Origin of the sequence: Methanobrevibacter sp. (assembly GCF_051877095.1) — an archaeon.
Lineage (GTDB): Archaea > Methanobacteriota > Methanobacteria > Methanobacteriales > Methanobacteriaceae > Methanocatella.
This window is the reverse complement of record NZ_JBJEIO010000013.1, coordinates 1-57,671: the sequence shown is the minus strand read 5'-3', so window position 1 is coordinate 57,671 and position 57,671 is coordinate 1. Positions and strand designations below refer to the sequence as shown.

64 protein-coding genes and 1 tRNA gene (1 of these 65 running past the window's edge) are annotated in these 57,671 nt (G+C 29.2%); 46 read left to right on the top strand and 19 right to left on the bottom strand.

The annotated features are described in order from the left end of the window. The 3 genes from ACI389_RS07865 to ACI389_RS07855 form a co-directional block, all read left to right on the top strand. On the top strand, positions 1-501 hold the 3' portion of the coding sequence (locus ACI389_RS07865; RefSeq protein WP_439780981.1) for a 50S ribosomal protein L15e. It extends 57 nt beyond the left edge of the window; 501 of the gene's 558 nt are visible here — the last part of the coding sequence; the start codon falls outside the window, past its left edge; the stop codon is at positions 499-501. A gap of 31 nt (positions 502-532) precedes the next feature. Next, complete coding sequence (locus tag ACI389_RS07860) at positions 533-955, top strand: RNA-binding protein (protein WP_439780980.1); 423 nt, start codon at positions 533-535, stop codon at positions 953-955. 98 nt (positions 956-1,053) lie between these two features. Continuing rightward, positions 1,054-1,389, top strand: coding sequence for a carboxymuconolactone decarboxylase family protein (locus ACI389_RS07855; RefSeq protein WP_439780979.1), 336 nt, complete (start codon positions 1,054-1,056; stop codon positions 1,387-1,389). Between the two features lie 16 nt (positions 1,390-1,405). Here ACI389_RS07855 and ACI389_RS07850 read toward each other — a convergent pair whose 3' ends face one another. Further along, entirely contained in the window at positions 1,406-2,338 is a 933-nt protein-coding gene (locus ACI389_RS07850) for a lysostaphin resistance A-like protein (RefSeq protein WP_439780978.1), read from the bottom strand. Between the two features lie 245 nt (positions 2,339-2,583). On the opposite strand from ACI389_RS07850, the gene ACI389_RS07845 reads away from it, so the two are divergent. Then, on the top strand, positions 2,584-3,333 hold the full coding sequence (locus ACI389_RS07845) for an ABC transporter permease (protein WP_439780977.1): 750 nt from the start codon (positions 2,584-2,586) through the stop codon (positions 3,331-3,333). Between the two features lie 9 nt (positions 3,334-3,342). After that, complete coding sequence (locus ACI389_RS07840) at positions 3,343-4,095, top strand: ABC transporter ATP-binding protein (protein WP_439780976.1); 753 nt, start codon at positions 3,343-3,345, stop codon at positions 4,093-4,095. Positions 4,096-4,118: 23 nt separating this feature from the next. Here ACI389_RS07840 and thiD read toward each other — a convergent pair whose 3' ends face one another. The 3 genes from thiD to proS are packed head-to-tail and all read right to left on the bottom strand — an operon-like array spanning position 4,119 to position 6,941. Continuing rightward, complete coding sequence (gene thiD, locus ACI389_RS07835; protein WP_439780975.1) at positions 4,119-4,853, bottom strand: bifunctional hydroxymethylpyrimidine kinase/phosphomethylpyrimidine kinase; 735 nt, start codon at positions 4,851-4,853, stop codon at positions 4,119-4,121. 3 nt (positions 4,854-4,856) lie between these two features. Continuing rightward, complete coding sequence (cofC, locus tag ACI389_RS07830) at positions 4,857-5,528, bottom strand: 2-phospho-L-lactate guanylyltransferase (RefSeq protein ID WP_439780974.1); 672 nt, start codon at positions 5,526-5,528, stop codon at positions 4,857-4,859. Between the two features lie 9 nt (positions 5,529-5,537). Continuing rightward, positions 5,538-6,941 (bottom strand): proline--tRNA ligase, encoded by a 1,404-nt coding sequence (gene proS / locus ACI389_RS07825; protein ID WP_439780973.1) that lies wholly within the window; start codon positions 6,939-6,941, stop codon positions 5,538-5,540. Positions 6,942-7,175: 234 nt separating this feature from the next. Here proS and ACI389_RS07820 point away from each other — a divergent pair, with 234 nt between their 5' ends. From ACI389_RS07820 to ACI389_RS07805, 4 genes are read left to right on the top strand one after another with little or no spacing between them, the layout of a single operon-like run. Next, positions 7,176-8,219 (top strand): NAD(P)-dependent glycerol-1-phosphate dehydrogenase, encoded by a 1,044-nt coding sequence (locus ACI389_RS07820; protein WP_439780972.1) that lies wholly within the window; start codon positions 7,176-7,178, stop codon positions 8,217-8,219. Further along, positions 8,220-8,657 carry a UPF0179 family protein gene (locus ACI389_RS07815; RefSeq protein ID WP_439780971.1) on the top strand — a complete coding sequence of 146 codons (438 nt, stop codon included), beginning with the start codon at positions 8,220-8,222 and terminating at the stop codon, positions 8,655-8,657. Next, positions 8,657-9,352, top strand: coding sequence for a ribose-5-phosphate isomerase RpiA (gene rpiA, locus ACI389_RS07810; protein WP_439780970.1), 696 nt, complete (start codon positions 8,657-8,659; stop codon positions 9,350-9,352). The genes ACI389_RS07815 and rpiA overlap by 1 nt, the downstream gene beginning before the upstream one ends. Beyond that, positions 9,352-9,573 (top strand): hypothetical protein, encoded by a 222-nt coding sequence (locus ACI389_RS07805; RefSeq protein ID WP_439780969.1) that lies wholly within the window; start codon positions 9,352-9,354, stop codon positions 9,571-9,573. Before rpiA ends, ACI389_RS07805 begins: the two co-directional genes overlap by 1 nt. 45 nt (positions 9,574-9,618) lie before the next feature. Here the strand turns inward: ACI389_RS07805 and ACI389_RS07800 are convergent, their stop codons facing one another. After that, the gene (locus ACI389_RS07800; RefSeq protein ID WP_439780968.1) at positions 9,619-12,606 is read right to left on the bottom strand and encodes a right-handed parallel beta-helix repeat-containing protein; all 2,988 of its coding nucleotides are present in this window, start codon (positions 12,604-12,606) and stop codon (positions 9,619-9,621) included. A 389-nt stretch (positions 12,607-12,995) separates the two neighbouring features. Between ACI389_RS07800 and ACI389_RS07795 the strand changes: the two genes are divergently transcribed. After that, positions 12,996-14,732 carry a right-handed parallel beta-helix repeat-containing protein gene (locus ACI389_RS07795; RefSeq protein WP_439780967.1) on the top strand — a complete coding sequence of 579 codons (1,737 nt, stop codon included), beginning with the start codon at positions 12,996-12,998 and terminating at the stop codon, positions 14,730-14,732. Between the two features lie 53 nt (positions 14,733-14,785). Continuing rightward, entirely contained in the window at positions 14,786-15,190 is a 405-nt protein-coding gene (locus ACI389_RS07790; protein WP_439780966.1) for a secondary thiamine-phosphate synthase enzyme YjbQ, read from the top strand. Positions 15,191-15,348: 158 nt separating this feature from the next. On the opposite strand, the gene pheT is transcribed toward ACI389_RS07790, so the two are convergent. Next, on the bottom strand, positions 15,349-17,007 hold the full coding sequence (pheT, locus tag ACI389_RS07785) for a phenylalanine--tRNA ligase subunit beta (protein ID WP_439780965.1): 1,659 nt from the start codon (positions 17,005-17,007) through the stop codon (positions 15,349-15,351). Positions 17,008-17,027: 20 nt separating this feature from the next. After that, the gene (locus ACI389_RS07780) at positions 17,028-17,384 is read right to left on the bottom strand and encodes a hypothetical protein (RefSeq protein WP_439780964.1); all 357 of its coding nucleotides are present in this window, start codon (positions 17,382-17,384) and stop codon (positions 17,028-17,030) included. Between the two features lie 160 nt (positions 17,385-17,544). Here ACI389_RS07780 and ACI389_RS07775 point away from each other — a divergent pair, with 160 nt between their 5' ends. The 16 genes from ACI389_RS07775 to ACI389_RS07700 all read left to right on the top strand — a co-directional run bounded on the left by ACI389_RS07775 (position 17,545) and on the right by ACI389_RS07700 (position 34,803). Then, positions 17,545-20,256 (top strand): valine--tRNA ligase, encoded by a 2,712-nt coding sequence (locus ACI389_RS07775; protein ID WP_439780963.1) that lies wholly within the window; start codon positions 17,545-17,547, stop codon positions 20,254-20,256. 121 nt (positions 20,257-20,377) lie between these two features. Next, complete coding sequence (gene aroA, locus ACI389_RS07770) at positions 20,378-21,694, top strand: 3-phosphoshikimate 1-carboxyvinyltransferase (protein WP_439780962.1); 1,317 nt, start codon at positions 20,378-20,380, stop codon at positions 21,692-21,694. Continuing rightward, on the top strand, positions 21,694-22,323 hold the full coding sequence (locus tag ACI389_RS07765) for an endonuclease III domain-containing protein (RefSeq protein ID WP_439781027.1): 630 nt from the start codon (positions 21,694-21,696) through the stop codon (positions 22,321-22,323). Before aroA ends, ACI389_RS07765 begins: the two co-directional genes overlap by 1 nt. 116 nt (positions 22,324-22,439) lie before the next feature. Next, on the top strand, positions 22,440-23,387 hold the full coding sequence (gene cysK / locus ACI389_RS07760; RefSeq protein WP_439780961.1) for a cysteine synthase A: 948 nt from the start codon (positions 22,440-22,442) through the stop codon (positions 23,385-23,387). Positions 23,388-23,462: 75 nt separating this feature from the next. Further along, positions 23,463-24,176 (top strand): serine O-acetyltransferase, encoded by a 714-nt coding sequence (gene cysE / locus ACI389_RS07755; protein WP_439780960.1) that lies wholly within the window; start codon positions 23,463-23,465, stop codon positions 24,174-24,176. 4 nt (positions 24,177-24,180) lie between these two features. After that, positions 24,181-24,555 (top strand): transcriptional regulator, encoded by a 375-nt coding sequence (locus ACI389_RS07750; RefSeq protein ID WP_439780959.1) that lies wholly within the window; start codon positions 24,181-24,183, stop codon positions 24,553-24,555. Positions 24,556-24,624: 69 nt separating this feature from the next. After that, a tRNA-Cys gene (locus ACI389_RS07745) sits at positions 24,625-24,696 on the top strand. 33 nt (positions 24,697-24,729) lie between these two features. Beyond that, the gene (gene cysS, locus ACI389_RS07740; protein WP_439780958.1) at positions 24,730-26,076 is read left to right on the top strand and encodes a cysteine--tRNA ligase; all 1,347 of its coding nucleotides are present in this window, start codon (positions 24,730-24,732) and stop codon (positions 26,074-26,076) included. A gap of 453 nt (positions 26,077-26,529) precedes the next feature. Further along, positions 26,530-27,828: an O-acetylhomoserine aminocarboxypropyltransferase/cysteine synthase family protein gene (locus ACI389_RS07735; RefSeq protein WP_439780957.1), complete on the top strand. Its 1,299-nt coding sequence runs from the start codon at positions 26,530-26,532 to the stop codon at positions 27,826-27,828. A 40-nt stretch (positions 27,829-27,868) separates the two neighbouring features. Continuing rightward, the gene (gene nifS, locus ACI389_RS07730; protein WP_439780956.1) at positions 27,869-29,053 is read left to right on the top strand and encodes a cysteine desulfurase NifS; all 1,185 of its coding nucleotides are present in this window, start codon (positions 27,869-27,871) and stop codon (positions 29,051-29,053) included. A 17-nt stretch (positions 29,054-29,070) separates the two neighbouring features. Beyond that, on the top strand, positions 29,071-29,454 hold the full coding sequence (gene nifU / locus ACI389_RS07725; protein WP_439780955.1) for a Fe-S cluster assembly scaffold protein NifU: 384 nt from the start codon (positions 29,071-29,073) through the stop codon (positions 29,452-29,454). A 192-nt stretch (positions 29,455-29,646) separates the two neighbouring features. Then, the gene (locus ACI389_RS07720; protein WP_439780954.1) at positions 29,647-30,018 is read left to right on the top strand and encodes a desulfoferrodoxin family protein; all 372 of its coding nucleotides are present in this window, start codon (positions 29,647-29,649) and stop codon (positions 30,016-30,018) included. Positions 30,019-30,172: 154 nt separating this feature from the next. Then, positions 30,173-30,652 carry a hypothetical protein gene (locus ACI389_RS07715; protein ID WP_439780953.1) on the top strand — a complete coding sequence of 160 codons (480 nt, stop codon included), beginning with the start codon at positions 30,173-30,175 and terminating at the stop codon, positions 30,650-30,652. A gap of 16 nt (positions 30,653-30,668) precedes the next feature. Continuing rightward, positions 30,669-32,930 (top strand): DHH family phosphoesterase, encoded by a 2,262-nt coding sequence (locus ACI389_RS07710; RefSeq protein ID WP_439780952.1) that lies wholly within the window; start codon positions 30,669-30,671, stop codon positions 32,928-32,930. A gap of 1 nt (position 32,931) precedes the next feature. Then, positions 32,932-33,759 carry a double zinc ribbon domain-containing protein gene (locus ACI389_RS07705; protein WP_439780951.1) on the top strand — a complete coding sequence of 276 codons (828 nt, stop codon included), beginning with the start codon at positions 32,932-32,934 and terminating at the stop codon, positions 33,757-33,759. A gap of 72 nt (positions 33,760-33,831) precedes the next feature. After that, complete coding sequence (locus ACI389_RS07700) at positions 33,832-34,803, top strand: zinc ribbon domain-containing protein (protein ID WP_439780950.1); 972 nt, start codon at positions 33,832-33,834, stop codon at positions 34,801-34,803. A 1-nt stretch (position 34,804) separates the two neighbouring features. On the opposite strand, the gene ACI389_RS07695 is transcribed toward ACI389_RS07700, so the two are convergent. Beyond that, positions 34,805-35,098: a transcriptional regulator gene (locus tag ACI389_RS07695; RefSeq protein WP_439780949.1), complete on the bottom strand. Its 294-nt coding sequence runs from the start codon at positions 35,096-35,098 to the stop codon at positions 34,805-34,807. Between the two features lie 140 nt (positions 35,099-35,238). Here ACI389_RS07695 and ACI389_RS07690 point away from each other — a divergent pair, with 140 nt between their 5' ends. From ACI389_RS07690 to rrp42, 8 genes are all read left to right on the top strand, one after another. Continuing rightward, positions 35,239-35,835: a zinc ribbon domain-containing protein gene (locus tag ACI389_RS07690; RefSeq protein WP_439780948.1), complete on the top strand. Its 597-nt coding sequence runs from the start codon at positions 35,239-35,241 to the stop codon at positions 35,833-35,835. A 76-nt stretch (positions 35,836-35,911) separates the two neighbouring features. Next, positions 35,912-36,622, top strand: coding sequence for a ribonuclease P protein component 3 (rnp3, locus tag ACI389_RS07685; RefSeq protein WP_439780947.1), 711 nt, complete (start codon positions 35,912-35,914; stop codon positions 36,620-36,622). After that, positions 36,612-36,968, top strand: a complete 357-nt coding sequence (locus tag ACI389_RS07680) for an Rpp14/Pop5 family protein (protein ID WP_439780946.1) — start codon at positions 36,612-36,614, stop codon at positions 36,966-36,968. The genes rnp3 and ACI389_RS07680 overlap by 11 nt, the downstream gene beginning before the upstream one ends. A gap of 214 nt (positions 36,969-37,182) precedes the next feature. After that, positions 37,183-37,962, top strand: a complete 780-nt coding sequence (gene psmA, locus ACI389_RS07675) for an archaeal proteasome endopeptidase complex subunit alpha (protein ID WP_439780945.1) — start codon at positions 37,183-37,185, stop codon at positions 37,960-37,962. A 37-nt stretch (positions 37,963-37,999) separates the two neighbouring features. Continuing rightward, positions 38,000-38,701, top strand: coding sequence for a ribosome assembly factor SBDS (locus tag ACI389_RS07670; protein WP_439780944.1), 702 nt, complete (start codon positions 38,000-38,002; stop codon positions 38,699-38,701). Positions 38,702-38,721: 20 nt separating this feature from the next. Beyond that, positions 38,722-39,639, top strand: coding sequence for an exosome complex RNA-binding protein Rrp4 (gene rrp4 / locus ACI389_RS07665; protein WP_439780943.1), 918 nt, complete (start codon positions 38,722-38,724; stop codon positions 39,637-39,639). 24 nt (positions 39,640-39,663) lie between these two features. Beyond that, positions 39,664-40,359 (top strand): exosome complex exonuclease Rrp41, encoded by a 696-nt coding sequence (rrp41, locus tag ACI389_RS07660; protein WP_432645232.1) that lies wholly within the window; start codon positions 39,664-39,666, stop codon positions 40,357-40,359. A 12-nt stretch (positions 40,360-40,371) separates the two neighbouring features. Beyond that, positions 40,372-41,157, top strand: a complete 786-nt coding sequence (rrp42, locus tag ACI389_RS07655) for an exosome complex protein Rrp42 (RefSeq protein ID WP_439780942.1) — start codon at positions 40,372-40,374, stop codon at positions 41,155-41,157. Here the strand turns inward: rrp42 and ACI389_RS07650 are convergent. The 6 genes from ACI389_RS07650 to ACI389_RS07625 are packed head-to-tail and all read right to left on the bottom strand — an operon-like array spanning position 41,154 to position 45,250. Next, positions 41,154-41,783: a molybdenum cofactor guanylyltransferase gene (locus ACI389_RS07650; RefSeq protein WP_439780941.1), complete on the bottom strand. Its 630-nt coding sequence runs from the start codon at positions 41,781-41,783 to the stop codon at positions 41,154-41,156. The genes rrp42 and ACI389_RS07650 overlap by 4 nt on opposite strands. Before the next feature lie 17 nt (positions 41,784-41,800). Next, positions 41,801-42,562 (bottom strand): hypothetical protein, encoded by a 762-nt coding sequence (locus ACI389_RS07645; RefSeq protein WP_439780940.1) that lies wholly within the window; start codon positions 42,560-42,562, stop codon positions 41,801-41,803. Positions 42,563-42,584: 22 nt separating this feature from the next. Then, the gene (gene cbiT, locus ACI389_RS07640; RefSeq protein WP_439780939.1) at positions 42,585-43,148 is read right to left on the bottom strand and encodes a precorrin-6Y C5,15-methyltransferase (decarboxylating) subunit CbiT; all 564 of its coding nucleotides are present in this window, start codon (positions 43,146-43,148) and stop codon (positions 42,585-42,587) included. Beyond that, a complete protein-coding gene (locus tag ACI389_RS07635; RefSeq protein WP_439780938.1) occupies positions 43,149-43,697 on the bottom strand; it encodes a UbiX family flavin prenyltransferase in 549 nt (182 codons plus the stop codon). It lies immediately after the preceding gene. Positions 43,698-43,707: 10 nt separating this feature from the next. Continuing rightward, positions 43,708-44,934, bottom strand: coding sequence for an HD domain-containing protein (locus ACI389_RS07630; protein ID WP_439780937.1), 1,227 nt, complete (start codon positions 44,932-44,934; stop codon positions 43,708-43,710). Between the two features lie 13 nt (positions 44,935-44,947). Continuing rightward, positions 44,948-45,250, bottom strand: coding sequence for a hypothetical protein (locus tag ACI389_RS07625; protein WP_439780936.1), 303 nt, complete (start codon positions 45,248-45,250; stop codon positions 44,948-44,950). Between the two features lie 303 nt (positions 45,251-45,553). On the opposite strand from ACI389_RS07625, the gene ACI389_RS07620 reads away from it, so the two are divergent. Together ACI389_RS07620 and ACI389_RS07615 are read left to right on the top strand one after the other, a co-directional pair. Further along, positions 45,554-46,771, top strand: a complete 1,218-nt coding sequence (locus ACI389_RS07620; RefSeq protein WP_439780935.1) for an ammonium transporter — start codon at positions 45,554-45,556, stop codon at positions 46,769-46,771. A gap of 10 nt (positions 46,772-46,781) precedes the next feature. Next, on the top strand, positions 46,782-47,120 hold the full coding sequence (locus ACI389_RS07615) for a P-II family nitrogen regulator (RefSeq protein WP_439780934.1): 339 nt from the start codon (positions 46,782-46,784) through the stop codon (positions 47,118-47,120). 202 nt (positions 47,121-47,322) lie between these two features. On the opposite strand, the gene aroD is transcribed toward ACI389_RS07615, so the two are convergent. Further along, entirely contained in the window at positions 47,323-47,997 is a 675-nt protein-coding gene (aroD, locus tag ACI389_RS07610) for a type I 3-dehydroquinate dehydratase (RefSeq protein WP_439780933.1), read from the bottom strand. A gap of 210 nt (positions 47,998-48,207) precedes the next feature. On the opposite strand from aroD, the gene ACI389_RS07605 reads away from it, so the two are divergent. The 8 genes from ACI389_RS07605 (at position 48,208) to ACI389_RS07570 (ending at position 53,181) form a co-directional block, all read left to right on the top strand. After that, complete coding sequence (locus ACI389_RS07605) at positions 48,208-48,543, top strand: hypothetical protein (RefSeq protein ID WP_439780932.1); 336 nt, start codon at positions 48,208-48,210, stop codon at positions 48,541-48,543. 331 nt (positions 48,544-48,874) lie between these two features. Next, positions 48,875-49,444: a hypothetical protein gene (locus tag ACI389_RS07600; RefSeq protein ID WP_439780931.1), complete on the top strand. Its 570-nt coding sequence runs from the start codon at positions 48,875-48,877 to the stop codon at positions 49,442-49,444. Then, entirely contained in the window at positions 49,440-49,754 is a 315-nt protein-coding gene (locus ACI389_RS07595) for a histidine kinase dimerization/phosphoacceptor domain -containing protein (protein WP_439781026.1), read from the top strand. Before ACI389_RS07600 ends, ACI389_RS07595 begins: the two co-directional genes overlap by 5 nt. After that, entirely contained in the window at positions 49,723-50,016 is a 294-nt protein-coding gene (locus tag ACI389_RS07590; RefSeq protein ID WP_439781025.1) for an ATP-binding protein, read from the top strand. The genes ACI389_RS07595 and ACI389_RS07590 overlap by 32 nt, the downstream gene beginning before the upstream one ends. Positions 50,017-50,169: 153 nt before the next feature. Then, positions 50,170-50,895, top strand: a complete 726-nt coding sequence (locus tag ACI389_RS07585) for a hypothetical protein (RefSeq protein ID WP_439780930.1) — start codon at positions 50,170-50,172, stop codon at positions 50,893-50,895. Positions 50,896-50,907: 12 nt separating this feature from the next. Further along, complete coding sequence (gene sucD / locus ACI389_RS07580) at positions 50,908-51,771, top strand: succinate--CoA ligase subunit alpha (RefSeq protein ID WP_439780929.1); 864 nt, start codon at positions 50,908-50,910, stop codon at positions 51,769-51,771. After that, the gene (gene hmgA / locus ACI389_RS07575; RefSeq protein ID WP_439780928.1) at positions 51,771-52,973 is read left to right on the top strand and encodes a hydroxymethylglutaryl-CoA reductase (NADPH); all 1,203 of its coding nucleotides are present in this window, start codon (positions 51,771-51,773) and stop codon (positions 52,971-52,973) included. The genes sucD and hmgA overlap by 1 nt, the downstream gene beginning before the upstream one ends. A gap of 1 nt (position 52,974) precedes the next feature. Beyond that, positions 52,975-53,181, top strand: a complete 207-nt coding sequence (locus ACI389_RS07570) for a hypothetical protein (protein WP_439780927.1) — start codon at positions 52,975-52,977, stop codon at positions 53,179-53,181. Here ACI389_RS07570 and ACI389_RS07565 read toward each other — a convergent pair. From ACI389_RS07565 to ACI389_RS07550, 4 genes are read right to left on the bottom strand one after another with little or no spacing between them, the layout of a single operon-like run. Further along, positions 53,178-53,816: a DUF116 domain-containing protein gene (locus ACI389_RS07565; protein WP_439780926.1), complete on the bottom strand. Its 639-nt coding sequence runs from the start codon at positions 53,814-53,816 to the stop codon at positions 53,178-53,180. The two genes, ACI389_RS07570 and ACI389_RS07565, sit on opposite strands and share 4 nt — an antisense overlap. Before the next feature lie 6 nt (positions 53,817-53,822). Further along, positions 53,823-54,275 carry a hypothetical protein gene (locus tag ACI389_RS07560; protein WP_439780925.1) on the bottom strand — a complete coding sequence of 151 codons (453 nt, stop codon included), beginning with the start codon at positions 54,273-54,275 and terminating at the stop codon, positions 53,823-53,825. Positions 54,276-54,310: 35 nt separating this feature from the next. Next, complete coding sequence (locus ACI389_RS07555; RefSeq protein WP_432645213.1) at positions 54,311-54,466, bottom strand: hypothetical protein; 156 nt, start codon at positions 54,464-54,466, stop codon at positions 54,311-54,313. A 38-nt stretch (positions 54,467-54,504) separates the two neighbouring features. Next, complete coding sequence (locus ACI389_RS07550) at positions 54,505-55,521, bottom strand: tetratricopeptide repeat protein (RefSeq protein WP_439780924.1); 1,017 nt, start codon at positions 55,519-55,521, stop codon at positions 54,505-54,507. Between the two features lie 120 nt (positions 55,522-55,641). Between ACI389_RS07550 and thsA the strand changes: the two genes are divergently transcribed. Continuing rightward, complete coding sequence (gene thsA, locus ACI389_RS07545) at positions 55,642-57,285, top strand: thermosome subunit alpha (RefSeq protein ID WP_439780923.1); 1,644 nt, start codon at positions 55,642-55,644, stop codon at positions 57,283-57,285. Positions 57,286-57,671 lie beyond the last annotated feature (386 nt).

Genomic DNA, 57,671 nt, shown 5'->3' with positions numbered 1-57,671 from the left:
CTCATGTGGCAAAGAGCTCCTAAATGGAGAAGACAAAAAGTAGTTCAAAGAATTGATAGACCTACCAGACTCGATAGAGCAAGAAGTTTAGGTTACAGAGCTAAAAAAGGTTTCGTTTTAGTAAGAACCAGAGTAAGACGTGGTGGAAGAAGAAAAACTCGTCGTTTCAACGGTCGTAAACCTAAAAGAATGGGTGTAAACAAAATCACTCAAGCAAAATCTCTTCAAAGAATTGCTGAAGAACGTGTAGCTAAAAAATACCCTAACTTAGAAGTATTAAACTCTTACTGGGTATGGGCGGACGGAAAATATAAATATTTCGAAGTTATTTTAGTAGATCCACAAAGTCCTTCTATAGTTAACGATAAAAAAATCAACTGGATTTGTTCTAAAAAACACACTAACAGAGCTTTAAGAGGTTTAACTAGTGCTGGTAACAAAGGACGTGGAATTAAATCCAAAGGAAAAGGATCTGAACAAGCTAGAAGAAGAAACTTATAAGTTTTCTTCTTTTCTTTTTTTTTCGATTTAAATGATTCATAATATTAAATTCAGAGCTTTCGTTTATGAAAATGAGAGTATTGATGAAATTTCCCAAGCTATTTTAAATTTACTTCCTGAAGCTGAAATTGAAGTGGAAGAAGCTGAAGGATTACTTGAAGATAAAATTCTTATCTTAACTGGTGTTGTGTCTAAGAAAAGATACACAAAGACTTTTTTTAATAAACTTTTAGAATCTGTTGATTTAAATAAGTTGAATGATGATTTAGAGAGTAAAATGGATGAAAAAGGAAATTGGTTTCTAAGATTTGATAAAACCGATGCTCTAGATGAAAAATTAACTATTTTAGATAAAGGAGATTCAATTCATTTAAAAATCAAAATCGCTGCTTTTCCAGCTAAAAAACAGATGGCTGTTGATAAAGTGCGTGAAGCTATTTTAGATAGTATTTAAATGAGTAGTGGTCCTGGTCATATGATGCATACTTTCTAATTAATTATTTATATTATAAAAAATAATTAAATAATTAATCATATATTAGGAGGAGTTATATGAAAGACCAAGTATACTATGGAAAAGGAATAAATCAATTGGAAGATGATAATCCTGATTTATATGAACTTGTAAATAATTTAAACTCTACTGTTTGGAATGGTAAATCATTAGATTATAAAACTCAGAAATTAATAGCTATTGGTATTGCTGCTTCTCGTGCAGATGCAAGAGCTACTAAAAAACAAATACAAAGTGCTATTCAAGAATTAGGCATTACAAAAGATGAAATCGTTGATGTTTTAAGAGTTGTGTTATTAACATCAGGAATGCCTGCTTTTTCTAAATCACTTCAAATATTAAACAGTGTTACTGCAGCTATTGAAGAAGAATAATTCTTCTTCTCTTTTTTTAACTTATAGTTTGTAAAATCATTTTTATAATAAAAAATAGTATAAAACAAAGCATTCCAGCATTTAAAAATGTTGTTTTTAATGGTTGTTTTAATGAGATTTCCGTTTTTTTACCATTGAATTTTGCTTTTTTATATTTTAAAAGATTAATTATTCCAATAAATAATGCAATTATGAATACTAATGAGTAGATTATTACAAAACTCAAATCAAAAGGATTAATTATTCCAGTGATTAAGTTAGTTACACTTTTGGTTAAAAATAAACTGACAACTGATCCTGTTAAGTTTATAGTCATATGTAATAAAATGGTATATGTTATTTTTCCAGTTTTTATATAAACATATGCAAAAAATCCACCTAGTAATGTGGCATAAAAGAACTGATTTAAGTTTCCGTGGAATAATCCAAAAAGAATTGCAGATAATATAATTGATATTTTAACCCCATACTTAATTGTTCTGTCAATTAATAACTTTCTAAAGAAAAATTCTTCAAAAATTGGTGCAATAATACTTATTAGTAAAATATTTAACCATAAATCAGTAGAATTAATCAAATTTTTAATAGGGTTGGATATATCATTTTGAATAGCTCCACCAAGTACATTGGTTATTATGATTCCAATAATATTCCCAATCCACATTAATGTAAATGCAATACAAAGGTATGTTAAAAATGTTTTAATATTTAGGTTATTGACTTCTAGTTTTTTAGCATCTAATTTTCTCATTAAAAATACTAAGATGGGTAATGGCAAAAGGTAATTGCTAATAGCTGTTATAATTGTTGATATATTTATATTATTAAGAATTTCTGGTTTTGTAAATGCAATAATGTTTGCTAAAATAATTGTAATTATTAATGTGGATATTGCATAAATTAAGTAATTGAATCCTATTTTTGAGAAAAATTTTTTATTTGAGTTCATTTTATAACATCCTATTAGAAGTATATTCTTTTTTTATGCTATTTAACAGTATCTTTAAAAAATTTAGTTATATAAACAATGCTATTTGGAATTTTAAGTATTGAGTCTGTTTAAGTGATGATAATTATGTTATAATGGGCATAGAAGCTATTTAATGAATTATGATTCTTAATGTTTATTTTTTAAAAGTTTTTATAATATGAAAAGTAAAAGTATTAGTGTATTAATTTTTAATAAGTGATTTAATGTTTGAAAATTATAATAATAAATTTATTCCTTTGGTTTTACCAGTAATTTTGATACTATTCTGGTATCTTATTACTAATGCTTTTGGACTATTTAATTCATATATCTTACCGGGTCCTTTAGATGTGGTGAATTCAGCATTAGTAGTAATCGAAAATGGTAAGCTCTTAGCCAATACTATTGATACATTGTACAAAGTATTCGCGGGTTTAATATTGGCATCTATTGTAGCTATTCCTCTTGGAATCTTACTTGGATGGTATAAAAGACTAGAAGACATATGTACTTTCGTAATCAGTATTTTAAGGCCGATTCCACCAGTTGCATGGATTCCATTTTCTATTTTATGGTTTGGAATAGGTACTTTTCCAGCAGTATTTATCATTTTCATGGGTTGTGTTTTCCCAATTTTAATTTATACAATTGATGGTGTTAAAAGGACTGATAAGGTTCTGGTTGAATCTGCACAAACCCTTGGTGCTAATGATTGGAATGTCTTAAAAAGGATAGTATTACCTTCTGCAGTACCATATATTGTTTCTGGTTTGAAAGTTGGTATTGGTATTGCGTTAATGTGTACTATTTCTGCTGAAATGATTGGATCAAGTAGTGGTTTAGGTTATATGATTTTAACTGCAACAAATCTTTTCGATACCGGTACAACTGTTGTTGGTATGATTGTAATAGGTTTGATTGGACTTGTATTTGACTTTGTATTTGGTAAAGTTCAAGATAGAATCTTTTGGTAGGTGTTTTGCATGTCAATTGATGTTAAAAATATTTATAAAAAATTTGAAACTAAAAAGTCAGAAAATTTGTCTGTTTTAGAAGATATTAATTTAACTATTAATGATGGTGAATTGGTATGTCTTTTAGGACCATCTGGATGTGGTAAAACAACTCTTTTAAGATTAATTGCTGGTCTTGAAACTCCGAGTTCTGGTGAAATTGTTGCAAATGGTGAGGTTGTTAAAAAACCATCTGGGGACAGAGCAGTTATTTTCCAACAATATTCTCTATTTCCTTGGTTAACAGTTCTTGAAAATGTAACTTTTGGTTTGGAGATGACAAAATCTGGTTCTAATGAAGAAAATATTGCAGCTGCTGAAAGGTATTTGAAAAGTGTCGGTTTAATTGACTTTAAAGATAGCTATCCACATGAACTTTCTGGAGGTATGAAACAAAGGGTCGCAATTATTAGATCTTTGCTTAATCATTCACCTATATTACTCATGGATGAGCCGTTTTCTGCATTGGATATGCAAAATAGACATAATCTTCAAGAACAGTTAATTGGAGTTTGGAAAAGATTTGAGAATACAATTGTTTTTGTAACTCATGATGTTGATGAAGCGGTTTATTTAGCAGATAAAATTGTTATTTTAGACAAAAATCCTGGTAGAATTTCAGATATTGTCGATGTAAATTTAGAAAGACCAAGAAAAAGACAATCTCCGGAATTTATTGCAATTCAGGAGTCTATTGTTAAAGATTTAAATATGGAAGAATAATTTATATTCTTTTATCCTTTTTATTATATTTTAGCTATTAATGTGCCATAATTTCCATTTTTTATTCCTTCATACACATAATCTAGTGCTTTCACGATTGATGTGTTAAGGTTATTATTTTTAGCAAGGTATGCAACAATTGCTGAAGATAAATTACAACCAGTACCATGTAAATTTTCTGTTTTTATTAATTCTTGTTTGATAGTTGTAACTTCATCATCAATGCTTATAGTGTTTAAACCATCTAGATGACCTCCAGTAATAATATTATTACAAACTATCTTTTTAGAAGCTTTAATAGCGTCTTCTTTTGTGTTTATTTTCAAATTTGTTAATTTTTCAGCTTCAGCTATATTTGGTGTGGTTAACATTGAATTTGGAAGTAAATATTTATTAAATGCATCTGCAATGTCTTCTTTGGTTAGGTCTCCACCGGATGTTGCAACCATTACAGGGTCAACTACTGCTTTTAGATTATATTCTTTAATCTTTTTTGAAACTAATTTAATAATTTCTGGTGAATATAACATTCCAGTTTTAATAAATTCCACTTCATAAGAGTCAAGAACTGCATCCATTTGTTCTTCAATGTAGGCTGGTAAAACAGGTGATGTTGAAAAGAATTTATATGGATTTTGTGCAGTGATTGCTGTAACAATTCCAGTTCCATAAACTCCAATAGCTTGAAATGTTTTTAAATCAGCATAAACACCAGCACCGGCAGATGGATCAACACCTGCAATAGACATTACTATCATTAATTAACTCCTTGTGACTTTTAAACGTTCACTTCCACGGTAAGGTTCTACTTTAACTTTGAGTCCCTTTAAGTATTTTCTAGTGTGAGTATGTTCTCCATGAATCATGATTTCACCTAAATCTTCAGCAGTGTTAACATCCAATGCCATAAATAAAGAATCATGAACTTGAGGATTTAATTTTTTTCGCTCAGCAGCATTTACATGTTCTTTGTAACTTAATCCTTCAAATTTAGTGTGTATTGCCATAGGTTTCATAATAATCATATTAGTTCCACCACCTTTTGATGGTACTATTATGAAATCTAAGTTTTTAGAAGCTTCAATTAGCATTGAAATATTTGTTTTCCCAATTAAAGGAACATCTGAAGGAACAATGATTACTTTTCTTGTTTTTCCTTTACATTCTTTCATTGCTTGTCTTAATGCTTTATTTAAGTTTGAATCTTCATTTTCTAAGATAGTATCTAGGTTTAAGCTTTCAGCATACTTTAGAACATCTTCATCTCTACTAATAATGAATATTTTATCTACATGCTTTTTTAAAGCCTCAGTTACATCCTGAAGCATTACTTTTAAGAGTTTTTCCCTTTCTTCTTCTGATAAAAAAGGGGAAAGTCTTGTTTTAGCATTTTTGAACTTACTCACTGGAATTATTGCGTAGAAATTATCCATTTTAATCACTTAGTATGTTTTAGCTATTAAAGCAGTATATTTAGCATCTCCTTTACCTGAGATGCATTTACCTTCCATGACTTCTTCTTGAATACCTAAAATGTCATATCCAGTTTGTTCTTCAATTTCCCTACCAATAGCTTCATCCCCACACCAGTAGAACTTAACAACATTACCAGATTCAACAAGTTCTTTAACTTCTTCTATTTTTTCTGTAAATTTAACATGATTTTCTTGGAAATTCCATGCAGATGAAGATAAATTTTCTTCGGTTTTATTTAATAAATTAATAATATTATCAGCTAAAGAGTCATCAAGAGCAATTTCAATTTTTTTTCCTTCATCTCTTCTCATAGCTACTGTAATATTGTTTTCTAAGTCTCTAGGTCCAAGTTCAAGTTTTAATGGAGTTCCTTTTAATTCCCAATCGTGGAATTTTTTACCAGGTCTTATGTCTCTATCATCGATATTTACTCTAAGTCCTGCATTTTCTAATATAGTTTTAATTTCACTACATTTTGTTAAAACTTCTTCTTTTCCTTTTTTAAATAAAATTGGAATAATTGTAACTTGGTTTGGTGATACTTTAGGTGGTAAGCGTAATCCAGTTTCATCTCCGTGAATTCCAATTACGGAAGCAATTACTCTATCAGATAATCCAGCACAAGTTTGATATACAAGTTTGTGTTCTCCGTCTTTGTCTTCAAAGGTTATATCAAATGTTTTTGCAAAAGTTTGACCTAAATTGTGGATAGTACCTATTTGTAATGTTTTGCCATTAGGCATAATTACATCAAAAGCCATTGTATAATCAGCACCAGGGAATTTATCCCATTCTGGTCTTTTAGAAATTAAATATGGAAGTCCTAAATCGTCAAAGAATTCTTTATAAATCTCAATAAATTCTTGGATTTGTTCATCAGATTCTTCTTTAGTTGCATGAGCAGTATGTGCTTCTTTAAATGTTGTAATTTCTCTTACACGAATTAAAGGTCTAGTATGTTTTGTTTCATATCTAAAGGTATTTACAATTTGATAATATCTAATTGGAAGATCCATGTGTGTTCTAATCCATAATGAATACATTGGATAAATTGCAGTCTCACTAGTAGGTCTTAGTGCTAATTGTTCGTTTAATTCTCTTTGACCACCTTTAGTTACCCAGTATACTTCATCTTCGAATCCTTTTACATGAATTCCTTCTTTTGCAAGTTCACTTTCAGGAACAAGCATTGGAAAGAGTACTTCTTCGTGATCTTTATCTAATAATTCTTTAATAATATTCATTGTGTGTTTTCTAATTTGAAAACCGTATGGCATCCAAACTGCCATTCCTTTAATAGGATATCTTGAATCAGTAATATTTGCATTTTCTAAAATATCATGAAACCATTCATCAAAATTTTCCACCATATCACCTAAATAAATTTTATAACATTAAACTTTTTGTTTTTAATAAGTATTAAGTTTATTTAATTTATATAATAAACAAAATTAATGTTTTATTTAGTATAAGTTATAAGTTATAACTTATGAATTATATGTAATAAGAGGTACATTTCAAGTGTAACTTTTAGAATAAGAAAATTATTTATAACTATTTTTATAATAATTAATATTGATTATAATTTATTTTTAGGAGATATTATGACTAATAGGAAAATACAAATGCCTCGTGAAGTTTACATAGATCCAGGTATTGTACATGATACGGCTGAAATCTGTAATTCTTTACATCTAAGTGATGATTTTTTAATAGTAACTGGTTCACATACTTATAATATTGGTGCAAAACCTGTTATTGCGAGCTTAGAAAAGAATAATTTATCTTATGAGGTAATTAAGGTTGCTAATGCTTCTGAAGAATCAATTTCAGAAGTTGAAGAGTTAATAACTTCTAAAACTACTGTTTTAGGTGTTGGTGGTGGAAAAGTTATTGATGTAGCTAAATTATCATCATTCAATAAAGGCGTATACTTTGTATCCATGCCAACAACAGCTTCACATGATGGTATTGTATCTCCTTTAGCATCAATAAAAAATCCGAATACTTCAATATCTGTTGCAGCACACTCTCCAATAGCAGTTATTGCTGATTCTGAGATTATTGCACAGTCTTCATTTAGGTTACTTGCAGCAGGGTGTGCTGATTTAATTTCTAACTTTACAGCTATAAAAGATTGGGAATTAGCTCATCGTTTAAAAAATGAATCATTTAGTGAATCTGCTGCTGCGTTATCAATAATGTCTGCTCATTTAATTACGGATAATATAACTAATATTAAACCTAATCTTGAACCTAGTGCACGTATTGTTATGAAATCATTGTTTAGTGGAGGAATGGCTATTAGTATTGCAGGTTCATCACGTCCAGCAAGCGGATCGGAACATTTGTTCTCACATGCATTAGATAAGATTCTTGAAAAGCCTGCTTTACATGGGGAACAATGTGGTATTGGTACAATAATGATGATGTACTTACATGGTGGTGATTGGAAAAGTATTAAGAATTCATTGGAAGCAGTTCAAGCTCCAACAACTGCTACTGATGTCGGTATATCTGATGAAGAAATAATCGATGCATTAGTTATGGCAAATAAGATTAGACCTAATAGATACACTATTTTAGGTGATAATGGAATTTCTCGTGAAGCAGCTTATGAGCTTGCTTATAAAACTGAGGTGATTTAGATGATTACATTAATAGGTAAAGATTTGGCTAAAAAAGGTCAAGAATTTGTTTTTTTAGGTCCAGCTGATGAATGTGAAAATTGTAGATTCAAATCATCTTGTGTTGGAAACTTAGAATTAAATAGAAAATATGTTGTTGTAAATGTCAAAGAGAATGAGCAGAAATGCCCAATTCACTCTGGGGGTATTGTAGTCCCTGTTGAAATTGATAGGGCTCAAGTTGATTTATTAACTGCTTCTAAAAATATTTTTGAAGGATCTACATTTACATTTAATGCTCCTGATTGTGATGAGACATGTGAATTCCATGATTTATGTTTCCCAGAGGGATTACAAGAAAATGATAAATGTATTTTATTGAATAACAATGGAAAACATAAAGAGGAATGTAAAAAAGGATATAAACTCAATAAACTTACTTTAGGATTTGTGATATAATGAAAAACACTAGTGGTAATAGTTCTAGTAAAAAGAATGCAGGATACAAGGCTGCTGAATATGTGGAAGATGGAATGGTTTTAGGGTTAGGTACTGGTTCAACAACTCACTTTTTCATTGAAAAAGTTGGTATGAGAATTAAAGAAGAAGGAATAAATGTAAAAGGTATTCCAACATCTTTCCAGTCATTATTAATTGCAAAACAATGGAATATTCCAATTACTACTCTTGAAGAAAATGACATTGATTTATCTGTTGATGGTGCAGATGAAGTAGATGATGAATTTAATTTAATAAAAGGTGGTGGAGCAGCCCATACAAAAGAAAAAATTGTTGATTATGCTGCAGATCAATTTATTGTCATTGTTGATGAATCAAAAGTTGTAAAAGAATTAGGTAATTTCCCTGTACCTGTTGAAGTATTGCCTGATGCATCTCGTATGGTAATTAAAGAATTGGAAGATATGGGAGCTAAATGTGAAATTAGAATGGCTCAAAGAAAAGATGGTCCTGTAATCACTGATAATGGTAATTTTGTAATTGATGCTAAATTTGATAAAATAGAATCACCAAAGCACTTAGAAATTGATATAAATACGATTCCAGGTGTTGTTGAAAATGGAATATTTACACAAATGGTTGATAAAGTTATTGTTGGTACAGATGATGGTACTAAAGAGTTGGAGATGATATAATGCCTATTGGTGCTGGAATACCATTTGATTTAAAGGATATGAGTTACAAAATAGCTATTATATTTGGAGTATTAATTGTAATTTATGGTGTTTTATGGTTGCTTGTTGAGTTAAATATGATTCCTGCATTATTTTTTGTAATATTTCCTCAAATTGTTTTGATTTTAATTGGAATTGCTATTATTTACTTTGCTGTTGATCGTAAAAAGAAATATTATTAATTTTTTTTAAAAAAAGAAAAATAAAAGAGATTTTATATATCTCTTCTATCTTTTAGTTGTTAATACTATTTTAGTATTTGTGGAACTATAATAGTTGTTTCCATTATATTTAATGGATGCTGTGAATTTTCCTGCTTTAGTTAATCCAGTAATCTTAAATGTAGCTCTACCTTTAGAATTGGTAATTGCTTTGTAAGTTTTACCGTTAACTTTAAGATAAACAGTACCTTTGTAGATATATTTACCTTTATTGTCTTTTAAAGCAATAGTGTATTGTTTAACTTTTGTTTTTACTTTGAAAGTCTTTTTATAAGCAGTGATTTTTGATGGTTGTTTTATTGCTTTAATTACTACGTTTCTGGTAACAGGTTTGTATGTATTATCACCATTAAATTTGATGGTTGCTTTTTTAGATCCAAGAGTAGTAGTTTTTATTTTAAATACAGTTATTCCTTTTGAGTTTGTTATTGCAGTATAAGTTTTACCATCATAGTTCATAGTTACTTTTTTATTAGCTAAAACTTTACCATTTGCATCTTTGAATAGTACATTGTAAGAGTATCCTTTAACAAGTATGGTTAAGTAAAGATTTTTATTAGCTGAGGAGAAAGATGTTGTAATTCTGTCATCTGTAACTGTAATAGTTTTATTTACATTAGTTGGAGCATAATTATCATCACCTGCGAATTTAATAATTGCATTGTAGGTACCTGTAGGTAATGAAAGAGAAATAGTTGCAGTTCCATTTTCATTAGTTTTAAGAGAATAATCAATACCATTAATATTGATGATTACATTTTTATTTGCTAATATGTCTCCATTTTGACCAATTAATGTAAAATTAAATTCACCTTTTCTATATCCTGTGGTTATATCAGATGCATTAATGGTTACGGTTTCTTTATCAGAGTAAGTTCTAATAACATCGTCTGCACTTTGATATTTGCTATCTGCTCTTACAAGGTAACTTACAAAAGTAGGAGGGAATGGTAAGAAATCTAAATTGTATGAATTTTCACCGATGGTTACGTTGTAGTATCCTCCACCAAGTAAAATACCAATTCTACTTCCAGAAATTGAATTGTTAAATATAACTTCATTTCCAGATCCATAAGCTGTAATTCCACTTATTTTACAGTTTGAAATAGTATTGTTGTATACAGTGTGTCCTGTAGAGTGCATAAGGTAAATTCCTTCTTTTGCACTAGAAATTGTGTTATTGAAAACAGTTACATTTGGTCCGGTTCCGTGTCTTACATCAATACCATGATTAGTAGCATTGGTAATTGTATTTTCAGCAATAATTCCATTAGGAGAACGAAAGTTCATAATACCTGTGGTGTATACATCATGGACATTATTTTTGGTAATTATACTATCACTACAGGATTCTTGGAAAATACCCCAAGAAGCACCACTTACGTCACATCCAGTAATTATTAAATTGGAATTTGAACCTGCAAAAATTCCTGCAGTTTTATATTCGTTGGTTTTTTCGTTAACTTTGGTAGTGTCGTATTTAGGATATTGTGCTTTAATATTTAAGTTACTTACAGCAACATTGGTAGTATTTACTACATATAATACTGCATTGTATGCTATAGCATATCCTCCATCGTTAGTTGGTTTTTTAACTTTCTCTGCAACATTATTTAAGTATTGTGTTTCATTGTTAAAGTTAATTCCAGTACATCCAACTAAAGTAGCATTGTTACCCATAATTTTAATATTTTTATCAATGTAAATTGAAATGTCATTGTAAACAGCATTTGGAGTGAAACTTAATGTATCTCCGTCAGCCATGTTATTGATAATGTTTTGAATATCAGTATTTGATGAGCCTTCTGGAACAATAAATTCAGTTCCAGTTTTATTTAAAATAGAATCATAATTAATACTAATATCTTTTGGTTCAGTAATTCCTGTAAATGCTATGTAATTAGGATTAAAGGAAGAACTATCACTGAATGTACCTATCATATCTTCAGGACCTTGGTATTCAGATTTTGCTTCTGCAACATAATATACAAAGGTTGGTGGGAAAGGTAAGTTATCTAAAGCAAATATATTTTCACCAACAATGATGTCTTTGTATCCACCACCAAGTAAAATACCAATTCTAGATTTTTGCATTTTATTTCCATTTAATTTAATATTTGATGAACCATAACAACTAATTGAACTGATAGTACAGTTAATTAAAGTGTTGTTAGAAACAGTATGGCCGGATGAATGCATTAAGTAAATTCCTTCTTTTGAGCCAATCACAGTATTATTAATAACTTTAACATTTGGTCCGGTTCCGTGTCTTACATCAATACCATGATTTTTAGCATTAATCACTTTGTTGTTTTCAATTAGAGTTCTCGCAGATCCAAAGTTTAAAAATCCTGTTGTCTTTTGATTTTTAATGGTATTATTTGTTACATGTCCATCAGCACAGTGTTGAAAGTATAATCCCCAAGAGGATCCATCTAAAGTATTATTTTTGAAAGTTAAATTGTTTGCATTCATTGCATATACTAATGCATTAGAATAAGTAGCAGCACTATTTGCACCACCAATTATTTTTAAACCATTAATCACAACATTATCTGCTTTAACAATGTATAATGTAGCAAAATTTTCAATTACATATCCTCCGTCATTAGTATCTTTGTAGATAATTTCAGGAGTGTTATTTTTAGAAGGAGTGTCATATCCTATTAATTCTGCACCATTACCATTTATTGTAATGCTCTTGTTTACATAAATACAAATATCTTTGTAAGTTCCTTTTTCAAAGTTAAGAACATCTCCATCTTTCATACTATTAATTGTATTTTGGATTGTATCACTATCTGATCCAGCTGTAATAGTGTGTTGTGAAGATGTTTGAGTAACGTAGTTGTTACTTTCATCTAATGTAGGTATATCATTATTTTCTTGTAATATATTATTGTCTGAAGTTGTATTTTCAGCAGATACATTACTTATACAAAGAAATAAGAGTAAAACTAATGATATAACTAACATATGTCTTTTTTTATTCATTATTATTTCCTCATCTTTATATAATATATTGCTTAAAGATACAATATTTGTCGATAAGCAATATGTTACATGTTATATTTTTTATTATATTTAAATTAGAATACTTTAATTATGAAATATAAATGAGTTATTTTTTTCAAAATAATGATTTAGTTTATTTTTAGTCTTATTTTTTAATAAAATTTATATATCTATATTAAGTAAATGATATATTATGAAATCAATATGAATATTAATACGGTTCATTCTTTTTTAATAATAATTGGGGTGATTTGAGTATTAAATTTTAGTCAATATTAAAATAGTTTCATATTAGTTTAAATTATTTTTACTTGATGTATTGATTTTAAATTTATATGGGGAGGATTGGTATATATAGGAGGATGGATATGAATAAATTCTTAAATGTTTTATTCATATGTGTTATTGCTTTATGTGTCATTTCAACTGTCAGTGCAAGTGATACACCAGATAATGCTACTATTAGTCCAACTATTGGTTCATCTTATCAAATAAGTTCAGATTTGTCCAATGATGAAATTCAGACAATGTTTGATAATGCACAAGATGGAGATGAATTTGTATTTACAGATAAAGAATATAAGAATATTTCTTTAGTTGTTGATAAGAAATTAAATATTGTTTCTAATAAAAATTCAAAAATTCATACTTTAGACCAAATAACTGATAGGGCAAAGAATTTGGGATTAAGCAATTCTTTCGGGTTTTATTTCACATCTCATAGTTCTGGAAGTATATTATCAGGATTAACTATTATATCCAATAGTGATTATGGTGTTGTTGTTGATTCATCAGATAATACAACAATCAGAAATGTTGTTGTTCAAAATGGAAAAACAGGTATTTTAGTTAAAAACTCAAATAATGTAGGTGTATTATTTAATAATATTTCAAAAGTTACTGGTAATGGAATTCATTTAGAAAATGTTAAAAGGTCAACAATTTCTAAAAATACAGTTTCTTATAGTAAAAGATCAGGAATACATCTTTCAAATATTTACTATTGTAATGTAACTAATAATACTGTGCATCATAATGGATTTAATGGGATTTCCTTATTTAATAAGACTACTGGAAATATAATTAAATACAATTTGGCTTATGAAAATCCTAATGGGATTTATATAAATTCAATTTCAAGTTATGATGTTATTAATGCAAATACTTTTACTAATAATAAACGTCATACTGATTATGAATTAGGAGCATTTGAATCAGGTAATGGATTATTATTTGGAGCTGATTTTAAAACAGCAAAAGAAGGAAGTTCTTCAAGATTAGAAGTTAAATACAATGTTTTAACTCATAATGAGGGATACCAAGCTAAAAATAATCCTGAGTTGCCAGTGTTTAAACTGGGAGATAATTGGTTTGATTCAACTGATGATGCAAATACATTTGTTTGTCCTATGCTTCTTGCAGGTATCATGAAAATGGGAACTTTTTCAATTAAAAATGGTATTGGTCTTCAAATGTATGATACTAATGGAAAAGCAGTTAATGAATTCGGTACTTTTGATATAAAGGTTAATATTAATGGAAATCAGTATACTGCAAAATTTGTAAATGGTAAAGCTATAATTGATGCAAATCTTGATCCAGACACTGAATATGAAGTTGAAGTAATGATTGGTGGTAAACCAGTTAAATATACTTATAAAACAGCATATGGTGATAAGAATGATGGTCCTGATTCATCGACATCAACATCACCAGATGGTAATCATGGAAACTCAGGAACAAAACCTGATGATTCTTTAAATAATGATAATGGTGCTTCAAAAGGTGGAAATTCTGATAATGGAACTTCAAAAAGTGCTCATTTCGCAAATTCTATGAATTTTGGAGTTTATGGTACGAATGCTTCTGGATTATATCAGGATTCATCAGATAATGGTGATAGTGCTTTAACTAATGGTGATACTAATGCTGGAGATTCCAATGAAGGTGAACAATCTGAAGAGGGCGAAGCATATGAAATAGTCCCTCCAAGTAAAATTTCAAAAGAAATCACTGACACTTCAGGCCTTGTAGTATTAAGCATTGTTTCAATTATGGGAATGATTATTTATGGTTACTGGAGAAAACCTGAAATAGAAAATTAAACTTTTCTTTTTTCTTTTTTTATTTATTAACAAGTTTTAATAAAATATATTTGATGACTATTAAATTTAATTCTTTAAAAATAAACACGAATAAAAATTTTGAAATAATTGACATTACTTCTAAAATTAATGAATTGATTAATATTGATGAGGGAATAATATCTATTTTTTCGAAACATTCCACATCAGCTATTGTTGTTAATGAAAATGAAGCAGGATTATTAGATGATTTAGAATTTTGCCTTGATAATATTGTTTCAGATAAATTTAGTTATTCTCATGATAGAATTGATAACAATGCAATGTCACATTTAAAATCATTTTTACTTTCATCAAGTGAATGTTTACCTATAAAAAATGCGAAACTTGATTTGGGTACTTGGCAATCTGTATTTTTTATAGAATTAGATGGGCCAAGAGACAATAGAACAATAACTTTGACAATGGTTGGTGAATAATTGAATAAATGGTTAATTATTTTAATAGTTATTGTGATTATTTTATTTATTTTAACAGTATTTTTTAATAATTATGATGTCACACCAGAACTAAGTAATTATTCCCAAATAGAAATTCAAATGAGAAAATTATGGTATTAAAAAAAGAATTAAAGAATTTATTTGTTAATAAATTCTATTTCAAATGCAATTACTGGATAATCTAAGTTAAAGTTTGTAATAACTTCAGGTGATATTTCACCAAAGAATCCTTTGATGGTACCTTTTTGAGCTTCACCAGTTACATTAGCTACTCTTCCTTCAATGAAAGTTTTATTTTCACTGTCCTCAATTTCCATAGTATATCCTAAATTTGATAAAACACTACTCATAATAGATTTAATTTCAGTAAAGTTAGCAGTTGAGTGGCAAACGAGTGCTGCTAGTTTTTTGGAAGAAACGGTTTTATTTTCTTTAGTTTCATCTAAGTATAGAACATCTCCTATTTCGAATATTTTTTGAGGTAAATCTTCGTGTTTATTGTCTTCTAAAAATTCCATAAGTGAGTTTATTAAACTGGTTCTAATAATTGTTCTATCAATTGTAATTGGTCTTGCAACTTGAACATGAGGTGCTTCTTCTTGGTTCATTTTTTTATAATGTGCTTCTTCATTGGTTAACATTAAACTCATTACTTCTTGGAAGCCCATTGCAATCATTACTTCACGAATTGTACTTTCTGCTTTAAACCAGTTATTCTCATAAGCTACAGTATTAATGTCCGGAAGTTCTGCAACTACATCGTTAATATGGTATTGTACTGCAATATTTTCAACAATATCTACTTCATGTAAAATATCTACTCTATATGATGGTATTATAGCTTTAACTTCGTTTTCATTGATTATTTCAGCATCAAAACGAGCTTTTAATAATAATTCTTTAATATCGTCTGCAGTTAAATTAATTCCACCAATTAATTCATTAGCAGTAGCTACATGAACATTCATTTCTTGAGGAGTTAAATTTGGAGTTATTATTGTTTTATCTTCATATTTGACTTCCATAGACTTGATTTGACCACCTACTTCTGCAAAAGATGAACAAATAATATTTAAAGACTGATTAACTGCTTTTTCATCAGTACCAGTTACATCAACAATAATATTATGAGTATCTTCTTTGATTTTAGTTAATTCTCCGTTAATAATTGGAGGCATTGATAATACATTGTCATCTTTATCAAGAATTAATGGATATTTTTCAAAATCTTCAATTAAATGAGCATAGTCTTTTCCTTTATCATGTTCAGTTAATATTTTGTGAGGAGTCATTTTGTTATCTTTTTCAAGTGGAACGAATGAATTGTCATCTTTTGGAGTTGCAATATATTTAAATGGACCATTTACAGCATCTGCATTATGAATACCAATAGCTACTTTTTTTCTATCTCTTCCAATAACCCAATGGAGGTTTTCTTGGAAATCCATAATATATTTTAATTTATCTCCTGAAAAATCAACATTATCTATTTTAGCAAAGCCAATGTATGGTCTAATTGCTGCAACATCATTATCTACAGTAACATATTCGCCAGATTCTTCAACTTTATAGTCTGGAAAACCTACTTCTTGTCCAATAAATCCTTTAAATGATCTAGCTACTCCTTCAACAGAGAGATTGTCTGGTCTGTTCGGGAAGAATTCTACTTTAATTTCTTCATCATCAAAGTCTTCAATATCACTAGACATCATTGGTAAAGTATCGATTAATTCGTCTTTTTCCATATCTATTCCTAAATCTTTTAAATCTTGATATTTGAATGTAATAACTGGCATTTAAATAACTCCATTAGATTTTATAACCCATATATTATCATAAAGAATAGAGATTCAATAACAAAATGAAGAGCTCTATGTTCTAATTCACCTAAATTAGGTAGTAATATTGTATGGGATACATCTATTATAAAATGAATCAGGGCTGCTAATAATCCAATAATTGGATTTAAAAAAACAACTGATAAGATGATAAAATGGAATGCTGCTTCCATTGTTTCATGAATTAACCAAGTCTGCCATGAAGAATGAGTAGATTGTTGAATAAACACACCTAACAAAATATAAAAGTTATTTAAAACTTTCCACATTAATGTAGTATGTAATACATCACTTATCGCTAAAACAATGGCAACATAAAACCAAATCATTTGCATTTTTCTTACAGTCCTTTTAATTGATAATACTAATATTTTAGTTTTATTATATAATATAGTTACCTATTAAAAGATATTTCTAATGTATTATGAAAGTTTTTTAAATAATAAAATACATAATTAATAGTATTATAATTCAATATTATTATGGAGAAAATGTATGTTAAACGAAGAAATCCCTAAAGACTATGATTTTAAAAGAGAAAAATTTTGGGAGAAAAAATGGGAAGATGAAGACATCTATAAATATATTGGAGATGGCTCTCGTCCTAGATACATAATTGATACTCCCCCACCATACCCAACAGGACTTATTCACTTAGGTCATGTTTTAAATTGGGTTTATATTGATATGAATGCAAGATACAGAAGATTGAAAGGTCATGATGTATTATTCCCACAAGGATGGGACTGTCATGGTCTTCCAACTGAAGTTAAAGTTGAAGAAACTCATGGAATCAAGAAAAACGATGTTTCTAGAGCTAAATTTAGGGAATATTGTGTTGATTTAACTACTAAAAATATTGCTAGTATGAAGTCACAAATGAAATCAATGGGTTTTTCACAAGATTGGAATCGTGAATTCATTACAATGACTCCTGAATATATGAGAAGAACTCAATATTCATTCTTAAAAATGTATAATGAAGGATTGATTTATCAAGGTATTCATCCGGTAAATTGGTGTCCTCGTTGTGAAACAGCTATTGCTTTTGCAGAAGTTGAATACAGTGATAATACTACATTTTTAAACTATGTTAACTTCCCACCAGCTGTTGAAGATTCTTATGATGATATTGTGTCTTCACAATCTTCAGGTAAACAAGCTAACCCAAAAGATGAAGGTATTTTAATTGCAACTACAAGACCAGAATTAATGTCTGCTTGTGTAGCTGTTGTAATTCACCCAGAAGATGAAAGATATACTCATCTTTTAGGTAAATATGTGGAAGTGCCTTTATCACATCAAAAAGTAAAAATAATTGCAGATGAAGAAGTCGATCCTGAATTTGGTACTGGTGCAGTAATGATTTGTACTTTTGGGGATAAAACTGATGTAAGTTGGGTAAATAAATATGATTTAGAAATTATTGATGCGATTGATGAAACTGGTAAATTGACTGTTGCTGCTGGAAGATATGCTGGAATGGATTTACAAACCTGTAAAAAACAAACTATTTCTGATTTAGATGCTGAAGGTTACTTATTAAAACAAGAACAAGTTGATCAAAATGTTGGACAATGCTGGAGATGTAAAACTCCTATTGAAATTCTTGTTAAAAAGCAATGGTTTGTAGCTGTAAGAGAATTAATCCAAAAAACCAAAGATGCTGCAGATGAAATGAATTGGATGCCAGAACATATGAAATCTCGTATGCTAAATTGGGCAGATTCAATGGAATGGGACTGGTGTATTTCAAGACAAAGAATTTTTGCAACTCCAATTCCTGTATGGTACTGTAAAGATTGTGGAAAAGTTATTTTACCTGATGTTGAAGATTTACCAATTGATCCAACTCAAGATAAACCAAAACATGCATGTGAATGTGGGTGTGAAGAATTTATTCCTGAAGAAGATGTTCTTGATACTTGGATGGATTCATCTATTTCTCCATTATCTATTGCAGGTTGGCCTAATGAGGATTATGTTAATCATTTCCCAGCAGATATACGTCCACAAGGGCATGATATTATCCGTACATGGACATTTTATACCACACTTAGATGTCTTGCTTTAACTGATCAAAAACCATTCTCTGATGTTGTAATCAATGGTATGGTATTTGGTGAAGATGGGTATAAGATGAGTAAATCTAGAGGGAATGTGATAGGTCCTGAAGAAGTTATTGAACAATATGGTGCAGATGCACTTAGAACATGGGCTGCAAATAGTATACCTGGATCTGATGTAATATTTGATTGGAAAGAAATCAAACATGGATACAGATTTATAAGAAAATTCTGGAATGCATTTAGATTTATCAGTATGCAAATTTTCGATGAAGAAGTATCATATGATGGAGTTAAAGATAACTTAGGACCACTTGATATGTGGATTTTATCCAAACTTAATAATCTAAATAAACATGTTGATAATGCATTTGCAAATTACAATTTTGCGGATACAATTGGATTAATCGAAAAATTCTTTTGGCATGATTTCTGTGATGAGTATATTGAAGCTGTAAAATATAGATTATATAATGATGTATCTGATGAATCACGAAGAGCTGCTAAATACACTTTAAGATGTGTAATTGAAACATCCTTGAAATTACTCGCTCCAATTATTCCATTCTTTACAGAAGAAGTTTACCAATACTTTGATGATAAATCTATTCATACTACTTCTTGGCCTGAAGTAAATGAAGAATTAATCAGTGAAGAAATGGAAATAAAAGGTGAAACTACTATTGAATTAATTGATGAAGTTAGAAGATTTAAATCAGCATCAAAAATCCCATTAAATGCTGAACTAAATGAAGTAAATGTATATACTTCTGATGATGAGTTAGTTGATGTATTTAATATGTTTGATGAAGATATTAAAGGTACTTTGAAAATTAATGATTTAACTATCAGTTCAGGAAAACCTGAAGTTCATGAAAAAATTATTGAAGTTGAACCAGATATGTCTCAAATAGGACCAAAATTCAAGGGGGATGCTGGTAAAATTATTGGTTATTTAAAATCAACAGATATCGATGAGATTGCTAGTGTTTTAAATGATTCTCAAGAACTTGTTGTTGGAGATATTGTAGTTCCTGTAGATATGTTAAATATTAAAAAAGAGATTGTAGGGGCATCTGGTAAGAAAGTAGATATCTTACAGTCTGAAAACTTAGATATGATTGTTGAAATAATTAGATAATTATTTCTTCAATTTCTTATTTTTTATCAGATTATTTTTTTATTTTATAATTATATTATTTCTTTTTCCTTAGTTTTAATAATAGGTAACTATTTATTAAATTTAATTTAAAATATTATTAATGATTCTTAAGGTAAAAAATATCTCAAATATTGGTGGTGAGGTTAAAGCACCTCCATCTAAAAGTTATTCTCACAGAGCAATTATATTAGCTTCATTAGCTAATGGTACATCTAGACTTTATGACATACTATACTCTGAAGATACATTAGCATCTATTAGGGTGTGTAAAGCATTGGGCGCTCAAATTAATAATAAAGATGATTATTTGGAAGTTATTGGAACTAATGGGATGCTTCATAATTCTTGTGATGGACCAATTGACCTTGCAAATTCAGGAACTACACTTAGATTAATGACTTCTGTGTCTGCATTAAGTGATAATGAAGTTATTTTGACTGGTGATGAGTCTCTTCATACACGACCCATGGGTCTTTTGATGGATGCATTAAAACCTTTAGGAGTCGAATCTGAATCATTAAACAACAACGAAAGAGCACCAATATTGATTAAACCAGGATATGTTGGTGGTGAAACCAATATCATGGGTAATGTTAGTTCACAGTTTATTTCATCAATCTTAATATCTGCTCCATTGTCTAAATGTGGAGTTACGTTATATGTTTTACCTGAATTCAAATCAAAGCCTTATGTTTATATGACTTGGGATATCATGAGAAAATTTGGTATTAAAACAGATAAGGCATATTATTTGAAACATGATTCATGCAGTCAAGAGCATCAAAGTTGTAGAATTGATGAATTTAAAATTCCCAAACAAGAATATGTTGCTTGTGATTATACTGTTGAGGGAGATTATTCATCAGCATCTTATTTGCTTGCTTTAATTGCTATTAATGGTGGTAGTGCTAGAATTAAAAATTTATTTAGGACATCAAAACAAGGAGATAAATTTATTTTAGATATTCTTCAAGACATGGGAGCAACAATTGTCCGTGGAGAAGATTATGTTGAAATTACATCTAGTGGACATTTAGAAGCAATTGATGTTGATTTATCAAATGCACCTGATTTATTAATTACTGTTGCAGTTTTAGCAGCAATGGCTGAAGGAACAACTAATATTACAGGTGTTGCCCATGCAAGAGTAAAGGAAACTGATAGAATTGATACAACTTGCCGTGAATTGGAAAAAATTGGTTGTAAATTAGTTGAGCATGAAGATGGAATGAGTATAACTGGTGGTGTATCATCAGGGGTTGTTGATTCACATGGAGATCATAGAATTGCAATGGCATTTTCTTTAATAGGTCTTAAGCATGATATTGAAATAACAAATGGTGAAGTATTTGATGTTTCCTTCCCTAATTTCATTGAAGCAATGGCAAATCTTGGTTTTGAATTGGAATTGATATGATGAATAAAGAAGAAAGAGTAATTAAATTAGTTGAATGCCTAGATAATACTTTTGATATAAGAATATTTCAAGACCGTGATCCTTATCGAGTATTAGTTAGGACAATTTTGTCTCAAAGGACTCGTGATGAAAATACTGATCAAGCTACTAACAATTTATTCGCTAAGTATAAAGATATTTATGAAGTTGCAGAAGCTCCAATTGATGATATTAAAGAATTAATTAGACCTGCAGGTTTCTATAATGTAAAAGCAGCAAGAATTCAAGAGGTTTCACAGATTTTAATTGATCAGTATGGTGGAGTTGTTCCAGATACTGTAGAAGAAATGTTGAAACTCCCAGGTGTAGGTAGAAAAACTGCTAATTGTGTAATGGTTTTTGCTTTTGAGCTTCCAGCAATTCCAGTGGATACTCATGTTCATAGGATTTCTAATAGATTAGGATTAGTAAATACAAAAGACCCTGAAGATACGGAAGATGAACTTAAAAAAATAGCTCCTAAAGATTTATGGATTAAATTAAATGATTTAATGGTTCAGTTTGGTCAAAATATTTGCAAACCAATATCTCCTCAGTGTGATATTTGTCCTTGTAGTGAAATTTGTGATTATTATAATGATAATTTTTAATTTTTTTATCACTAAATTTATATATTGATTCATCATTATATAACAATAGTTATCTAATTTTAAGATGACTCTTTTAATATATCATTAAAAACAAATAATTTATTGGAGAATAGAATATGGTAAATATTCCAGAATTAAAAAGAGGAGTGCTTGATAGTGTAATTGATGCAATAGGAAACACTCCTATAATAAGATTAAACAATTTAACAAAAGATTTAAATGCAGAAGTTGATGTAAAAATGGAATCATTCAACCCAGCAGGTAGTATAAAAGATCGTGTTGCTGTTGCAATGATTGAAGATGCAGAAGAAAAAGGATTAATTGGTGAGGGTTCTGTGATTATAGAGCCGACTAGTGGAAATACGGGTATTGGAATTGGTTTTGCGGCTGCTGCAAAAGGCTATAAAGTAATATTGACCATGCCTGAAACCATGTCTGTTGAAAGGAGAAAATTTTTAGCTATTTATGGTGCTGAAATTGTATTAACTCCAGGTTCAGAAGGTATGGGTGGTGCTATTACAAAAGCAGAAGAATTGCATAAAGAAAATCCAAATTCAATTATTTTAGGTCAATTTGATAATGAAGCTAATGTGGCTATTCACTATAAAACAACTGGTCAGGAGATTTTAAGAGATACAGAGGGTAATGTAGATTATGTTGTTGCAGGAGTAGGTACTGGTGGAACAATTACTGGTATTGGTAAAGCATTAAAAGAGGTCCTCTCGGATGTTAAAATTATTGCAGTAGAGCCACAAGAATCACAAACATTAGCTAAAGGTGTAAAAGGACCACATAATATTCAAGGAATTGGTGCAGGGTTTGTCCCGTCAATTTATGATTCGGGGGTTATTGATGAGATTATTCCAGTGCCTAGTGATGAAGCAGAAAAAACTTTAATTGCACTTGCTAAAAATGAAGGTGTTTTTGCAGGTATTTCTTCTGGAGCTGCTACTTGGGCTGCTTTACAATTAGCTAAAAGAGAAGAAAATAAAGGTAAAAGGATAATTGCTATCTTACCTGATAGTGGAGATAGATATTTATCAGAAGAATGGTTATTTGAATAATATGTTTTATTCCAAATAATATATATACCATATGTTATATAATTAAATTTATTATATTATTTTTGAGGTTTATCAATGTTTGATAATTTAAAAGCTGAAATTAAAGCGGTTAAAGAAAAAGATCCTGCTGCAAGGTCAACATTAGAGATTTTCTTATGCTATCCTGGATTCTATGGTTTATTAATGCATAGAGTTAGTCATTGGCTTTGGAATCATTCTTTTAAGCTTTTAGCTCGTATGAACTCTAATTTAGCTAGATTTATTACAGGTATTGAAATTCATCCTGGTGCAACATTTGGTAAACGTGTATTCATTGACCATGGTATGGGTGTTGTTGTTGGAGAAACAGCGGTCGTTGGTGATGATGTATTAATTTATCAGGGAGTAATTCTTGGTGGTACTAGTACTGAAAAGACTAAAAGACATCCTACAATAGAACGGGGAGTTATTATTGGTGCAGGTGCAAAAGTAATGGGTAATATTACTATTGGAGAATATTCTAAAATTGGTACTGGTGCTGTTGTTTTAAAGGATGTTCCTTCTGAATCAACATGTGTTGGAATTCCTGGACGTATTGTAAAACGTAAAGGTGTACCTCATGAAAAAGTTGACTTAGATCACAATAAACTTCCAGACCCCGTTGCAGATGCATTTAGGACTATTAATAAGCATCTTCAAGAAAATGATGAACATATCAGGGTATTATGTGATAAAAATGAAATTTGCTTAACTGATGATATTCTTGATGAACAGGAATCTTTAGATGAGTTATTTAAAAAAGAGGAATGATATTATGAAGCCACCTTGTGAAATTGTAGTTTGGTATGTGATACCAGCTATTAGGTCAGAACTAGCTAAAGAACTTTTGAATTTGGGTATGAAACAAAAAGAAGTTTCAGAAATTATGGATATTACTCAGCCAGCAGTTTCCCAGTATATTACTGATAAACGAGGTAGTGGAATCAAACTCGAGGATAATGTTAGGGATATGATTAAAGAATTTGCTTTTAAATTATATCAAAATGAAGCAACTAAAGCAGATTTGATTTCAACAACTTGTAAAATTTGTAGGCATGTTGAATTAACAGATGTTTTAGATCAACTTAATATTGATAAATCTGAACTTGGTGAAGAGTGTCAATCATGTATTGGGTCTGATGTAAATTAAATAAATATAAAAAAATAGTAAAGTATTTATATAGTTAATTACTAATACTTTATTATCCTTTAATTTTATGGCAAGTTTACCGAGTGGCTTAGGTGTGTGGCTGCAGACCATAATACGGGGGTTCAAATCCCTCACTTGCCTTTTTTTAAATACTATTTTTTGAGGTTATTTTTTATGGACGTCTATTCAACTTTAACTCGTAGTAAAGAGGATTTTGTAACTATTAATAAAAATAGGGTTAACTTATTTGTATGTGGTCCAACTGTTTATGATGATGCACATATTGGGCATGGAAGAACATACATTTCTTTTGATACAATAAAAAGATATTTGGAATACAAAGGATATGCTGTATTTTACATTCAAAACATTACTGATATTGATGATAAAATTATTAATAGGTCAAAAGAAAGTGGAATTCCAGCAAGTGAATTAGCTCGTAAATTTGAAAAAAGATACATTGAAGATATGAATAAATTGAATGTCAATGGTGTTAATTTATTTGCAAGAGCAACTGATCATGTTGATGAAATTCTAGACCAAATCCAAAGATTAATTGATAAAGGATTTGCTTATGAAACTGAAGATGGAGTTTACTTTGAAATTGACAAGTTTCCTGAATTTGGTAAGCTTTCAAATAGGAATGTTGAAGAATTAGAATCACATAGGGATATTGCAGAGACTACAAAGAAGAATCCTCAAGACTTTGCACTTTGGAAAAAACGTATTGATGTAGATGAACCAACTTGGCCATCTCCATGGGGAGACGGAAGACCTGGATGGCATATTGAAGATACTGCAATTACTGAATATTACTTTGGACCTCAATATGATGCACATGGAGGAGGCTTAGATTTAATTTTCCCACATCATGAAGCTGAAATCACTCAAATGGAAGCAGTAAGTGGAAAAGCTCCGATGGTAAAATTCTGGTTGCACACTGGATTTTTAAATGTTAATGGGGAGAAAATGTCAAAATCATTAAATAACTTTATTACTATTCGTGAATTATTAGAAGATTATGAGCCAGATACTTTTAGGTTTTTTGTACTTTCAACTCATTACAGAAGTCCTATTGATTTTTCAAAAGATTCACTTCACCAATCTGAAAGAAGCTTAGATAGAATTAGGAAATATTATAATCTTTTAGATGTTGAAGTAGATGATAATAAATATGAATGTGATGCTTTAATTCCTCACATGGATGAATTCTTCAGTAGTATGGATGATGACTTTAACACTCCAAAAGCTATTGCAGCAATTTTTGGATTAATAAATGATACTAAAAATGAGTTATCTAAATTTTCTAGTGAAGATAAAAAAGCTATTAAATCATTTTTAGATATTGTATCTGATATTTTTGGTGTTAGCTTTGAAGTAAATGAAGTAAATGCAGGATCTGATGAGTTACTTAATGTAATTTCTGAAATTAGAGGTCAGTTAAGAGCTAACAAACAATATGAGTTATCTGATAAAATTAGAGATGACCTGCAAACATTAGGTTATGAAATAAATGATTAAGAGATTTTTTATCTTTTTTTTTATCGGGATTTTTCAATATCTGACTGATATACCTGTTACTATATATATCTTTCTTTAATTTACTAATGCTTGTATTTATTTTAATAAATCATATTTGATAGTATATAAATGGTTATTTTATAATTTAATTTGTTGATTTTTTAATTCTGTAATTATTAATCATTTTTTCTAATTTTTACTGAGCAAGTTTATGTGTTATTTTTAACAGACTATTAATTGTATATTATTTTCACTTCTAATTTTCATGTTAATAAAAACATTTGTATATTCTAATAACATATGTTATATGTATATAACAATGGTTATAATTATTTTTTGGAATCTTTTGATTTGGGTAAATCAAAACTTTTATATATTAAAAATAACTATTGTTATATAATTAATATAACACGTGACATATTTATGAAAATTAAATTATAAAGGTGATGATTAATGAATAATAAAGAGTATGGTTTAGCAACATTGGGTGTACATGCAGGTCAACAACCAGATCCTGCAACTGGGGCTCAAGCAGTTCCTATTTATCAGACAACTTCATATGTATTTAAAGATGCCGGTGAAGCTGCTAGGAGATTCGCCCTTCAAGAGTTTGGTCAAATTTATTCCAGGCTTACTAATCCTACCAGTGATGTATTTGAAGCAAGAATTGCTGCTATTGAAGGTGGTAATTCTGGTCTTTCAACATCAAGTGGTCTTGCAGCAATTTCATATGCAATTTTAAATGTAACTGGTCCTGGAGACAACATTGTTTCTGCCGATAATCTTTACGGTGGTACTTACCAATTATTTAACTATACTTTCAAAGATTTAGCACGTGATGTTAAATTTGTAAATTCACAGGATTTGCAAGCTTTTGAAGATGCAATTGATGAAAAAACAAAAGCAATCTATGTAGAATCTATTGGTAATCCAAAATTAGATGTACCTGACTTTGAAGCATTGGCTGAAATTGCTCATTCTCATGATATTCCATTGATTGTGGATAACACGATTGGTGTTGGATTAGTTAGGCCATTATTACACGGAGCTGATGTAATTGCTGCTTCTGCAACTAAATATGTTGGTGGTCATGGAACTGCTGTTGGAGGATATATTGTTGACTCCGGTAAATTTAACTGGGGTAATGGCAAGTTTGATAATTTCACAAAAGCAGATCCAAGTTATCATGGATTAGTGTTTTGGGATGCATTTGGCGATGTTCCAGAATTGGGAAACATAGCATTTACTGTAAGAGCAAGGGCAAGACTTTTAAGAGATTTGGGAGCAACTCAAGCACCGGTACATAGTTTCATTTTCTTACAGGGACTTGAAAGTTTAGATGTACGTGTAAAAAGACATTCTGAAAATGCACTCAAAGTAGCTAAATTTTTAGAATCACATCCTAAAGTTAACTGGGTAACTTATCCGGGATTAGGATCTCATGCAACTTATGAGAATAATAAAAAATACTTAAAAAATCATTTTGCAGGTATTTTAGGATTTGGTGTTAAAGGTGGGGAGGAAGCAGGTAAAAAAGTCATTGAAAACTTAAAATTGTTCTCGATACTTGCAAACATTGGCGATGCAAAAAGTCTTGCAATACATCCTGCAAGTACAACACACCAACAATTAACTCCTGAGGAACAAGAATCAACAGGCGTAACACCTGATTTTATTAGGCTTTCTATTGGTTTAGAAGATGCTAATGATTTAATAGAAGATTTAAGTCAAGCTTTAGATTGTATTGATTGATATACGATAGAATTTAATTTATAATATATTGAGAGATAGTATGTATTTAGATAACTCAGCTACTACACAAGTTAGCAAAGAAGTATTTGAAGAAATGGAACCATATTTTAGAGAAGAGTTTGGAAATCCTTCAACTCTTTATAAACTTGGTCGTGAATCTAAAAAAGCATTAGATCAAGCTCGTCAAAGAGTGGCGAATGCAATTAATGCAAAACCTGAAGAAATTTATTTCACAAGTGGGGGGTCAGAGTCAGATAACTTAGCTATTAAGGGTATTGCTTTTAAATTAGCAAAAAAAGGTAAGCATATAATAACAACCCAAATTGAACACCCTGCTGTTAAAAAAACAGTAGAATTTTTAGAGTCTTTAGATTTTAAAGTCACTTATTTGCCTGTTTATGAAAATGGTATTATTAAAATTGAAGATTTGAAAGAAGCTATTACTGAGGAAACCATTTTGATTAGTGTAATGCATGGTAATAATGAGTTGGGTACTATCCAACCAATTGAAGAAATTGGTAAAATAGCACATGAAAATGGAATTAAATTTCACTGTGATGCTGTTCAAACATTTGGTAAAATTGAAGTGGATGTTGAAAAATTAAATGTAGATTTGCTAGCTTTATCTTCTCATAAGATTAATGGTCCAAAAGGTGTTGGAGCATTATATATTAAAAAAGGAACTCGTGTAGAACCTTTAATTCATGGTGGAGGTCAGGAAAAGGGAATTCGTTCAGGTACTGAAAATGTTCCTGGAATTGTTGGATTTGGAAAAGCATGTGAATTGGCTGTAAATAAACTTGATGAACATTATGAAAAATTAGTATCAATTAGGGATGAGATTTCTAATAAAATATTAAATGCCATTCCTGATACTTATTTAAATGGTGATGCAGAAAATAGATTACCTAATTTACTTAATTTTAGATTTAAAGCTATTGAAGGTGAATCTTTAATATTATTACTTGATGCAAAAGGATACCAAGCTTCAACTGGATCTGCATGTTCTTCTAATACATTAGAAGCATCTCCAGTTTTAACTGCATTGGGATTGAATCCTGTTGATGTACATGGATCACTGAGAATATCTCTTGCTCCAGAAAGTGAAAAATTCGATGTAGATGATTTTGTTAACACTGTTGCAGAATCAGTTGCAAGATTAAGAGAAATATCACCACTTTGGAATCAAGAAATTGATTATAATGATGTAATGTGTAGGAGATAATGAGTGTAGGTGTTAATATGGATTATTCAGATAAAGTAATGGATCATTTTACAAATCCAAGAAATAGTAGGAAAATGGAAGATGCAAATGGAATTGGAACTGTTGGAAATCCAACTTGTGGTGATTTAATGACAATTTATATTAAAGTTGAGGATAATGTTATTCAGGATATTTCATTCCAAACATTTGGTTGCGGAGCTGCAATCGCAACAAGCAGTATGATTACTGAAATTGCTATTGGGAAAACATTGGAAGAGGCATTGAAAATTTCAAGAAATGATGTGGATGAAGAACTCGATGGTCTTCCACCTGTTAAAATGCATTGTTCAAACCTTGCTGCTGATGCTTTGCAAGTTGCCATTGAAAATTATTATGAGAATAATGGAAAATATTGCCAATAAATAATCTTTCTAAATTATAGCTATTCTTAACTATCATATAGGTAAAACATCCTTTTTAAAAAAGTATGATTTAAATTTTCACTACTTTTTGGTTTTTAATTTAAAATAATATTAATTAAATGCACAATAATTAATAAGATATATTAAGGATAAAAAATATAAAATTAATATATTTTATTGGAGATGTTATTCATGGCAAATTTTATAAAATGTGAAAAATGTGGAAGTATTTTAAGTATGTTTGTTAAAGGTGAAGGAGAAGTTTGTAGTCCAGATTTACTCAAAATACCTGTACAAACAGAAGGAGAAAAATCTCCTAAACATAAACCTGTTTTCGAAATGGATGGAGACAATATTAATGTAAAAGTTGGAGAAACTGCTCACCCTATGGATGATGACCACTTTATTCAATTTGTTGTTGTTGAAGCAGGTTCTGAGTTATATGCAAAATGTTTCAAACCAGGAGAAGTTGCAGAAGCAACATTCACTATTGGTGCAGATAAAGCTGCTGATGTAGTAGTATATGCATTCTGTAATTTACACGGACTTTGGTCTAGTGAATAAGTTTAGAAATCATTTCTAGACTTCTTTTTTTTATTTTTTTAAAATAGTTTTATTTTTGATAAATTATATTTTTCATGAAAAATTTTAATAATATCTTTTTATATATTACAATATTGTGTCTAGTTATACTAAATTAATAATTTTTATTTTAGTTTTGTTATTCATTTCTGCAACTATTATCTTTATTGATAGTTCAATGGATAGTATTAATAAAACCATGCCGGATATTAGTAATTCCATTGTTAATGGGGATAATGAATATAATGAAGCTGTTCAATTAGTTAATGATAAAAACTTTGATGAAGCAAAGAATAAAGCAATATCTGCGGGAAAGGATTATAATAGTAGTCTGGATAAATTAAATGATATACGAAATAATTTTTCTTCAGATATAAATAATGTTCAAATAGAGTATATTGATACTGTTATCAAAGAATTAGAATTAAAAATTAATGCTGTTAATAACTTAAAAGAAGCTATTGGATGTTTTGAGCTTAATTCAAATTATACTGGTACAACTTATGCTTCACAGGCTAATGATTTGATTTATGAATCTAGTGAGTATCAATACGAACGTGATTTAATAGTGGAAAATAATTCAGATTTATTCAAACAACAAAATTTTATTATATAACAAGGGGTTTTTTAAATTGAAAACTAAGTGTCCAAAATGTAAAGGGATTGGTTCAGTTGTTGTGGACTATAAAGAATGTGAATCTTGTGGTGGAACAGGATATGAAGATGATGCTTTTGATATTGGTAATCATTTTAAAGGTGTAAACAGTAATGCAAAAGCAAAATTTGACTTAGGCGGTGAAGAAGATGTTCCCTGTGAAGTATGTAATGGGAAAGGCCAAGTTGAAGTTTATGAAGAATGCTCTCATTGTCATGGAACTGGTGAGATTAATGTATGTAGAGATTGTGGTAAGTCAATTAGTGATCAACATGACTTATGTGCTAGCTGTGAAGAGAAAAGAAAGTTAAAAAAAGCTAAACATGATAAATATGAAGCTAGTAGGAGTGCAGCTCGTGATGTTTATGTATTGGATTCATTATGTCAAATGAGTGACATGGACAAGGATAAATTATACAAGGGAAAAATTACTAGAATCGAAAAATTTGGTGCTTTTGTTACTTTAAACAAAAATGTTTGGGGGCTTATGAGAGGGGATAACTTCGGTCATAAGGTCGGTGATGATGTAATTGTGTTTGTTACAGCAATTAAATCTAGAGAGAGAAAAATTGATTTAGCTCCTGCTCATGTTGAATCTTATAATATTAAAAAATTAACTAAAACATTCTCTAGAACTTTAATCAGTGACCTTGATAAGAAAAAAGGTAAAATGGTTAGGATTCATGGGGAAGTCCAGCAAATCCAACAAACGTCTGGACCTACTATTTTTATAATTAGTGATGAAAGTGGAACTACTGAAATAGCTGCTTTTGATAAAGCGGGTGAGAGATCATATCCTGAAATTGAACTTGGTAATGCTGTGCAGGTTGTAGGTGAAGTTAACGAACATAGTGGAAAAACACAAATCGAGTCATCTTCAATGGTAAAACTTAATGAAGAAAATACTGTAAAGTTGCATAACTTAATTGATGATGCATTGAATAAGAAAGCTGAACCACAGAATGTTGATTTCTTAGTCAAAAGTGATATTTTAAATAAACTTAAACCTAAGATGAGAGAAGCAGCACAAAGAATCAGAAGAGCAATACTTGATGGTAGGACAATTTTGATTAGACACCATAATGATGCAGATGGTATTTGTTCAGGAGTTGCAATGGAAAAAGCGATTATTCCATTAATAGAAAAAGAAAATCCAAGTAATGATGCTCAATATTATTATTTTAAAAGATCTCCAAGTAAAGCCCCATTTTATGAGCTTGAAGATGTAGTTAAGGATTTATCTTTTGCATTAGAAGACCAAGAGAGGCATGGTCAAAAATTACCATTAATTGTTCTTTTAGATAATGGGTCTACTGAAGAGGATATTGTTGCTTTAATGCAAGCTAAAATTTATGATATTGAAGTTGTTGTTATAGATCACCATTCTCCAGGTGAATTACTTACTAAAGATGTTCAAAATGGAGAGATAATTGGTGCTACAGTTGCAGTTGATGAATATGTTGATTGTCATGTAAATCCATACCTCGTTGGGGGAGATTCACAATTAACAGCAGGAGCTATTGCAACAGAAGTTGCACATTTAATTAATCCGGATGTAGAAGAATTAATTAAACATTTACCTGCTATTGCAGCATTAGGAGATAAGGCAGAATGTGATGAAGTCCAGCAATATCTTGAAATCGCAAGTCAAAAAGGATTTGTAAAAGAACATTTAGCTAAAATTGCAGAATGTGTTGACTTTGAAGCATTCTTTTTAAGATTTATGAATGGTAGAGGAATAATTGATACAATTCTCGCTGTTGATAATATTGATAAACATGAAAAGATGATTAATGCATTATATAAAGAATATCAAAAGAGAGTTGATACTCAACTTAAAGCAGCACTTCCAAATATTAAAAGGACTCAACTTGAAAATGGAATTTACTTTAATCTTATTGATGTTGAAAAATATGCTCATAAATTTACATTCCCTGCTCCAGGTAAAACTTGTGGTTTTGTGCATGATGCTATAAAACAGAAGTTAGGTGAAGATAAACCTATTGTAACCTTAGGTCATGGTCCTGATTTTGGTGTATTTAGAGCTACTGATGCTGTTAATGAACAATATGGTTTTAATGTAAATGAAATTGTATCTAAAATGATAGAACTTGTACCTCAAGCAGGTATCGATGGTGGAGGTCATGAATGTGCTGGATCCATCAAATATATTGAGGGATTAGGAGAAGAAGTTTTATCTAACGTTATTGGTGAAATTCAATCTTTATCTAAGATATAAAATGACTTTAAAGAATTATTGTAAAAAATGTGGTCAAAGGATTCTTCCAAATAATTCGTATTGTCCTAGGTGTGGATGTAAAACAGGATATGCACAAACGGAAGATGTTTATGTTTTCACACCTCCAATACATAATATTGGATTTTTTAATTTTTCAATTGATTTTTCTCCATATATCATGAGTAATCGGGACGATTTTGAATATGATATATGTCAATGTGGATATATAAATGATGTGGAAAATAAATTCTGCAATATGTGTGGGGAGAAAAGGTCCCATAGTAAATTAGCTAGACTTTTAAAAAATAAATCTAAACCAAAATTTAATTTAGATAATATTTTATGTGAATGTGGTGCAGTTAATTCTAAAGAAAGTTCCTTTTGTGAGATGTGTGGAAAACAATTGCATGAAAATAATATCTATAAAGAAAACAACAATTATAATAATTTTGATTTAGAGTTTAGGGATTCTGTTTTTTGTTTTTGCGGTGAAGAAAATGATGTAAATTCCCAATTTTGTAGAAATTGCGGATTGCCGTTGGTAAGTTATGGTAATTTACCTAATTTGTCATTATTATGTGTTTGTTCTACTTTAAATGATATTAATTCATCTTTTTGTATTGAATGTGGAGCAGATTTAAAAAAGGAAAAATCAGTTATTGTTTGTGTTTGTGGACATAAAAATCCTATTTCTGCTAAATTTTGCCAAAATTGTGAAAGACCATTAAATTCTAAGAGATTAATTAGGTCAAGAATTGTCTGTTCTTGTGGGGAAATTCTTGATTGGAATGCAAAATTTTGTTCTAATTGCGGTAGAAACATTAGATAGAATAATTGTAAAAAATTCTATTAATGATGTAATAACAAATGTGGAATGGGTTTTAGGTAGGTTGTGATTATTTTGAGAGTTTGTGATGTTTGTGGGACTTTAAATTTTAGAGAAAATAATTACTGTATTCATTGTGGTAATAAATTTGTTTTAGAGCATATTTGTCCTTTTTGTGGTTCTGTTAATGAGGATTATGTAGATTTTTGTGTTAAGTGTAATAAACAAATTAATCCAATTTCTATCGATGATTTTGATATTTTATTTAGTGAATTTAATGAAAATTTATTATTAAATGCCAAAATCACTGATGAGGAGTATAATAATTTACTAAATAATATTTTCTTAAGAGCAAATTATATAGAAATTCAGGGTAATACAATAAAAGATAAAATTTTAAACTTAGCTAGTATATTTACTCAATGTAAACCTAAAGCAAGAGGATATGAAAGAGGATTTCTATTTTTAGGTGATAATATTTTTTATGATGATAGATTAGATGATTCTGTTCAAATTGCAACTATTATTCATGAATTAGCTCATTATTTATTATTTAATATTATTGAATCATTATTATGTGATATTTTTAATGTAGAAACATCAAAAACATTGAAAAGCTTCATATGGTATTTTTTAATGATTCCTGAATTCAAAATTGTGAATGAATACTGCGCACATACTGTTGAAGGTAGATTTATCCCATATGGGTATCAAAATTATGGATCTTTTAATTTATTGGTGAAAAATGCTCCATTTGATGAAGATTCTATAAATACTATGATAATGTTTGGTAATTCATTTGCAAATGAAATAATTGTGTATTTAGAAGAATATATATGTGATGATTTAAGACAAGAAATAAAGATACAATATAAATTAGATTCAGGAAGCAAAAGTTATGATTCAATATTGTTGGAAACAGATGATTGTTTTAGTTTAAATGATAAAAATAGGATGCTAATTAAAATTTTGTATGATATTTTTAAAGAAGCTTCAAATATTAGTGTTAGGGAAGAATTAGAAAGTATAATGGATGGTTTGATTTAAATTATTTTTCTTCTTTTTTTTCTTTTACTTTAATAGTGTTTAACACATCTTTTCCAGTTTCTGTTAGTCTATATAATCTTCCTTTACGAGCTTCTTCATTTATACATTCAACAATTTCTTTACTTTTCAATTCACTTAAAACCTTTGATATATGATTGGTTCTAATTCCACTATCTTTTGCAATGTTAGTTGGTATTTTAACATCATCACCAATGGATTTAAGTGTTTTCTCTCGGTATTTGGAAATTTGAACATATGAAGTTAATTTTAAAAGTTTATCATTTTCATTTTCCATGTTTCAATATTATGTTATTTATATTATTAAATATTTTATGACATATTACACACTAATTAAATTATTATATATTCTCCAATTAATTTATTAATAAGAAGTGTTAAAAATTATATCAAACGATAATTGAGTAATTGATTTATATGAAATGCAAAAACTGTGGTGCTGAAAATAAAAAAAATGCTAAATTTTGTATAAAATGTGGAAGTCCACTTAATGTAAGTAATAATAGTGGAAATAACTCCAAGTATGTAATTGTATTATTAATTATTGTCATTATAACTCTTGCAGGTATTCTCGGATTTTTTGTATTAAATAGTTCTGATAATCATGATAGTGATATTCCACAAAATAATAATTCCAATGAAGTCAATTTAGGGAATAGTCAAGATTCTAGTAGTAATGATAAGACTCAAGAAATTTCTTCCAAAACAACTGAATCCAAGTCTTGGCAGCTAATTGGTAGTTATTCTGGATCAGGTTCTGGTTCTAAAGTAGTTACTGTGCCTGAAGGAAACATAAAAGTTGAACTTTCTGCATATCCTATTAAAAATTATGCAACTAATTATTTGGCAGTTTCTGGATCTAATGGTGAGTCTGGTGGAGTAGATTGGGGTTCTCGTAGTTCTGTTGAAACTAGGTCTGATTCATTTACTTACACTTCAAGTAGTTCTGAAACATTTACCATTGATTATTATGAAACTGTAAGTTGGGAAGTTTATTTCTATAGATATCAATAAAGAAATGATTTTATATCATTTTTTCACTCTTTTTTTTTAAAAAATTATTTAATTGATAAAATTATAAATATTTAATATGTTTTTTGATTTAAATATTAAAGGAAGTAATTTAGAAAATAATATTAAATTAGCTAAAGAAGCTTCTTTTTATGGTTGGAATCATATTAATTTTTCATATAATGTGGATAACTTTCCAGATGCATTAGATTTTAAAGAGGATTTAAATAATTCATTGGAAGATGTTATAAACTTTGATTATACTTTAGAAATTAAATCATCAAACATCAATGAGATTAGAAAGTCTGTTAATAAATTTAGGAATAAATCTTCATGTATTTCTGTTGTTGGTGGTGATTTAAAAGTCAATAGATCTACATTAGAGAATATAAAAATTGATATCTTGTCAAGACCATATTTTAGAAGGTATGATTGTGGTCTAAATCATGTACTTGCAAAGGAAGCTGTAAAAAATAATGTAGCTATTGAATTATGTTTTAAAGATGTATTAAAAAGCTATTTGTCTCATAGGTCAAAAGTTATTTCTAATTTTAAGGATATTTATGTATTATATAGGAAATTTGAATTTCCTTTGATCTTATCTTCAAGAGCAGAATCTATATTTGATATTAGAACTACTCATGATTTCATTGCTTTTTTTAAGCAAACTGGTTTAACAGATGTAGAGATTAATAAATCATTTAAAACAGCAGATAATATTTTAAAATATAATCAAAGTAGGGAAGATTTAATTTTAAAAGGTGTTAGGAGAGTTAGTGATGAAGCTTAAAGTATTGCCACCTACACTTAGAAAAAATAATAGATATCTTACGGTTGATATTAAAGTTAAGTCTAAGATTACTAAAGATGAATTAGTTACAATAATTTGGGATGCTTGTACTCGTTTTCAAGGAGAACTTAATACTGCTGATTTTAACTTATGGGTTATGAGATTCTTTGAAATTGAAAAAAATGATGGTTATTATAGGTATAAATCAATTATTAGGTGTCAAAGAGATCATGTTGAACAAGTAAGATCATCTTTTGCTTTAGTTAATAAGTATAATGGTGATAGAATTGCAATTACTACTATTGGATTATCTGGCACTATAAAAGCATCTGAAAAATACATTTAGTTACTTTTTGTTATTTTAAAATAGAAAACTATATAAATAATTTATTAATATAAATATCAAATGGATTTATGGAAAAAAGAATAAAAATATTTTAATTGTCTATAAAATTAGAAATTAAAATGGAAATTTGCCTTTTCATGGAGATTTGGTTTTATTTTTTTATGTAGTTGAACTTAAAATTTATAAAATATTTATTAAAATGTGAGGTATAAAAATGCAACCTTTACAAAATGCTGGATATGATAGAGCTATTACTGTATTTAGCCCAGATGGAAGACTTTTTCAAGTAGAATATGCAAGAGAAGCTGTTAAAAGAGGAACTACATCTATAGGTGTAAAAAGTTCTGAAGGTATTGTTTTAGCTGTTGATAAGAGAACTACTTCTAAGTTAGTTGAAGCATCATCTATTGAAAAGATATTTAAAATTGATGAACATATTGGAGCAGCTACTTCAGGTCTTGTTGCTGATGCAAGAGCTTTAGTTGAAAGAGCAAGAGTTGAAGCACAAATGAACAAAATAACTTATAGTGAACCTATTCATGTAACTAGTTTATCTAAAAAACTATGTGACATGTTACAATTATACACTCAAAACGGTGGAGTAAGACCATTTGGTTCTGCTTTAATCATTGGTGGAGTATATGATGGTAAATGTAAATTATTCGAAACTGATCCAAGTGGAGCACTAATTGAATACAAAGCTACAGCTATTGGTTCAGGTAGATCTGCAGCTATGGAAATTTTCGAAGAAAAATACGAAGATGACTTAACATTAGATGATGCTATTGAATTAGCATTGACTGCTATTAATGAAGCTACTGAACATGATACTACATCTAATAATGTGGAAATAGCTGTTATTAAAGTTGATGATGATAAATACGTTAAACTTTCTCAAGATGAAGTGCAAAAATACATTGATGAGATAATTGTTGAAGAAGAGGAAGAAAGCGTGGAAGAATCTGATGATTCCGAAGAAGAAAATGAAGAATAATTATTTTTTCTTAATTAATTAGTTAGGGGATACTTTAATGGTAAATATTGATGAAGCTATTATCGCTAAATATGAATATTGTGGTGAACACTTTGAGATATTAGTTGACCCTGATTTAGCAGCTGATTTTAGAAATCCTGATGGCCAAGATGTTGCCATTGAAGACCTTTTAGCTGTTGAAGAAGTTTTCAAAGACTCCAAAAAAGGAGATAAGGCTTCTGACGAAGCTATGAATAAAATATTTGAAACTACTGATCCTATCGAAGTTTCTAAGATTATACTCGAAAAAGGAACTGTACAATTAACTGCTGAGCAAAAAAGGAAAATGCAAGAAGATAAAAGAAAATTAGTTATTAATAAAATAGCTAAGGAGGCAGTTAATCCTCAAAATGGTTTACCTCATCCAGTTCAAAGAATTGAAAATGCATGTGAGGAGGCTAGAGTTAAATTTGATCCTTTCACTTCTGTTGACCAGCAAGTACAAATAGCTCTGAAAGCTATAAAACCACTTATTCCAATTAGATTTGAAAAAGTTAAAGTTGCTGTTAGGTTGCCTGGTGCTTCTGCTGGAAGTGCTTATTCTGTTATTCATGGATTTGGTGAAATTATTAATGAAGAATGGCAACAAGATGGCTCATGGATTGGTATTATTGAAATGCCTGGTGGTCTTCAAGATAAGTTTTCTGCAAAAATGGCTGAAATTTCTAGTGGAGATGCAGAAACTAAAACTATTAAATAATTTATGTTTATGGGATTATTATGATATATGTGGAGAATAAAGATTTAGTTATTCCTGGTCAGATATTGTCTGATGATGAATACTATTCTGGAAGAGGTACCTTTAAAGAGAATGGTAAAGTTTGCTCTTCTTTGATGGGACTTGTTTCTTTGAGGAATAAAAAAATTAGAGTTATTCCTCTTAAAAGCAAATATGTTCCTAAAAAAGGGGATGTTGTAATTGGTAAAATTAGTGATGTTAGATTCTCAATGTGGAATGTTGACATTAATTCACCTTATTCTGGAATTTTACCTGCTTTTGAAGTGTTTGGTCGTGAAAAAAAAGAACTCAATAAAGTTTATGATATTGGGGATGTTCTATTTTTAAGAGTTGTCGATGTTGATGAAATCAAAAAGGCAAAACTTGGTTTAAAAGGAAGAGGAATGGGTAAATTCAAAGGAGGAATTATAGTAGATATTGCTCCAACCAAAGTTCCTAGATTAATTGGTAAAAAAGGTTCTATGATCAACATGATTAAAGATAAAACCAATTGTAAAATTGTTGTTGGTCAAAATGGTCTTGTCTGGGTAAAAGGTGACAAAGACATGGAACAACTTACTAAGAATATAATTAATTTAATTGAAGCTGAAGCTCACACTTCTGGTTTAACCAATAAAATTAAAAACAAATTATATTTAGCTATTGATGGGGAATTACCTCCTGAAGAGATAGAAGTTGAAGAAGAACAAGAATTTGTTTTGGAAAAACCTAAACTCCAAGATTTTAAAGAAGAAATAGAACGCGAAGAACGTGAAGCAGAAGAAAAAAAAGAAAAAAGTGATAAACCTAATATTGCTGAGGTTATCGAGGAATTAAAAAGAAAGAATAAAAGTAAAAAGGATAGTGGGTTGTCCTATGATGATAAATCAAAAAATTACTTTATATTAAATGATAAATAATTCTTCGCAGATTAAGAGGTTGATATGATGTCAGAGTTTATTAGAAAGGACGGTAGGAAATATAACGAATTACGTCCTATTAAAATTGAAGCAGGTGTACTTGAACGTGCAGATGGTTCAGCTTACTTGGAATTTGGTGGAAATAAAATCCTAGTAGCTGTTTATGGTCCTAGAGAATCATATATTAGAAGATTACTTAAACCAAATACTGGTGTAATTAGATGTAGATATAATATGGCTCCATTCTCAGTAGATGACAGAAAAAGACCAGGACCAGATAGAAGATCATCTGAAATTTCTAAAATCACAGCTGATGCATTAAGACCAGCTTTAATGTTAGAAAATTATCCTCGCTCAATGATTGATATTTATATAGAAGTAATAGAAGCTGAAGGTGGAACTCGTTGTGCTGGAATTACAGCTGCTTCTGTTGCTCTTGTTGATGCAGGAATTCCTATGAAAGATATTGTTGTAGGATGTGCTGCTGGTAAAGTTGATGATGAAGTAGTACTTGATTTATCTGAGTATGAAGATAAAGAAGGCCAAGCTGATGTCCCAATTGCTATAATGCCAAGAACTGGGGAAATTACTTTATTACAAAGTGATGGTGACTTAACTGAAGAAGAATTCCAAAAAGCTATTGATTTAGCTATGGAAGGTTGTCTTAAAGTTAGTGAACTTCAAAAAGAAGCTTTAATGAAAAAGTATTCTACTGAATAGTGAGGGGATAATATGGATATAGTACCAGAAATTACAAGACAAAGTATTGCTAATCTTATCAAAAATGATAAAAGAGAAGATGGTAGGGATTTAACTGAGTATAGGGATATTACTATTGAAACTGATGTTATCTCTAAGGCTGAAGGTTCTGCTCGTGTAAAACTTGGTAAAACTCAAGTTATTGTTGGTATTAAACCACAAATTGGAGCTCCATTTCCAGATACTCCGGATTTAGGAGTTTTAATGACTAATTGTGAAATGTTGCCAATGGCAGATCCTAGTTTTGAACCAGGTCCACCTAGTGAAGATTCCATTGAACTTGCACGTGTAGTTGACAGAGGTATTCGTGAAAGTCAATTAATTGACTTAGATAAGTTATGTATTGAAGAAGGAAAAAATGTTTGGATGTTATTTGTAGATTTACATATTATTGATAATTGTGGAAATCTCTTTGATGCATGTGAATTAGCAGTTATGGCTGCTTTGAAATCTACTAAATTACCTGTTGCAAGTATTGTTGATGATGAAGTGATTCTTAGTGAAGATGAAACTTTTGATTTACCAATTAATAATGAATTAGCATTATGTACTTTTGTTAAAATTGCTGATAAAATGGTAATTGATCCAACTTTAGATGAAGAAAGAGTTGCAAGTGCTCGTTTAAATGTTGGTGTTACTAAAGATGGCCATATATGTTCAATGCAAAAAGGCGGTGAAGAACCGTTATCTAAAGATGAAATTTTCTATTGTGTAAATATTGCAATAGGAAAAGTTAAAGAATTAGTTGAAAATCTTTAAATGTCTTCTGGACGATTAAGATTTTTAAATTCTTTTTTTTCTATTTTTTCATTATCAATTAAAATAAATTTTGTATCTATTTTTTCTATTAATCCTTTAATGTGTAATGTGTCTTCATTTACTAATTTTTCAATTTCAGGAATAATATCTTTTTTATAGATGGAATGAAGAGGTTCTGATGTTTTTAATTTATCATCTTTGTCATGATAAGGAACAATAGCTTGATAATTTTCATCTATTTGTGAGAAAATAGTTTTAATATATTCTACTGAAACATATGGACTATCACATGGTAATACTAAAGCGTAATTGCTTGTTATTTCTATAAGTCCAGTCATGATTCCTGGTAGAGGGCCTTTATTTTTAATTTTATCCTCTAAAAATGTGATGGAGTAAGTGTAGTCGTTTGGGTTGATAAATTTATTATATTTGTTAATCCTTGCTTGATCATTTAAAACAATTATTGCTTCGTTAATGTGATTATTTAAAGTAGAAAGTATGTGTTTTATCATAGGTTTATTTTGAATAATCATAGAACCTTTGTCTTGACCCATTCTTCTACTTTGCCCTCCACATAAAATGATGCAAGATTTAATATTTTCATTGTTTTTAATTGAATTACTCATATTAAATCCCTCATAGTTTATTCTGTTACATATACACTTGCATCTTCATCAAATGGATTAGTACGTATTAGTAATGCAATCATATATGGGTGGTGTTTGTTAAGGTATTTTAAATAATAAACCCATTCATGTACTAAAATATTGTATACTCTATTCATATCTATATTCAAATGATTAAAATCAGCATCATTTACTAAAGACAAGTCTTTTCTGTGTTCTAATTCTTCATCCAAGTGAAGAATAGCAGTGATTAAGTTAGTAAATTCTTCTTTTTCAAGTAAATTGGGATTGTTTATTAAATTAATAATAAATTCTCTTTTATTAACAAGCAATTCTCTTAAATTTTCTAAAAATTCTTCTCTATTTTCAGGTGCAACATCTGCTAAGAAATCAACTGGTGAATCTTTAAGTTCTTTGAGTTTATTGTTATAATCTTCGTCATCCCAATCTTTAATAGATTTTAAGTTAGTAGTATTTGCTTTATATTTGTTTGCAATACTTAATTGAGTTATTAAATCATTACCTAATTCAGAAAAGAAAGTACTCATGAGCATATCTAATTTTTCAAGCATAGCTTCTTTTTCTTTTTTTTCTATTATGCCTTCAAGTAAGAATGCTACAATAAGAATGTCTAAAGGAATAAATCCTAAATGAGTCCAGACATATGAAATAATATGTTCTCCATCTCCTAGTACAAGGTAATTTGATCCATAAATAATGATTATTAAAATAACCATTATAAGTGAAAATTTAATCTTCCATTTGTTATGTTCTTCCATTTTACAATCTCCATATATTTTTTTATCTTTTACTAGCAGTAATAATTGCTATTGGGTTTTCACTAATCATTAAAACACCACGGTCAAGGACTCTTCCATTAGAAACATTAATTTCCATTATTTTTGGATTATATCCTAAATCTTTGAGTTTATTGATTGCTTCAATTTTTGTATCAATTAAAATAGATGTGATAATGATTCTACCTTTTGAATTTAAGTTTTCATGAATAATATTTAAGATATCTTCAAGTTGTCTGCCACTGCCCCCAACAATAGCAATATCAATATCCTTAATATTTTTCAATGCTTTTGAGCCATCATCATTAATTAATGTAACATTATATCCAAGACCAAATTTTTTAAGGTTTTTTGAAGTTATTTCAATTGCTTCAGGATTTGTATCAATAGATATTACTTCACCAGCCCTTTGTGAAAATTCACAAGTAATCCCACCAGTTCCACATCCACAATCAACGACTTTATCATTGGAGGTTACTCCAGATTTATATAAAATAATAGCTCTAATAGCTTCTTTTGTAGGTCCTGGCACATCGCAGGATTTAATGAAATCATTATCATTTAACATTTATTTCCACCTTTTAAATAAATTATTTTCAATTTTTAGTGAGTCTAAAATTTTCCCAACAATAAAATCAATTTGATCTTCAATTGTTTTTGGGTTTGAGTAAAATCCAGGCATTGCAGGTAAAATTGTAGCTCCTTCCTGTGATAATGTTAACATGTTTTGTAGATGAATGCTTCTAAGTGGGGTTTCACGTGGGACAATAATAGTTGGTCTTTTTTCTTTTAGACTAACATCTGCTACTCTTGTTATTGTGTTTGCTCCATATCCATTAGCTATTGATGATAATGTTTTCATTGTACATGGGACTATAACTAGACCATCAGTTTTAAATGATCCACTATTTATTGAAGCGGTTAAATCATGGAAATCATAGTAGTTATCTGCTATGTTTATTACATCTTCAACTGTATAATCAGTTTCTGATTCAATAACAACTTTACTTAAATCACTCATTACTAGTGCACTTTCAATATCTAATTTTTTAAGAGCTTCAAGAAGTCGTATTCCATATATTACTCCACTTGCTCCTGTAATTCCAACAATTATCATATTTTCTCCTTTATATTAATTTGATTTGGTCATAATGAATCCCATAGTATTTTTCTCTATCAATTTCAGGTAGTTCTAAATAGTTTTCTAATTTGAATTTTTCGAACTTGGATTTTTCACTACTGTCTACATAAAGGCTTATATCTGGTATATTGAATCTAGCTTTACTTAATGCAGAAATAATATTTGATATTTTTGTTAAAGGGTATAATTTTCCATCTACATTAACTTGTGTTTTCATTTCATCAAATCGAGGATATTCAGCAATATTTATAAATACATAATCTTTATCAAGATTATAATCTTCAGCGATTTCTTCTTCAGCTTTTTCCAATATTTTTGATTCAATCTTATACATTTTTTCAGGGAATTTAAAATTATCTAATCTTATGGTTTTTACTCTTTTCATTATATTCCTTGTATCCAATCTATTCATGATATCATTTGCAAATTTATTGTCACAGTGCCTAAATATGCTAATTATATCAGTGTCATCATATTTGTGAATGTCATTTTCATTGATTATTTTTTCATCAATAATTCTTTTTAATGCTCTTCTAAACATTGAATTGACAATTCTGGTAGTATGGTGTTGATAAACACTAGGATACATAAAATATCTAGAAACAAGAGCTCCTTCTGCTGCTTGAACTCCTTTAATATCTAATATTAATCCATTTTCCAGTTTTAAGTTTGATATGATTCTTTCATAGTCTATAATACCATATGCTACGCCAGTATTATGAGAATCTCTTAAAAGATAATCCATCCTATCAACATCTAGTTCGCTTGAAACGATTGGGCCAAGATGTCCTTTTCCATTAACAATATCTACGATTTCATTAACATCAAATTTTTCTTCCAGTAAATCTCTCATGGATGTCTTAGTGATAACGAATTTAGTTAATTCTTCATGAGGAACAGATAAAACTCCTTCGGATACATGTGAAAATGGGCCGTGACCAATATCATGTAATAGTGCTGAAGCTCTGATTAATTCTATTTCATCTTTTTCCAACTCAAGCTCTTCTGCAAGTTTTGAACCTAAATTCATTGTCCCAATTGAATGTTCAAATCGAGTATGGGTTGCGCCAGGATAAATTAAACTGATTAAACCTAATTGTTTGATTCTCCTTAGACGTTGAAATTGTGGCATATCCATAATTTTTACTTCAAATTCGTTTAGGGTAATATCGCCATAGACACTATCTCTGATAAATTTTTTCTTTTCGTTCATTTTATCAGTCCTCTTAATCTTCGTAGGTTTCAATCCATTCTTTATTTGTATTATTCAAATTTGTTATATTATATGTAGTATTATCTGTAGTATTATTTGCAGTAGTGTTTGTAATGTTTTTTGTTTCAATTTTTGGAATTATAGTTGGAACTTTGTTAATGTAGTTTGGTTCAAATGAATCATTTTTAATAGGGATTAATTTGTATGAATCATGTGAATCATTTATTGTTAGACTAGCAAAAGCAGAACTAATACTGAATGCAAGGAGTGCAATAATTAAAAATACTATTAATTTTGCTTTAACTGAATCTTTCATAATAACACATTCATTTATTTTATTTATATTAGTATTATCTTTTTAAGGGGATTATATTTAATATTTTCTTAAACTATTGATTTTTAAACTTATGATTCACTTAATTTAAATGAGAATATATTATTTTTTATTGATTGTACTTTTTTTAGCATTTTACTCAATTCATGCTTGGGAAATATTTATATATGATGAAGTTCAATATTGCTATGTCGGAATAATACTTCCGACATATTACTTCCGATATTCAGGATGGATGAGAATATTGGATAATTTTTATAATTTGATTTAAGAGATTTGATATAAATGGTTATGTTTAGTGCAGGTGATACTGCTTGGGTTCTTGTTTGTACAGTTCTTGTACTTTTAATGAGTATTCCAGCAGTAGCCTTTTTTTATGGAGGATTAAGTAAAAGAAAAAATGTTTTGAATACTATTTTTTTAACTTTTATTGCATTTTCAATAATTAGTGTGATATGGGTTATTTTTGGTTATCAGTTTGCATTTGGAGCAGATATTAATGGATTTATTGGTTCACCAACTAATTTCTTCTTACAAGGAATTGGGCTTGATGATTTAACTGGATCTATTCCAACATTATTATTTGTTATGTTCCAATGTGCATTTGCAGGATTAACATGTGCAATTATGTCTGGAGCTTTAGTTGGAAGAATGAAAACAAAAGCTTGGGTTATTTTCACTATATTATGGATATGTCTTGTTTATGTCCCTATTGCCCATTGGGTATGGGGAGGTGGATGGTTAATGCAAATGGGTGCACTTGACTTTGCTGGAGGTGCAGTTGTTCATATTAACTCAGGTATTTCAGCATTAGCTGTCGCATTAGTATTAGGAAGAAGAAAAAACACATCATTAATTCCACATAATTTAGGATATGCTGTTTTAGGTGCAGCATTACTCTGGTTTGGATGGATGGGATTCAACGGAGGATCTGGTTTAGCAGCAAATGGACTTGCAGCAAATGCAATTATTGTATCTAATGTTGCAGCAGCAATGGGTCTTATCGTTTGGACAATGATTGATACATATCTTGTTGGAAAACCAACAGTGTTAGGTGCAATCTCTGGTGCAGTAGCAGGACTTGTTGGTATTACTCCTGCAGCAGGATTTGTTGATGTTTATGGTGCATTAATTATTGGTGCAGTAGCTCCATTAGTATCTTACTTTGCTGTATATTACTTAAAACCAAAACTTGGTTACGATGATGCATTAGATGTATGGGGAATACATGGTATGTCTGGTGTTTGGGGAGCGATTGCAACTGGTATCTTTGCAGTACCTGCAGTAAATGGAGCAGCAGGTTTAATTGCAGGAAATGCTAATCAAGTTGTAATACAAGTAATAAGTGTTGTAGCTACTATTGTTTATGCATTTACAATAAGTTTCATCCTTGCTAAAGTATTAGATAAAGCTATGGGTGGAATTAGAGTTGATGAAAGTGATGAAATTGGTGGATTAGATACAAATCTTCACAAAGAATCTGCATATAACTTCAATTCATAAGGTGATTTAAATGAAACGTATTATTGCGATTATAAGGCCTGAAAAATTTGAAGATGTAAAAAGAGAATTAATTGAAGCAGGTTGTGAAGGAATGACTGTTTCTGAGGTAAAAGGAAGAGGAAGTCAACAAGGTATCAAAGAATCATATAGAGGTTCAAATTTCTGCATTGATTTGATTCCAAAAGTTCGTATTGAAATTGTTGTCAATGATGATAGATTAGATTTAATTGTTGATAAAATTATCAAAGGAGCATATACAGGAAACATTGGGGATGGTAAAATTTTCATACAATCTGTTGAAAATGTAATTAGAATTAGAACACAAGAACAGGGGGACGAAGCAGTGTAGTTCCCTAATAAACTAAATGTATTTATCTACTTCCTAGGAAATAATTTTTTTAAATTATTTCCTTTTTTTTTAAAATTAAATAATCAATAACTTGCTAGCAGGTTAAAATTGACTTATGTTGTTATACTTGATATAAAACACCATTAGTATATTTTCTGAAAGCAAAGATAAAATTAAAATATTTTTTTAGACATTTAACTCTTTAATCCATTATGTCTAAATTCATATTAAGTAATGCTTTCATAGTCTCAATATCGATTTGTCCAGGAGCTGTTACATCTGTTCCAGCAGCAAAAGTAATTGGAGAATTAAATTTTGAAGCCATAACTCTAGTATAGCTTCCTAAATCAGCCATAGAAATAGCGATTGTGTCTTCACAATGGGAAAGAACAGCTAATATTGTTAAAGTATCTTCAAGATTTTGAGGCATAAATGCAACTTTAGCTATGTCCCCTAATTCATGTTCTTTTTCAACAATATAATTTATTTCACTTAATTTTGGTGTTTTTTCAAAATCATGGTAAGAAACAATGGTTGTAGTGTTAGTTTCATGGATTTTATTAATATATTCGTTGTTGCTTTGGAGTTCAATATCCACATAGTCAACTAAGTCACAGCATTCATATAATATATTGAATCTTTCTTCTTCACTACCTTTAAAAAGTCCACCTTCTGTGATTATTCTATTTGTAGCAATCATTGGAAAATTAATTTCTTCGATTGTCTTTTTTATTTCATTAATTTTTGGATTTTCAAGAGCATCTATCCTGAATTCTAAGACATCTGCTCCTTTTTTAATACAATCATTAGCTACTTCAATTACATTTTTACAATTCTTTTGAAAAATAGGAATCGCGATTTTTGTTTGAGAATACATTAATATATCTATTAGTTTATTCCTATTAATTAATTTTTTTTGTAAGTAATAAAACTGATTTTTTTTTAAAATGTTGAACATAGTTAATTAGATTTATTTAAGTAATATATTATTTTAATCAAATAATCTTTTAAAATATAATAATGTTTATATAATGTATATGGGCATATGGTTAATATATAAATAAAATTAATTTTTAATGTTGGAGATATGATGGGAGTTGGGGATATGAGGGAATATGATGTTAGTTTTGATAAAGATACTTATTCTCTTATGATTACTAAAAATAGTAATGAGGGGTGGTTCACTCCAAGTATCACTGTTTATGATGTTAAAGAATACACTGGTTTTTTAAAAGAAACATCAATGAACTTAGATATTATTGTTCCTGTCAATAACTTCCAAGATTATGCTTTTGTTTATTCTAAAGTTTTTATTCCAGAATTAGGTATAGCTACTAATAATGATATTATTGGACTAAGTTATGGGGAGTCCTATAAATATTTAAAAAAAGATATTTTTCCTATTTTTAAGGAAGTTTACTAGACACATGAAACAAAAACATTACACATATATTTTGAAGATGATAAGGGTTATGTAAAATATTTATTTTTTTGAAATTGTTTTTTGATAATGGTAATTAATATTTATTAACAACTGTACTGATTCATTACTTAAATCATAACAGGATATTACCTCAGACGTTTATAAATATGATGAATTTTACGTATATGTTAAAGATACCAATAGTAATAACTATTTCTGGGGATCTCCTATATATGATTTGTTAGAAAAGGAAAAAACAATCAGATGATTCTAAAAAGGATATTATTTATGATTTAATTGTTTCTGAGGAAAAAAATTATATGAAACTTCATTGAACAGCAATATGGGGGATGAAAATACTATTATCCGTATTAAGACAGAAAAAGGTACAAATAAAACCTTAAATATTAATGTAAAACATTTACATAATAATGGTGCATTGTCACATATTGCAGTGTATATAATGGATATTACTGATGAGGATATTGATGAAAAAGATAATTTTTTATCAAATAAATTATTAACAAAAATGAATTTAAAATTAGGATTTGCTACATTAATTAGAAAAACAAATGAGGAGTATGTGGTGGGTAATACATTTTATGATATATTACATATTCCTAAAAAGAATATTGATGGATTATTAAAGGATTTTAAGGATAATATTTTAAATAGTGAAGACAGGTTAATGGTTCAAAAGTTTGAGTTAGATGAAATAAACCATTTTGAAAAAGTAATTGAATATAAATCTCCATTTTATCATAAAACACAACAATTATTTTTATATATGGAACACTATGAAGATGCTACTAATAAGCTTTTATTTACAAATATTAAAGATGTAACTGAGGAATATGAAAGGGAAAATGAGTTAGAAATATTACCAGAAAGTTTTAATTAAAGAGGTTCATCATAGAGTTAAGAATAACCTGCAACTTATTTTAAGTTTACTTAATTTAGAATTAAAATTCAATGAAGGTAATTATGAAGAAATTTTAAATAAAACAAGAAATAGAATTTTAACAATGGCTACAGTACATCAGCAAGTTTATGATTCTTCAGATTTAGCTCATGTAGATACTTTAGAATGCACAACCTCCTGTTTTAAAAAATTATTTGGAGTAGACAATTCAAATATCAACTTACATTTGGATATAGACTCTTATGATTTGAGTATGGATAGCAATACCATTCAATTTAATTCTAAGTGAATTAGCATCAAATTCAATTAATTTTGCTTTTAAAGATGGTGAAGGTAATTTCTATGTGGATTTCAAATTATTTGATGATATTTATGAATTAAATGTTTGGGACGATGGTGTAGGACTACCAGAGGGTATAGATATTAAAAATCCGAGAACATTAGGTTTTACAATTGTTAAAAATCTTATTGGTCAGTTAGATGGTGAATATGATGAATTACCATTATCCAAAGGTTTTAGTATTAAAATAAGAGTTAAGAAAGCTACTTAATTTAACCTATTCAATAAAATTTAACTAATTTTAATCTAAATATTTTTTTTAAAATGAAAATTGGAAATAATTAAATAAATTAAATAATAAATAATATATCAATAAAATTTAATATTTTATTTATTTTAAAAATCAATTATTCAAGGTGTTAATTTGAAAATTACAGTTATAGGTGCAGATATATCTAGTAATGATGTATCTTGTAGTACTATGCTAGTAGAAACTATTGAAAAAAACCTTCATAAAGTTAAAGAATTAGGTGCAAGAGATGTTGCTTTAAGTAATGTCACTGGTGATGATGTTGTTATAAGTGCATTTGTTGAAGATGAGTTACTTGAAATTGTAAATGAAGGGATTGTCAATGTTTTAAAAGAAAGTGCAGAGAATTTAGGAGATTTATCTGGGATTTCACAAACTCCCGAAGGTGCTGGAGAGGGAATTTCTTATGCTGAAGCAAATATTAGACAAGATAGATATCCTGATGCTATTGTTTTAGGTTTTGATACTTATGGTGGAGAACCATTTGTTGCAGATGTTGCTAATTCAGCAATTGATGCTGCAAAGGGCATGAAAAATTTAACTGATGTTTCCAATTATATTGAACCTAAATTAAGAAAAATACCTGGTGTAGGTTATGTTTCACCAGAAACCGATGATCCTGTTGTTGTTGCCACAGTTGAAAATATAGAATCTGTTGGTATAATAGCTAGTGCAATGATTGGAGCTGCACTTGGAAATAAAAATGTTTATTTAGTCAAAAGAGGAACAAGTTGTAATGTATTGCCGGGTAGTGTGATATTTTCAGCTACTGCAGTTATGAATGGGAATATAATTGATTTAGCTGTTCCATTTGAAAACAAAACTAGAATATTAAGATAGGAGCTATTAATTATGATTTTATTAAATGAAGATACAAAATGTTTAGTCCAAGGGATAACTGGTAAACAAGGTTCATTCCATACAGAACAAATGTTAAATTACAATACTAATATTGTTGCTGGAATTACTCCAGGAAAAGGCGGTCAAATGTTTTTAGATCAAGTTCCAATTTTTAATTCCATAGAAGAAGCAAAAGAGAAAACTGACATTAATGCTTCAATTATTTTTGTTCCAGCAAGATTTGCAAAAGATGCTGCATTTGAAGCAATAAGACATTTAGATTTAGTTGTTATAATTTCAGAACATATTCCTGTCCATGATAGTATGAAAATCATGGCATATGCAAAACAAATGGGAACAACTGTAATTGGTCCGAATACTCCAGGAATTATTTCTCCAGGTATTGGTAAATTAGGTATTATGCCTACTCACATTTTCAAAAAAGGTAATGTTGGTTTAATCTCAAGAAGTGGTACATTAACATATGAAATTGCTAGTGAACTCACTAATGCAGGAATAGGTCAAAGTACTGCAGTAGGTATTGGTGGAGATCCAGTAACTGGGGATAATTATGTTGATATTTTAAAAAGATTTGAAGAAGATAATAACACTGATGCTGTTGTTTTAATTGGTGAAATTGGAGGAACTGCAGAAGAAAGAGCTGCAAAATTTATTACCGAAGAAATGACAAAACCAGTTGTATCTTATATAGCAGGAAGGACTGCGCCTCCAGGTAAAAGAATGGGACATGCAGGAGCTATCATTCAGGGAAATTCTGGAACCGTGGAAAGTAAAACTAAAGCTCTAAATGAAGCTGGTGTTGAAGTAGCTGTAAACCCATCTGAAATTGTAGATTTACTTAAAAAGGTTATGTAATGTCAAATCAAGAAATTATTGATAAATTATTAAACGGTGAAATGAAACTTTATCAAGTTGATAAAGAAGTTTCAGCAAAAGAAGCGACTGATATTCGAAGAGAATTTTTAGAGCAAAAATATTCTATTAAATTAGATAATATCTCAAATTATACTCTTGATATGGAAAGAGCATCTGCTCGTAATATTGAAAATTCTATTGGAGTATTACAACTTCCTATGGGTATAGCAGGACCATTAAAAATCAATGGAGAATACTGTAATCGTGAAGTATTTGTACCTCTTGCAACTTCTGAAGGGGCACTTGTAGCTTCTATTAATAGAGGAGCATCTACTATTACTGCATCAGGTGGTGCAAATGTAAGAGTAACCTCTGATGTTATGACTCGTGCACCTGTTATTAAATGTGATGGAGTAAATGATGCATTAAAAATTAAACAATGGTTTATTGATAATTTTGATGAATTAAAAACTATTGCTGAAAGTACTACTTCTCATGGTAAATTAATTAAAATTGATCCTATTTTAATAGTTGGAAGCTATGTTTATCCAAGATTTGTTTTTTCAACTGGGGACAGTATGGGAATGAATATGGTAACAATTGCTTCTGAAAAAATATTGGATAAATTAGCACAGGATACTAGTGCGACTCATATTGCATTAAGTGGTAATGTTTGTGTTGATAAAAAGCCCGCTGCAATTAATCTTATTGAAGGAAGAGGAAAAAGTGTTATTGCAGATATATTAATACCAAAGGATATTGTATCAAAAAAACTTAAAACTACAGCAGATGCAATTGTTGAAGTAAATACTGCTAAAAATTTAATAGGTTCAGCGGTAGCTGGAAGTATGGGATTTAATGCTCATTATGCAAACATGGTTGCAGCTATATTTTTAGCAACTGGTCAAGACCCAGCACATGTTGCAGAGGGGTCATTGGGAATTACAACAGCTGAAAACAGAAATGGGGATTTATACTTTTCTGTTAACTTACCTGATTTACCAGTAGCTACTGTGGGTGGAGGAACAAGTCTTGAAGTTGCTCATGAAGGATTAGAAATTCTTGGTGTTGCAGGTTCTGGTAAAGCGCGTGAATTTGCAGAAATTGTTGCATGTACTGTACTTGCAGGAGAATTATCTCTTGTTGGAGCATTAGCTGCAGGGCATCTTGCAAGGGCTCATCAAGAACTTGGAAGAGGATAATATGGATGATTTTCTCGATGATATTTATCCAGAAATCACTCTTGAGACTGATGATATTATAATGGAAATATCTGTAAAAAAAGATTATTCTCAAATTAAAGATATAAATATGAGAAAAAAAGAATTTATAAAAGATTTAAATGATTTTATAAAAGAATTTGATGAAACAGATGAATCTTTGGAGTTTATGAGATATTTCGATGATTAGTATTTAGAATCTATTTTTTCAAATACTTTTTTAATATTTACTTTTGTTTCGAAACAACCTGTTTTATCAAGTAATACACCTTGAGGGCAGAAATCGGATAATAACATCATCATTTGGTTTAAATCTTCATGGCAGGCTATACCAAGGACTGCTTTGAATTTATTTTCTTTAACTATTTTTTTAACAAAACTTGATCCTGGCACAACATATAATTTATATCCCATTGGTTCAGATTTTTTCTTAATAACTCCTATACTACATAGTCCACATTCAGTGCAGTTTAATCCTTCTTTTTGAAGTGTTGCAGGACAGTTTCTATGTCTTAAGCAATGAGGTATGAAGATTAATGTTTTTTTAGCTGGAATGGATTTAAATTTTTCTTTATTCAACTCATCTCTAACCTTAATTGCGATACCATCAATTAAGTGTTCATCAAGTTTTAGAAGTTTTGCCATAGTTTTAAATGGGAAATATAGTGAATCAACAACAAATAAGATGAATCTTGGAAATTTAATTTTGTTTTTTCTAGCTATTAATATTCCTAAAATTAAAACTACAATAAAGGATATTATAATAAGAATAGCTAATAAAACTACTAATTGCCCTAAAAATGTATAAAATGAATCAATAAACATATTATCCTAAAATTTTTCTATTGTGAATTTATCAAATTTTTTATTTAATTTAATTCCAGTTTTGGTTTTTACTATTTTTAGTCCAGATAAACTGTCACAGGAACATAATACATTTTGTTCAGGATGAGTTCCTGGAATAATGTTACAATTAAGATTAACTTCATTTCCAATTGATATAACAGTTTCTAAACGTTTAGTTGATGGGTGATCTTTATTTAAAATTACCAGTGGGGAAGATTCTTCACGGCTAAGATATGCTTGTGATCGGATTGCTCTTTTATCTTTTTTAAAGTTAGATACAGCAATAATATCATCAGATTCTAAAAATTGGACTATTTCTTCATTATCTTGTGTTGCAATGAATAACATCTTATTATCATATGCCACTTTAACAATACCTACTATTCCAGTTTTTCCTTCAAGAAATAGTATTTCATCATTTTTAAAATTGATGTTCATAGTATCACTTAAAATAAAAAAAGAGAGTAAATAATTTACTCTGCAAGTTCAACATTGTCACTTTGGCAAGATGGACAAATTACTTTTTTTCCTAGACCTTTGAAGGAATTTCCACAGTTTTTACAATGGTATTTTTTTGTTTTTAATTTTTTTAAATCAATATCGGCCATTGGCCCTCCACTTGAGCACATTAAAAATCACCTTTAATATTATTATATATAATATTATATTAATGATTTAGTATTGTTTTAAGATTTTTGATTTTTTGAAGAATTATTTCATCGTGGGTTAAATCATATTGTAGTTCATAGAAGTATAATGCTTTATTTAAGTCTTGTTTTTTATCATATTTGTTTGACAGATTATCTAATCTTTTTATAATAAATGGATTTACATCAATTTGTATTTTTTTACTTTCAATTAGTGATAAACATTCTTCTAAACTTAATTCACTATTAATTCCTTTTGATTTTATGTGTTGGAGTTTTGTATATGCAAGAGGATTTAACTCATATTTCATACTATAATTATATAATGCAGCAGCAACTTCTAAATTCATTTCTTCCATGTAATATTGTCCTAAATTTCTATAGCATCTAGCAATATCTTGTGGATAATAAGCATATTTAAGTGCCTGAGTGGTGTATATGAAAAATTTATTAAAGTTTGGTGCTTTAATTCTATAAATTTCAGATAACTCTAAAAGTATTCTTGCAGATACTGGATTGATATTTAATGCTTTTTTAAGGTATTTTTCAGCATTTTCTAAATCTTTTGCCTCTAAAAATAAAAATCCGTATATATAATATAAATCAAGTATTGGTTGATTATAAGGTATGTATCTAACTACTTTTTCAGCACCAATATATTCATTGAATATGTCTTCTTCTAGTTGATTTGTAAAATAATGATATTCACTCACAGAATCATCTTCAAATAGGGGTGGAAAACTTTTCATAAACTTATCAAGTTTATCTAATGCATCATCATATTTCCCATTTTCAATAATTGGAAAAATTTCTTCTAAAATATCAATAATTGGAGTTTCGTTTTCTGAAATTTCAATGTATTCCCTTTTTTCTTCATCATCTAAACAATCCCATAACATACGAGAAAGTTCTTTTATGATTTCTGTATTATAAGGGTGGTTTTTATATTTTTCAATTTGTGAGACTAAATATTTCCTATTTAAATCTTTATTCTCACCTAAATTTAATTTAACTTTATTTATTATTTCAGTATACATTAGAACACCATAAATTTATTTAATAAGTAATCTTTTTATATAACTTCTAATCCATATTATATATGTATAAAAACTTAGTTTTATATTGTTTTATTAGAAAATTTTGAAGGTGAATAAAAAATGGCAAATCAACCAGTTTTCATCCTTCCTGAAGGAACTGAAAGATATTCTAAAAGAGATGCTTTAAGAATGAATATCACTGCGGCTAAAGTATTAGCAGGTATTGTAAGAACTACCTTAGGTCCTAAAGGTATGGATAAAATGTTAGTTAATTCATTAGGTGATGTAACTATAACTAATGATGGTGCAACTATTATAAGTGAAATGGATATTGCACAACCTGCAGCTAGAATGCTTGTAGAAACCGCTAAAAAACAAGAAGAAAATGTTGGAGATGGAACTACTTCTGTTGTTGTAATTGCTGGTGAATTATTAGTTAAGGCTGAAGAATTATTAGAAGAAGGAATCGCAACTTCTGTTGTTGTAAAAGGATACAGAAACGCAACAAAAAAAGCTGTAGAACTTTTAAAAGACATTGCTATTGATGCTGATGATAAAGAAACTCTTAAAAAAGTAGCTATTACTGCAATGAGTGGTAAAGGCTCAGATTATGCTAAAGAACATTTAGCTGATCTTGTTGTTGATGCAGTATTAAGAATTGAAGAAGACGGTAAATCTGATATTGAGAATATTAATATTCAAAGAGTTTCTGGGGATTCTGTTGAAGATTCATTTTTAGCTGAAGGTATTGTAATTGATAAAGCTCCTGTTTCTAAATCTATGCCTAAAGATATTGAAAATGCAAAAATTGCTATCATGAAATATCCTATTGAATTAAAAGATATTAACACTGATACTAAAATTGATATTACTAGTCCTGAACAATTTGAAATGTTCTTAAATAATGAAGAACAAATGATTAAAGATTTAGTGGACAAAGTTGTTGATTCTGGTGCTGATGTATTATTCTGTCAAAAAGGTATTGATGATATGGCAGAACATTACTTGAAAAAAGCAGGAATTATGACTTTCAAAAGAGTTAAAAAATCTGATATGGAAAGAATTGCAAAAGCTACTGGTGCTAAATTAGTAACTGATATTGAAGATTTATCTGAAGATAAATTAGGTTCTGCAGGTCACATATACCTTGATAAAGTATTTGATCATGAATTAACATTCATTGAAGAATGTGAAAATCCAAAAGCTTCTTCTATTGTCCTTAGAGGTAGTACTCGTTATGTAACTGAACAAATCGCAAGAGCAATTGATGATGCTTTAGGTGTAGTTGCTGCCACCATTGAAGAAGGAAAAGTTCTCATTGGTGGAGGAGCATGTGAAGTTGATTTAATAAAAAGATTAAGAGAATATGGTGAAACTGTAAGTGGAAGAGAACAATTAGCTATTTTAAAATATGCTGAAGCATTAGAAGTTATTCCTAGAACTTTAATCGAAAATGCAGGTTTAGATACTATTAACTTAATTGCTGATTTAAAAGCTGCTCATGAGGACTCTAATTTAATAGGTATTAATGTATTTACTGGTGAAGTTGTAGATATGAGGGAAGCAGGGGTTATTGAACCTTTAAGAGTAAAAATCCAAGCTTTACAATCTGCAGGTGCTGCTAGTGAAATGATTTTACGTATTGATGATATGATTGCAGCAAGAGATGCTCTTAATTCTACTGGACCTGATGAGTCTGGTAATGATGCAAGTGGTATGCCTCCTATGCCTGGTATGGGTGGGGGAATGCCTCCAATGATGTAAAATTAATTTATTTTACATTTTTTTATTTTCTTTTTTTTTATTATGAATTTTTTAATAATGCCATGTTTTTTTTATAGGTTAGTTATAGTGTTATTCTGTTATTTTGGATATTTTTGTCTTTTTTGTTTATTTGGTCTTATTTTTTAATATTCTTTATTTAATTTGTTGTTTTTTATTTTAATAGGAATAAAATTAACTATTTTTTATTATATGAGTTATAATTGTGTCTTATTTTATATAATAAGCATTGGTAGTAGTGTTTTTAAATTTGTATTGTTAGTTATCGTGGAATATTATTTGATATCTTTTAATCGTTTTATAGCTTAATTTAACTATATTTTTACTTAATATTTAATTTTCATAATATTTTAACCTTATTTTTAAAA

What these genes read in the sequence shown, in the direction of transcription:
- rnp3 (WP_439780947.1), top strand. Translation starts at nt 35,912, where the DNA reads ATGTTTTTTGATTTAAATATTAAAGGAAGTAATTTAGAAAATAATATT.
- ACI389_RS07840 (WP_439780976.1), top strand. Translation starts at nt 3,343, where the DNA reads ATGTCAATTGATGTTAAAAATATTTATAAAAAATTTGAAACTAAAAAG.
- cbiT (WP_439780939.1), bottom strand. Translation starts at nt 43,148, where the DNA reads ATGTTAAATGATAATGATTTCATTAAATCCTGCGATGTGCCAGGACCT.
- ACI389_RS07765 (WP_439781027.1), top strand. Translation starts at nt 21,694, where the DNA reads ATGAATAAAGAAGAAAGAGTAATTAAATTAGTTGAATGCCTAGATAAT.
- ACI389_RS07690 (WP_439780948.1), top strand. Translation starts at nt 35,239, where the DNA reads ATGAAATGCAAAAACTGTGGTGCTGAAAATAAAAAAAATGCTAAATTT.
- ACI389_RS07620 (WP_439780935.1), top strand. Translation starts at nt 45,554, where the DNA reads ATGGTTATGTTTAGTGCAGGTGATACTGCTTGGGTTCTTGTTTGTACA.
- ACI389_RS07570 (WP_439780927.1), top strand. Translation starts at nt 52,975, where the DNA reads ATGGATGATTTTCTCGATGATATTTATCCAGAAATCACTCTTGAGACT.
- thiD (WP_439780975.1), bottom strand. Translation starts at nt 4,853, where the DNA reads ATGATAGTAATGTCTATTGCAGGTGTTGATCCATCTGCCGGTGCTGGT.
- ACI389_RS07795 (WP_439780967.1), top strand. Translation starts at nt 12,996, where the DNA reads ATGAATAAATTCTTAAATGTTTTATTCATATGTGTTATTGCTTTATGT.
- ACI389_RS07855 (WP_439780979.1), top strand. Translation starts at nt 1,054, where the DNA reads ATGAAAGACCAAGTATACTATGGAAAAGGAATAAATCAATTGGAAGAT.
- ACI389_RS07695 (WP_439780949.1), bottom strand. Translation starts at nt 35,098, where the DNA reads ATGGAAAATGAAAATGATAAACTTTTAAAATTAACTTCATATGTTCAA.
- rrp4 (WP_439780943.1), top strand. Translation starts at nt 38,722, where the DNA reads ATGATATATGTGGAGAATAAAGATTTAGTTATTCCTGGTCAGATATTG.
- ACI389_RS07630 (WP_439780937.1), bottom strand. Translation starts at nt 44,934, where the DNA reads ATGAACGAAAAGAAAAAATTTATCAGAGATAGTGTCTATGGCGATATT.
- ACI389_RS07850 (WP_439780978.1), bottom strand. Translation starts at nt 2,338, where the DNA reads ATGAACTCAAATAAAAAATTTTTCTCAAAAATAGGATTCAATTACTTA.
- rpiA (WP_439780970.1), top strand. Translation starts at nt 8,657, where the DNA reads ATGAAAAACACTAGTGGTAATAGTTCTAGTAAAAAGAATGCAGGATAC.
- aroD (WP_439780933.1), bottom strand. Translation starts at nt 47,997, where the DNA reads ATGTATTCTCAAACAAAAATCGCGATTCCTATTTTTCAAAAGAATTGT.
- sucD (WP_439780929.1), top strand. Translation starts at nt 50,908, where the DNA reads ATGATTTTATTAAATGAAGATACAAAATGTTTAGTCCAAGGGATAACT.
- cofC (WP_439780974.1), bottom strand. Translation starts at nt 5,528, where the DNA reads ATGGATAATTTCTACGCAATAATTCCAGTGAGTAAGTTCAAAAATGCT.
- ACI389_RS07775 (WP_439780963.1), top strand. Translation starts at nt 17,545, where the DNA reads ATGTTAAACGAAGAAATCCCTAAAGACTATGATTTTAAAAGAGAAAAA.
- ACI389_RS07780 (WP_439780964.1), bottom strand. Translation starts at nt 17,384, where the DNA reads ATGCAAATGATTTGGTTTTATGTTGCCATTGTTTTAGCGATAAGTGAT.
- ACI389_RS07645 (WP_439780940.1), bottom strand. Translation starts at nt 42,562, where the DNA reads ATGGAAGAACATAACAAATGGAAGATTAAATTTTCACTTATAATGGTT.
- ACI389_RS07735 (WP_439780957.1), top strand. Translation starts at nt 26,530, where the DNA reads ATGAATAATAAAGAGTATGGTTTAGCAACATTGGGTGTACATGCAGGT.
- ACI389_RS07550 (WP_439780924.1), bottom strand. Translation starts at nt 55,521, where the DNA reads ATGTATACTGAAATAATAAATAAAGTTAAATTAAATTTAGGTGAGAAT.
- ACI389_RS07820 (WP_439780972.1), top strand. Translation starts at nt 7,176, where the DNA reads ATGACTAATAGGAAAATACAAATGCCTCGTGAAGTTTACATAGATCCA.
- ACI389_RS07635 (WP_439780938.1), bottom strand. Translation starts at nt 43,697, where the DNA reads ATGATAATTGTTGGAATTACAGGAGCAAGTGGAGTAATATATGGAATA.
- aroA (WP_439780962.1), top strand. Translation starts at nt 20,378, where the DNA reads ATGATTCTTAAGGTAAAAAATATCTCAAATATTGGTGGTGAGGTTAAA.
- ACI389_RS07815 (WP_439780971.1), top strand. Translation starts at nt 8,220, where the DNA reads ATGATTACATTAATAGGTAAAGATTTGGCTAAAAAAGGTCAAGAATTT.
- ACI389_RS07650 (WP_439780941.1), bottom strand. Translation starts at nt 41,783, where the DNA reads ATGAGTAATTCAATTAAAAACAATGAAAATATTAAATCTTGCATCATT.
- thsA (WP_439780923.1), top strand. Translation starts at nt 55,642, where the DNA reads ATGGCAAATCAACCAGTTTTCATCCTTCCTGAAGGAACTGAAAGATAT.
- hmgA (WP_439780928.1), top strand. Translation starts at nt 51,771, where the DNA reads ATGTCAAATCAAGAAATTATTGATAAATTATTAAACGGTGAAATGAAA.
- ACI389_RS07720 (WP_439780954.1), top strand. Translation starts at nt 29,647, where the DNA reads ATGGCAAATTTTATAAAATGTGAAAAATGTGGAAGTATTTTAAGTATG.
- ACI389_RS07845 (WP_439780977.1), top strand. Translation starts at nt 2,584, where the DNA reads ATGTTTGAAAATTATAATAATAAATTTATTCCTTTGGTTTTACCAGTA.
- ACI389_RS07680 (WP_439780946.1), top strand. Translation starts at nt 36,612, where the DNA reads ATGAAGCTTAAAGTATTGCCACCTACACTTAGAAAAAATAATAGATAT.
- ACI389_RS07605 (WP_439780932.1), top strand. Translation starts at nt 48,208, where the DNA reads ATGATGGGAGTTGGGGATATGAGGGAATATGATGTTAGTTTTGATAAA.
- ACI389_RS07555 (WP_432645213.1), bottom strand. Translation starts at nt 54,466, where the DNA reads ATGTGCTCAAGTGGAGGGCCAATGGCCGATATTGATTTAAAAAAATTA.
- ACI389_RS07790 (WP_439780966.1), top strand. Translation starts at nt 14,786, where the DNA reads ATGACTATTAAATTTAATTCTTTAAAAATAAACACGAATAAAAATTTT.
- ACI389_RS07805 (WP_439780969.1), top strand. Translation starts at nt 9,352, where the DNA reads ATGCCTATTGGTGCTGGAATACCATTTGATTTAAAGGATATGAGTTAC.
- ACI389_RS07800 (WP_439780968.1), bottom strand. Translation starts at nt 12,606, where the DNA reads ATGAATAAAAAAAGACATATGTTAGTTATATCATTAGTTTTACTCTTA.
- pheT (WP_439780965.1), bottom strand. Translation starts at nt 17,007, where the DNA reads ATGCCAGTTATTACATTCAAATATCAAGATTTAAAAGATTTAGGAATA.
- ACI389_RS07560 (WP_439780925.1), bottom strand. Translation starts at nt 54,275, where the DNA reads ATGAACATCAATTTTAAAAATGATGAAATACTATTTCTTGAAGGAAAA.
- psmA (WP_439780945.1), top strand. Translation starts at nt 37,183, where the DNA reads ATGCAACCTTTACAAAATGCTGGATATGATAGAGCTATTACTGTATTT.
- cysS (WP_439780958.1), top strand. Translation starts at nt 24,730, where the DNA reads ATGGACGTCTATTCAACTTTAACTCGTAGTAAAGAGGATTTTGTAACT.
- ACI389_RS07565 (WP_439780926.1), bottom strand. Translation starts at nt 53,816, where the DNA reads ATGTTTATTGATTCATTTTATACATTTTTAGGGCAATTAGTAGTTTTA.
- rrp42 (WP_439780942.1), top strand. Translation starts at nt 40,372, where the DNA reads ATGGATATAGTACCAGAAATTACAAGACAAAGTATTGCTAATCTTATC.
- proS (WP_439780973.1), bottom strand. Translation starts at nt 6,941, where the DNA reads ATGGTGGAAAATTTTGATGAATGGTTTCATGATATTTTAGAAAATGCA.
- ACI389_RS07750 (WP_439780959.1), top strand. Translation starts at nt 24,181, where the DNA reads ATGAAGCCACCTTGTGAAATTGTAGTTTGGTATGTGATACCAGCTATT.
- ACI389_RS07625 (WP_439780936.1), bottom strand. Translation starts at nt 45,250, where the DNA reads ATGAAAGATTCAGTTAAAGCAAAATTAATAGTATTTTTAATTATTGCA.
- cysK (WP_439780961.1), top strand. Translation starts at nt 22,440, where the DNA reads ATGGTAAATATTCCAGAATTAAAAAGAGGAGTGCTTGATAGTGTAATT.
- ACI389_RS07860 (WP_439780980.1), top strand. Translation starts at nt 533, where the DNA reads ATGATTCATAATATTAAATTCAGAGCTTTCGTTTATGAAAATGAGAGT.
- rrp41 (WP_432645232.1), top strand. Translation starts at nt 39,664, where the DNA reads ATGATGTCAGAGTTTATTAGAAAGGACGGTAGGAAATATAACGAATTA.
- ACI389_RS07670 (WP_439780944.1), top strand. Translation starts at nt 38,000, where the DNA reads ATGGTAAATATTGATGAAGCTATTATCGCTAAATATGAATATTGTGGT.
- ACI389_RS07615 (WP_439780934.1), top strand. Translation starts at nt 46,782, where the DNA reads ATGAAACGTATTATTGCGATTATAAGGCCTGAAAAATTTGAAGATGTA.
- nifU (WP_439780955.1), top strand. Translation starts at nt 29,071, where the DNA reads ATGGATTATTCAGATAAAGTAATGGATCATTTTACAAATCCAAGAAAT.
- cysE (WP_439780960.1), top strand. Translation starts at nt 23,463, where the DNA reads ATGTTTGATAATTTAAAAGCTGAAATTAAAGCGGTTAAAGAAAAAGAT.
- ACI389_RS07705 (WP_439780951.1), top strand. Translation starts at nt 32,932, where the DNA reads ATGACTTTAAAGAATTATTGTAAAAAATGTGGTCAAAGGATTCTTCCA.
- nifS (WP_439780956.1), top strand. Translation starts at nt 27,869, where the DNA reads ATGTATTTAGATAACTCAGCTACTACACAAGTTAGCAAAGAAGTATTT.